A 57,671-nucleotide genomic window follows, 5' to 3' on the forward strand; every position below is an offset into this window, starting at 1 on the left:
GTTCTTTCGAAACATGGCGTTGACCAGGTTGGCTAGGGAGGAAGTACACGTCTTCCCCTATTCTACCTATTTCGCACTTTTTCGCGAGTTGCTACATGCTGCGAAACCCTTTTTGCAGGAGAGTCATCTTTGGATCGAAAAAGCGCAAAGCGGATCTCAGGATCCAGGGGACCAGGGAGGGCTGTGCGCCCAATCCCAGGCAAATACCTGGGCCAGGTACCCATGGAGTTCGGGCAGGTCGCTCAGCACCATCACCTCCCGGTTGACCTTGTGGCTGACTTCGCTGCCGTTCAGGCTGCCAATGGCCGACCAGCGGTTACCGCCCACGTCCAGGAGCACCAGCTTGGCGTGGATGCCGCCGCCTGTGGGGTTCCCCAGGCGTACCTCCAGATCCAGCCCCTCCGCCTGGGCCAGCTCGGTCAGGTAGCGGGCGGTAGCATGGTTGCTGCGCAGGTCTTCCGCCTCGTCAAAGTAGCTGTCCAGCAGGATGCGCACCCGGGCGCCCCGCCGGGCCGCGTCCACCACAAGTTGTAGCCGGGGGTTCGGATCCGCGATGGGGTTGCTCTGGCTGCTGCCCCAGTGCTTGTGTTCGTACAATTGCTCCAGCAGGATGGTATCCCCGGGGCCGGCTTCCTGCAGCAGGCCGAAGAGTCCATCGTCCGGCCGCATGGCATTCTCCGGGGCGCTGACCACCATGAAGATGGCCGTGCCCATGAAGATCTGGGGAGCGCTGAATGGTGCCGCGGCAACCGGGTACTCGGGCGGTGGGGGCAGGACGAAGTCCGCCGGTGGGGCTCCATAGCGGGGATGGTCGGCCTGAAAGGGGGTGAGATCCAGAAATCGCTCCGGCGCCCAGTCCCAGTCGAAAATGCCCTGCAGGGCCTGCACTACAGGCGCGGCGTCCGTCAGCAGGTAGAAGCCTCGCCGGCCACCCGCCGGGCCAGCCCCGGCCTCGGCGGACGGGAGGGGCATGGCGTCCAGGCTCCAATTTTCAGTGCCCACCAGGGCCAGGCGGCCGTCGATGAGGCCATATTTGGCGTGGAGATAGCGATAACGGGTTGCATAACCCCTGGGCGCGCTGTCATCGGGCGCCAGGTAGCGGACATGGACGCCCGCGGCGGCCAGCTCTGCCACGCACCACCGTTGCAGGTCGGTGATCCCGCCTGGGGGTGTGCCATCCAACAACAGGCGGACCTGCACCCCCCGCCGGGCCGCATCGGCCAGGATTCGGGTCAGCTCCGGGTGTTCCAGGGTGTAGAGGCTCAGGTCCACGGAGGTGGCCGCCTGGGCCAGGGCATCGGCCAGGGGCTGGTAGAGCCCTTCCGGCCCCACGGCGACGGTTACGGTGGCTGTCGCCCGCCCCTGGGAAGGCCGGAGGAAACCGTCCAGATCCCAGCCCATCCAGCCGGGGAAGCGTACCCGCCGCCCCCAGAAGGGATCCCGCAGATCTCCGGCCCAATCCCCGGCCTGGTCTGTATCCACAGGCAGGCCACTCTGGGGGTGGAGTTTGCGCTGCCAGATCTGCCCGGCCGCGGCCAGGCTGCCCCGGGTGTAGAGCTGGGCGGCCGGGCCATTCCACCCCGGGGTGGGCGTCTGGATGTCGCCGTAAACCAGGGTGTCCACCAGCTGGCCCCGGTCGTCCACGAGTTGGATGAAGCCCCCCTGGTTGGCCAGGGTCAGGCTTCCGGCCAGCTTCAACACGGCGGGGTCGTCCTCCCCTTCGTCGTCCCACTGGCAAGCCGGATCTTCGCCGAAGGTGTGCCGGAAGGTGGCTGCCTGGGCGGTGCACCAGATGCGCTGGCCGGGAGCCAGGGTAAGGGTCGTGGTGATGGGGAAGGTGGCGCGGCGGCTTCGGGTGACCAGCTGCCAGCCGGCCAGGGGTTGGGCGCCGCTTCCCACGTTCCAGAGGAGTATGGCCTCATCCGGCTCGCCTGAAATGCGGCTGTCGATGTGGGCAGCCGCGAGCACGACCCGGGAAGGAGGCGGACCACTGACGTAGGGCAGAAAGGCACGGATGGGGTAAGTGGCAGGCGATGCGGGGGCAGGCTGTTGGGCCAACACGCCTGGGGAAAAGATCGTCAGGGCGCAGAGGACTACTACAATCTGGCGTAAATACCGCGGCAGAAATTCGGCGGTACTCCCTCTGCTGGAAACCATCGGCGAATTTCGGCCGGGATTTACCACCACGAGCCAGCCTGCCCAATGGCAGGGGCAGCTCCAGGCAAGCAGGCGGCGACGGCGAGGCGGGCGCAGGGGGATAAGCATCCGATCCTCCGAGACATGATGGAATGGTCACTTTCTGATGATGGCCCATTATAGCGCAAGGCACGCCTTTTGTCCTTCTGCAAAAACGCATAACGCATAACACGGTAGACTTTCAATCGTGGGGAATCTCTTCCAGCCTCATCGGAAGCAAGGCCGCAGGTAGCCCCGTCAAACGCCCCGGTGGGCGCCATTCGCCGCGGCGCTTCGCCGGTTTCTCCTCAGGTTCCCGGAGGCGCCCGGCGGGAACCGCGCGGACACTCCGATTGCCATAATTTGTGTGCAATGCGCTACTTGTTGACATTCAGATTGCTGTTTGCGTCTGCTTTTCCTGCGTTTATAATTGGAGAAAGGGTCGGTATCGCAGTTGAATGGAGGTTTGGCAGGCATGCAAGATACTGCGGGCATCTACGAATTCGTCGGTATCGGCGAAATGGCCGAAACGTTGACCCACATGCTGTCGCTGAATTTGAAACAGGGGATGCAGAGCGGTGGCCGGCAGCGGGCCGACCTGGGGCGAGTGGAGCAGCTGGTCCTCCAGCAGGCCCGGGACTATTTGAGCAAGGTCCGGGAAGGATTCATGCTCAGCGTGCGGGCCACCCAGGTGACCCATCCCCGAGAGCTGCGTTACCTGCTGGAGCGGGTGCTGACCGATTGGTCCCAGCTCAGCCAGGAGTTGGGCCTCGACACAGGGGCGGCCGGGGAGGAATCTGCATCTTCCCAGGCGGGTGCTGGCCTGGGCATGCCCACCGCCGACCACGTACTCCACGTGGAGCGGGTGCGCTATCAGCTGCTGGCCTTTGGCATGGCTGCTGTGGCCATGGGGTATCTGCCCCGCCTGCCTGCCCAGCAGATCACCTTCCCCCACAGCTACAGCGACCCGCCCACCTACGCCGACATCCCGGTGCCTTCCACGCCCGGCGAAATGCTGTGGCGCATTGAAGAGCTGGAGCAGATGCTGTGGCGCCTGATGTCAGCCGACATGCAGGAGCTGGTCCAGCGCCAGTATGGTCCGCTGCGGCGCACCTACGGCTTTTTCGAAGCCAGCGCCTGGCTTTCCCAGCAGGAAGCGGAGCGGTTTGGCATCAAGCCGCAACGGCGCCATGTGGCGCTCCTCTGAACCCGGGCCGATCCACCCTTCCATCCCTGGCCGCCCATCCCAAAGTCAACAGAAAGGACCTTTCTTGAAGCGGTTACCCTGGGCCGTGGTCCTGATGGCCGTGCTGGCGTTTGCCCTCTGGCACGGACTGTCGCCCCGGGCGGTCTCTGCGGCCCGGGTTCCCCACTTTGTTCACGTCATGGTCGAGCTGGCGGAGCCGCCCGCCGCGGCCCTGTACGCCGGGCTAACGGCCGCAGGCCCCCAGGACACGGCCTCCCTGGCGACGGCCACCCGGACCCACCTGGCCAGCCTGGAGGCCGCCCAGATCCGGCTGCTGGAGCAACTGGCTGGGCTGGATGCCCAGGTGCTTTACCGCATCCAGCGGGTCTATAACGGCGTGGCCCTGCGGGTGGACGCCGCCCAGCTGGATGCGTTGGCGGCTCTTCCGGGTGTAAAAGCCGTGCACCCACTGGTGCCCAAAACACCCCTGGGCAGCATCGACTACATCGGTGCCCCGCAGCTCTGGCAGGGGGTAGACGGCCAACCCCTCACCGGCCGCGGCATTCGCATCGCCGTGATCGACACGGGCATCGACTATCTGCATCCCCATTTCGGTGGGCCAGGCACGGGCTATGGCAGCAACGACCCCACGGCCATCGGCGATGTGGCCGGCTTCCCCGGGGCAAAGGTGGTGGGCGGCTATGACTTTGCCGGCGATACCTACAACGCCGATCCTGAGTCGGCCGCCTACCAGCCCATCCCCGAACCTGACCCCGATCCCATGGACTGTTATGGACGCGGCCACGGTACCCACGTGGCCGGCATCGCCGCCGGCTACGGGGTGACCCGGGACGGCCACACCTACACAGGTCCCTATCCGCCCGCTTTCGCCAACAGCGACTTCTGGATCCCGCCGGGCGTGGCGCCGGAGGCCCAGCTCTACGCCCTGAAGGTGTTCGGCTGCGGCGGCAGCAGCGACGTGGTGGATCTGGCCATTGAATGGGCCGTGGATCCCGACGGAGACGGGGATTTCTCAGACCGGGTGGACGTGATCAACCTGTCGCTGGGGGCGACTTACGGCGCCACCTACGACAGCACCACGGTGGCCGCAGAAAATGCCGCGCAGCTGGGCGTGATCGTGGTGGCCGCGGCCGGCAACAGCGGCGATACCTTCTACACGGTGGCTTCGCCCAGTGTGGCCGACCATGTCCTCAGCGTGGCCGCCATCGGCGTGGACGCTTTCGATGCCCCGGCGCCCACGGCTGCCCTGGCCTCCTTCTCGGCCCGGGGGCCCCGCCGGGGGGATTCCGCCCTCAAGCCGGACCTGGCCGCGCCGGGTAGCCAGATTTTCTCTGCCGGCATCGGCACCATCGGCTACAGCAGCTCCGGGACGTCCATGGCGACGCCCCATGTGAGCGGCGCCATGGCCCTGTTGCGCCAGCGATATCCGGCCCAGGGAAATGGGGGCTTGAACCGCTGGACGGTGGAGGAGCTGAAGGCCTTGGTGATGAACACCGCCGCCGTCCCGGTCTTTCAGGGCTTTGAGCCTGGCTCCCACCAGGCCGCACCATCCCGCCTGGGCGCCGGTCGCCTGGACCTGCAACAGGCAGTCCGGAGCCAGGTGGTGGCCTACAACGGCGACAACCCGGGCCAGGTGAGTGTTTCCTTCGGCGCGCCCGAGGTGCTGGTCTCCTACACGGCGCGCAAGAACATTCGTCTAGTCAACCATAGCGCCGTTACGGCCACGTTTACCGTCAGCTATACGGCTGCGCTGGATATGCCTGGGGTGAGCTTCGAACTGCCCCTGGGCCGTGAGGTGGTGGTGCCCCCTGCCGGCGTGGCCGTGGTGCCGGTGGGCCTGGAAGCCGAGGCGGCCCAGATGAAGCATACCCGGGATCCGGCGGTGGATCTGGCCCAGACCTTTCCCCGGGCCTGGCTGAGCGAGGAGGCCGGCCAGGTGCTTTTCCTGCCCGCGCAGGACGGCCCCATCCTGCGGGTGCCGGTCTATGCGGCGCCCCGACCCGTGGCCCAGATGGGCACCCTGGAGGGGAACCTGAGCTTCACGGCGACCCAGCCAGTCACGGACGGACTCCATCTTTCCGGCGTGGCGTTGAATGGCTCCCAGCCGCCCACCGATGTTCGCTCCCAGGTCAGCGTGCTGGCCCTGCAATGGTCCAGCCCCAATGAGCCCCCAGCCCATGAGGAGATCCCGGACAGCCCTCCCTATGACCATGCCGATCTGAAATATGTGGGTGTGGCCAGCAATCTGGCCATGTTATCTGGCCCCTTCGGGCAAGAAGGGCTGCCGGCCCTCGAGGAGCCCACCCTGTACTTTGGCATCGCCACCCACGGGGACTGGTCTTCACCCAATGAAGTCCAGTTTCAAGTGTATCTGGACACAGATGGGGACGGGGCCAGCGACTATCGCCTCTTCAACACCAACTGGGCGACCTATCAGAGCGATTGGGCGGTGAGCGACGTCTTCCTGACCGTGTTGGAGGATCTGGAGACGGGCCAGCGTCGGAGCGAGGTCTTCTTGAACGGGGTCTCTGCCCTGGGGGTGGACACGGCGCCCTACAACACCAACGTCATGGTGCTGCCTGTCCGCATCGGCGATCTGGCGCTGCCGGCACAAAATCCGCGGCTTCGCTATTTTGTGGAAAGTTACAGCCTGGATATTTCCGGGGCGGTGGCGTTGGGGCGCTTTGTGGAGCGGACGCCCACCCTGAGCTTCGACCCGAGCCGGCCTGGTCTCAGCCCGTTGGGCGGCCACCTGGGGACCATCCTCTATGACGATGTGAACGGCCATGTGATTCCCGTGCTCTTCAGCCCCGTGGATGCCGGTGCCGGTCGGCTCGAGGGGATCCTGCTTTTGCACCACCACAACCGCCAGGGCATCCGCGCCCAGGTGGTAACCCTGGACTGGCTCCGCCAGCTCTATTTCCCTGTGATTCAGAGCGCGCCCTGACGGTGAAACGGGGCGGTGGGTTGGAAAGGGCCTGACCGGCTCGCCTCAGCCGGCGAAAAGCATGCGCCCACAACTGGGGCAGTAGACCAGGCCGTGGTTGGCGGCATGGATGGCGCTGATGACGCCGGTGGGTACCTGGACGTGACAGGCGCCGCAGATGTCATTTTCCAGCGCGGCGATGGCGATGCCACCTTTGCGTTTGCGCAGATGCTCGTAGCGTTCCAGCAGCTCCTGATCCAGGGCGGCCGAGAGTTGGGAGCGCTTTTGCTTCAGCAGGACGTAGTGTTGCTTGAGCTTCAGGCCTTCCCGTTTCAGGGCGACCTGTTGTTCCTGCCATTCTGCTTCCAGTTGGGTCAGGGTGGCCCGTTCTTCCGCCAGCTTCTGGTCCAGCTCATCGGCCTTCATGAGGGCTTCCATGGCGCTGTCGTCCACCGCGGCCCGGTGCCGGCGTAGGGCTTCCAGGCTGGCCTGGAGGGCGGTCAGTTCTTTGGTGTTGTGGACTGTGCCGCTCATGAGCTTTTCTTCCGTCTCCTGGATGCGGCCGGCCAGGCTGCGGGATTCCAGCTCTGCGTTTTTCTGTCGGTTACGCCACTCCTGAAGCTCCGTTTCCACCGCCGTCACCTGATCCCGGGCTTTCTGCACCTTGTCAGATTCACCCAACAGCTTTTGGATGTGTAACAACCTGCGCCGAACTTTATCCCACGTGAGATCGACCTTCTGGAGTTCGTAGAGCCGGGCCGTATCGTCCACAGGTTACCTCCCCCTATCGCTCAAGATCTCCCTCCGTACCTTGTCCCCATGCCCGGGGACCCAGGACAGGGGTCCCCATCTCTGGCCCGGTGCGGGAATCGCCGGGCCATGGGCCATCCATCGGTGAGATCGCCAACAAAAATTATATCACCGGCCTGAAGATGGCTCAAACCGGCTCCCATGGGATGGGGCGGCTGCTCCCCTGGGGCACCGATGGGGTACCGATGGACTTGCCAATCCAGGAGTTCATGGGGAAAATGGGGGGACATCTGTCGGTGCCCAGTACAGTCCGGCGTAAGGACTCCAGTAGAAATTCAGCGGCACGACCTCGGGTGGAACCCCCCGGCGAATTTCTGCCGGGATTGACGAGCCTGAAAAGGGAGGAGATCTTTCATGTCCCGCCTGCCGTCCAACCGCAGTGGACAGAGCTTTATCGAATTTGCGCTGATCATCATCCTGTTTGCCATTGTGCTGCTTTCCATCTTGCTCATCCTGGGCGATGACCTGCGCACCTTCATCAACGACCTGTTGCAGACCTGGTTCCCAGGCCTGACGTTGCCCGGCAGCCCGTTGCGGATGCTCCTGGCAGGCCGGTGGCTCTGAAGCTCCTTTCGGAAGCCCTATTCTCGATTACGGAGGATCCCCCATGTATCGGCTATCTCCCGGGCCGATCCCCTGGTGGCAGCGCGTTGTGGATCGATGCGTGGACCTCTTCTTCCCGCCGGCCTGCGCCGGCTGCGGCCAGGTGGGCTACCCTTTTTGCCCCCGGTGCGCCCAGCGGGTGGAGCCGGTTCCAAGGCCCTGCTGCACCATTTGTGGACGCCCTCAGCCTGAACCTACCGATGCCTGTCCGGCCTGCGCGGCCGCGCTGGTGCACCCCGTGACCCGGATCCGGGCGGCTGCGCTCTACACTTCGCCCTTGCGGGAGGCCATCCATGCCTTCAAGTATGGCGGCCGCCCGGAGCTGGCCCAATCCCTGGGGCGCTACCTGGTGGTGGCCTTTGGGGAAGCCGATTGGGATACGCCGGTGGACCTGGTGGTGCCGGTCCCCCTGCATCGGGATCGGCTGGCCGAACGGGGCTACAACCAGTCTCAACTGTTGGCCCAGGCCCTCTGCCGATGGCTGCACCTGCCCCTGGGTACCGATGCACTGACCCGGGTACGTCAAACCCGACAACAGGTGGGGCTGGATGCTGCGGCCCGCCAGGAAAATGTGTTGGAGGCCTTTGTCGCCTCGTCCGCCGCCGTGCAAGGACGCACCCTCCTGCTGGTGGACGACGTTTATACCACCGGCGCAACGCTGAAGGCCTGTGCCGCCGCCGCCCTGGAGGCCGGAGCTACCCGGGTCTACGGCCTGACTCTGGCCATGGCCGGCCATGGCCAGACAGGATCGGTTTCGGGATATACCCTCCCACCGGATGGGTGATGGCTGGCGGGGTAGGTAGGTCAAAAGGCGGTTGACAATCTCCCCCCATCCGGCATACAATGGGTTCATGAGCGCCAGGGCGTTTCACCCCTCTGCCGTGAGGCAGCCACTCGATTTCACCCGGGCAGGGGACGCCATCTCCCACCGCCCCCCAGGCACGGCGCTGGGCACCCTCTACAGGCACGTCAGGCAGGTCCAACCAGGCAGATCCAACAAAGTCGCTTCAACAGAATCGCTTCAACAAAGCCGTGTGATCGGGAGCCGAAACCAATCTCCCGACAGAGTCGTTTACTCTTTACCCCGATGCGGCAGACAAGCATCGATGCGAGAAAATCGCCGGAAGAAAGGAGTCTGACCATGCAACTCATCGTTCATGGCCGCAACATCGAGATCACTGACTGGATTCGCCAATACATTGAGAAGAAAGTCGGCAAGCTGGAGCGCTACCTGCCCCAGGTTCAGGACATCAACGCCGAGCTGACCTACAACGCCACTCGGGCCGCCTCGGATCGCTACACGGCTCAGTTGACCATGTGGGTCAACGGCCAGATCCTGCGAGCTGAGGAGTCCACGGGCGATATCTTTGCCTCCATCGATGCCGCGGTAGACAAGATGTACCGCCAGATTCGCCGCCTGAAGGGGCGCCGGTACAAGAGCAAGCGCCGGGCTGCGGCCGCGGCCAGCGCCGAGGCCGAAATGGCCGCCACCCTGGTGGAGGAAATAGCCGGGGAGGAGGAGGAAGAAGAAGTCCGCCACATCGTCCGGCGCAAGCAGTTTACCCTCCAGCCCATGGATGAAGAGGAAGCCATCGAACAGATGGAGTTGCTGGGCCACGACTTCTTTGTGTTCTTCAACCCGGATACCGACAGCGTCAACATCCTCTATCGGCGCAAGGATGGCCACTACGGCCTGCTGCAGCCGTTGCTGGCCTGACCCGGCCAGGTGAGGATAGAGGTGAGGATAGAGGCGAGGATCGGCCTGCTATCTTCCGATAACAACTGACGGACACAAAGCGCCCTCCTGGATGACCACCCAGGAGGGCGCTTCTTTTGCCAGCGGAAGCGGGCTGGCTAATCCCGGCAGAAATTATGTGAAGCGGATGTTCTGAACGCTACGCACCACCTCGCCCACGTAGAGCCAGGAGATCTGGCGCAGGGTCAGGGCCTGGTCGAATTCGGTCAGGGCGGAAATCCCATCGGCTGGGGTGACCACGTGGAACCAGCGCAGGCCGGCCGACGCCGCCGTGTGCAACACACAGATGCTGGAGACGGTCCCCACGATGACCAGATGCTCCACCTGCCAGACCCGGCTCAGGTAATGGTCCAGCCAGGTGTCGTAGAACCCGTCATAGCGGCTCTTGCGGCAGACCAGATCGCCTTCCTGGGGCTGGAGTTCGTCGATGATCTGCCAGCCCCAGCTCTCCGCCCGGCAGTGTTCGGGCCAGATCTGCCACTCTTTGTCGCCCGGGTAGTGGGTATCCTGGGTGTAGGCGATGTGCGCGCCGGCAGCCCGGGCCCGCCCCAACAACTCCTGGATCTGGGCCACCGTCGCTTCCGCGGCGGGGACCACCAGGGTGCCCCCCGGTTTGACGAAGTCGTTTTGCATGTCCACCACAATCACGGCCGTGCGGGCCGCCGGCAGCACCACTTCCTCTTTGAACTGGATCTCGGGCACTTCCACCGTCTTCCCGGGAACGAACTGCGCTGTCATGGGTTATTCCTCCTTGTTCGAGAACGGTTTCCCACTGGCTTGCAGGAGACGCCGGCGTCATGGGTAAACCGGCGAGGCCGGTTACAGGATCACGGGTGCAGCAAACTGATTCCAGGCAATTGGGGATGCCCACCTGGTTAATGTCTGAGTGACACTAAGCCCCTGCGCTCCATTATGGCTGATTTTGACCCATTTGTCCAGGGCCATTCCGGGTTTGCCATCGATCTGGCGTGTGGCCGTGCATCTGTAGGGCCCGCTGGCCCTCGCCCGGCTCAATCCAGGGGGCGGACGGCGGATCGGGCAGCCGGGGCAACTCCCGGCCAGCGATCAGGGTGAGGGTGTTACGCAGCCAGCGACGACCGGAACGCGGTGTCATGTGGACATCATAGAAGGTGAAGTCGCCCTTCTCCAGGGTAAACAGGGCCACATCGGCCATGGCGCCGGGCTTGAGGGTGCCGATCTCATGCTGAAGGCCCAGCACCTCGGCAGGCCGGGCCGTGGCGGCCCGGATCACCTCGGGCAGGGACATGCCCAGCAGGAGAAACTTGCTCATGCACGTGGGCAGGTCGAAGAGGGGGCCAAGGATGCTGGACTGGTGGATGTCCGACGAGATGACGTCCGGTCGATGGCCTGCAGCCAGCAGTTGTTCCGCCACTTCGAAGGAGAAGGAGCCGGCACCGTGTCCCACATCCATGATGATGCCGTTGTCCCAGGCTCGTCGGGCTGCCTCCAGGAGCTTCCCCTTCTCGTCCACGATGCGCATGGTGCCGCCGGTGAAGCAGTGGGTCAGGATGTCGCCGGGGCGCAGCAGGGAGAGGACGTCGGTGATGGCGGGCGGGCCCTGGCCGATGTGTACCATCAGCGGAACCTGACAGCGGTCTGCCGCCACCCGCGCCCGGCGCAGCGGCTCGATGCCCTGGGGGCCCGTGGTGTTGGCATCGATGCGGGCCTTGATGCCCAGCACCAGGTCCCGGTTCAGGTCGAGCATGTTGCAGCACAGGTCCACGTCACAGTAGGCCAGATTGGACAGCTCCCACGTGGGCGCGGTGAGGCCGATGGAGGAAATGTTGAGCAGGGCGTAGATGCGAGCCGTGGCGGGCTTGGCGATGAACTCCCGCAGCCCCATCAGGTTGTAGCCGCCGGCCGAACCTACGTCCAACCAGGTGGTCACCCCCGTTCGGGCGGCCACCGGATCCGCCTGGATCCCCCAGTAGGTAACGTGGTGGTAGACATGGGTGTGGAGGTCCACCAGGCCGGGCGTGACGATCTGGCCGGTGGCGTCGATGACCCGGGCCGCCGCTGTGGTCGGGATCTCCCGGTCCACCGCGGCAATCCGGCCACGATGAATGGCCACATCGAAGAGGCCATGGCGGTCGCTGGCCGGGTCGATCAGCTCCCCGCCTTTGATCAATAGATCGAAAAACATGGCACATTACTCCCGGATGAGCTTGACCACGATGTAAGGCGTCTCCTGCTCCAGGTCGGGGTAGATCTTGCCGTTGCCGTGGTTGTCCATCACTTCGATGAAGTACATGAAGTCCCAGCGGGGATCCAGGTGCGCCGCCGGCACTGTGGCCAGATACCAGTTGGTTTTCTCGATGGGCTGCATGGGCAGGGTCTGGAAATCCTGGTATTGATTGACGCTGCGGTAGCGCAGGTGCACCCATTTGACGCCCGACGGATCGTCGACTTCCGCGGTGATGCGTAGAGGGCGATGGGCCGGCGCCGCGGTGATGGGCAGGTGATCCACCGTGGGCGGCGCCGTGTCCTCGGTGACCATGACCGGCAAGAAACCAGGGCCGTTGGTCGGGTAGATGGCCGAACGGCCGCTTTCATCCTGGGCGGTGATGGTGTAGCTGAGCCCCGGGCGGACCGCCTGGGCCGGGATGACGGCCTGGTAGGTAAAGGGGCCGGTCTGTTCCATGGGCAGGTAGTGGTAGGCCTGGGGATCGGGGCCGTAGCCCAAGTGGACCTGCACCAGGGGCACGGGGCCGGCGATGGTGGCCCGTACCACCAGGTTGGTGTCCGGCGGATGTTTGCGGCGGGGCGCGTGGGCGATGTGGAGCTCCTGCTCCAGGGACGGCGGCTGGAAGGTCTCCCGCTCTGCCTGCAACGCCTGCAGGCCGGCTTCCAGGGCTTCCAGCTCGTCCCGCCAGTGGCCGGACAGCCCCGCGCTCCGGCGCCCCATCATCAGGTCATGGTGGTAGACGTCGCCGGCTGCTTCCACCAGCTTCCGCCACTCGGTCACGGCCAGGGCCTCGTGGCGGATGGCGTCGTCCAGGGCGTGGACATCCTGGGTGTGTTGAAAGATGGCGTAGCTGTAGCCTGCCCGGGCCCGGCTGGCGTGATAGCGGGCCAGCTGGGCCAGGATCTTCAGATCCGTGATGGTGGCCACGAACTCAGGTGCCTGGGGATCGGCCGCCCAGCGGCAGGCCTGATCCACCGCAGCCAGGACCGCCGCCGCCGTCTGTTCAAACCAGAGGCTGGAGGCAATGGGATGGATCTTGGCCGATTCCCCCCCCTCCACCAGCAGCCGGGCTGCCTCGTCCATGCTCAGGAACTGCTGGGTGTCGCTGGGCAGGGCCGCGGCGTACTCGGGCAGATCGCCCATGCGCTGCTTTTCTACCCAGCCCCGGGTGGTGGGGAAGAGCCGGTACGGGTAGTTGTAGGCGACGATGCGGGGCAGGATGCGGCTGGCCAGGTGAAGCCCCCGCATGACGTAGGGTGCGGCCTCTGGGCCGAAGCGCCGTTCAAATTCGTGCTCCCACACTTCGGCCGGCGTGTCCGGGTTGTAGCCCAACCGGCCGAAGGTCTGGAAGAAGTGCCAATAGCGCTCAAACTCCCAGGTGTAGTGGCGGTAGCGGGGCGTGAGTAGCTCGAAGGGCGCGGCGTCGTGGTCCTGGCCCAACATCTTGGTGGCCAGGGGCTCGTTGACCTCGAAGCCGTCCCCGTCGTACAGGTGGGTGCTGGCGGCAAAGCGCCGCACATAGTCCGGGTCCCCCCAGAGGAGGATGCGGTTGGTGCCGCCGTTCCAGAGGCGCCAGTGGACCTTGTAGCGTTGGGGATAGCGCAGCAGGTCCGCGTAGCTGTGGCGCCGGTCCATCTGATTCTGGGGGTGGATGTGGGTGGGGTGGAAGGGGAGGCCCATCTGCTCCATCCAATATTTGGTGCAGACCCGGATGGGAAGTCCCTTGTCCAGCCCCATCTCGATGATGGCATCGGGCACGCCCTTGATGCGCGCGTCGAAGCGGATTCCATGGCCGTGGCGGGCCATGATCTCGTAGATGCCAGCCCAGAAATCCCGAGCTTCCTCATCCTGGAGGCCCGATTCCCAATGCATGCGAAACTGGATGGCGTCCAGATCGGGCACCAGTTGGAGCAGCCGGGCCAGGCCGGCCTGGTTGTAGGCCATCAGGTTGTCGCTGGTCACGCCGGAGACACGCCAGCGCAGGGGGCCGTCCGCTTCTGTCTCCAGGCCCACCTGGACGCCGCCCCGGTAGATGTGGTCCCAGATGCCCAGGGTGACGTTCAGCCCCCGTTCATGGCACATCTGGACCAGGCGGCGCAGGGCTTCCAGATTGCGCTGTTGATGCTCGGCGGTGAGCCCCACCACGTGCACCTCCGGGAATTCGTCCAGGTTAAAAAAATAGGGGTAGGGGGGGGCAAAATAGCCGGAGCACTCGTAGCCGAAGATGAGGACGAAGCTGTTGAACCGGTTCTGGGCCAGGAGGTCCAGATAGCGGCGCCAGTAGGCTTCGTCGTGGAAGAGGCCGTCGAAGTAGGCGTGGTGCATGGTGTATTTGGAGATGGCTCGCTCTGAAACGGCCGGCTGTTCCTGGAGGTCGCGGACGGCTCGGAAGGGATCTTCCCCGGGCGTGACCCAGCCGATGCGGTCGGCCACATCTAGCAAACCGTACATCAGCCCTCGTTCGTCGCTGCCAGCCACCAGCACGCCCGGGCGGTGGCGCCAGCGGATGTGGCGGATGCAGAGGGCCTCGGGCACCTCTGGCACCGTGGCGCCGCTGGCCTCCAGCAGACGGGCCACCGTGGGGGAAGTGGTCAGGCCCGCTGCCAGGAAGGGCGTTTCGTCCTCCTGGCGGAGCTGCGATTCTTCCTGCCAGCCGTAGCCCTGACGGAGGAGTGCCTGTTGCAGGGCCTCCAGACCATGGCGGACGGGCGGACCCGGTGGGCTGTCTGTGATCAGGGTCACTGGGGGCAGAGGTTCCGTGGCATTCATGGGCACTCCTGACTTGGTAGATACTCCTGTGGGGACAACAGGGCATGGGATGTGGAAGGCTTCCCAGGGGCCGGCGCATGGATGCAAGTGTTCAGAACATTATACAATCATTTCCCCGGTCGGCTCTAAATCCAAAGGCTCATCGACCACAAATGTAGGCTACCCACCCCCGGTTTCGCAGGGGGCCAAACAGGTTCGCACCCATTTGGGAGAGGAGTCAATCCAAACAGCTCCATCATCTTTCCACATCTTGTCTCTTGTCGAAAGCGGGACGCTGTAGTACCATGGCCCACGACAGAACAGCGTTGAAAACCCCTGATACCGGCCACGTATCACGCACCCCGCGACAGATTGACGCCGGGCTGTACCGGCGAAGATATGACAGCAGCCAACCGGTTGGAGATGGAGGTCCCCGAGGGGCAGAAAACGAGGGGCAAGGAAGCGAGGCGCTATGTGTGCGAAAATTCTCATCGTCGATGATCAGGCGGTGATGCTCAAACTGCTTAGCATACCGCTCCAGGCGGAAGGGCACACCGTTGTGACGGCCACCACAGGTGCAGACGCGCTGGCGAAGGTTCGGGCTGAACGGCCGGACCTGGTCATCCTGGACATCATGCTGCCGGACATGAGCGGGATTGAGGTCTGCCAGCAGATCCGGGAGCAGCTTCACCTGCTGGATCTGCCCATCATGATGCTGAGCGGCCGCACCGAGGTCCAGGACAAGATCCGGGGCCTGGAAGCCGGGGCCGACGAGTACATCACCAAGCCTGTCGACCCAGAGGAGATGGTGGTGCGGGTTCGTACCCTGCTGGGCCGGCTGCAGCGGCTCCGCAGCACCGCGGCCGCCCCTTCCCACCGGGGACGGGTAATCAGCGTCATCGGGGTGAAAGGGGGCGTGGGCACCACCACCGTGGCGATCAATCTCGGGCTGGCCCTGGCCATGCGCAATCAACCGACCATCGCCGTGGAGCTCCGCCCCTACTTCGGCACCTTTGCCACCCAACTGGGCCTCCCCCCGTCGGTGAATCTGGGGGAACTGCTGGAACTAACGCCCCGGCTGATCAACGAAGAACGGCTGCGCCCCTACCTGCTGAGCACCGGCCATCCCCATCTGCGGGCGATCCTGGGCCCCCAGCGCCTGCAGGATTACCGGGACATTGAGGCAGAGCAGGTGGAATCCCTGCTGGCTAGCCTGGTCAACCTGGCCTCCAATGTGGTCCTGGATCTCCCCCATTTGCCCTCGGTGGCCAGCCGGGCCGCCGTCCGCCTCAGCCAGACGATCCTCATGGTGGTGGAGCTGGAGCCGGGCAGCCTGGCAGCGGCCAGGGCCCTGCAGGAGCTGTTCCGTATCTGGGGCGTAGGACAGTCCCTGGTCAAGCTGGTGGCGGTCAACCGCTCCCAGGGGGCTCACAGCCTTTCCCTGGGGGAGATGAGCCAGGAGCTTGGCTATGATGCCTTGGGCGTGGTGACCGCCGCACCGGATCTGGCCCTTCAGGCCCTGGCCGCCGGCCGTCCCCTCCTGGAGCTGGCGCCAGATGCCCTGGTCACCCACACCTTTTTCGAGATGGCCGATCGCCTGACGGCGCGGCCGGCTTCCCGGCCGATCGCCTGACGGCGCGGCCGGCTTCCCGGCCGATCGCCTGACGGCGCAGCAGGCCTCCCGCAACCTGCCACCCCGAGGCACCTCCTGATGGCTTGATGGGATGGGTGGTATCGGAGAGAGACCTCCGAGCCCCGGCATCTTCGGATTTTTCCGAGAGATGCCGGGGCTTTTTGTGTGGGGCGCAGGTGGGTTGGGGGGCGGTTCAGGGATTTGCCACCAGGGGCAGGTAGATGGCGAACTGCTGGAGCGCCACCTGGCCCACTTCATAGGGCCCTGGGTTGTTGTCTTCGTCCAGCATCTGCACCCGCCAGTAGACCAGCGGGCCTTTCAGCTCCTTGGTGGCGGCATAGGCGGCGTTGTCGGTGGTGGCGCTTTCAGCGGAGCCAAAGAAGGGATCTTCGTCGATCTGGATGCGGTAGTTCGCCGCCCCGTGGATGGGATCCCAGCGGAAGACGGTGGCCGGGGTGACGGCCGCGCCCTGCTGCGGTTCCATCAGATGGGGCGGCAGGTATTCCTTGTAGAAGGATTGAGGCTCGCTGTAGGCCCCCAGGTTGTTATCCGCGTCGATCACGGCCACCCGCCAGTAGTAGGTGCCATCCGGCAGGGTTTGGCGTTTGGCCGGCGTGTAGGTGGTGGACTCGGTGGTGTAGGTGGCCGGGTTGCTGAAGTTGGGGTCGCCGCTGATCTGGAGCCGATAGCGGGGCGCGGCCATGCGCAGGGTCCCGGTGTTGGTCAACACCGGCGCCCAGGTGAAAGTGGGCTGCTCGTTGATGACTACACCGCCGACGGGGCTGAGGAGGGTGGGCGCCAGGGATCGCTTGGTAAAGCTCATGGGCGCGGTCCACTGGCCCATGACCTTGTCCGAGCGCCGGATGGCCACCCGCCAGTAGTAGGTGCCGTCCGGCAGGGGATCCGTCCAGGTGTAGCTGGTGGCGCCCACCTTCACGTCGATCACCGGTTTGCTGAAATTGGCGTCGTCGTCCACCTGCAGCACGTAGCCGGCGGCGCCCTCCACCCGGTCCCACACGAAGGTGGGCGTGGTCACCACGCCCTCGGGGATGACCCGGGGATTGGTGGGGACCCGGCTGCTCAGCTTGAAGCGCATGGGGGGCGACCAGGGGCCGTAGTCGAAGTAGCTGCTGCTGGTTCGATAGCGCTCGTGGCGGATGCGCACCCGCCAGTAGTAGCTCTCGTTGTCCTCCCGGGCCTGGATGGACTGGAAGGTGGCGGGCAGGAGGGTGAAAAATGACCAGGTGCTGCTCTCATAGGTCTCCCACTCCTCCACCACCTGGGTGAATTTGGGGTCCTTGGCCAGCTGCACCTGGTAGCCATCCACCGAGTCGAAGTAGGGCGTGCGCCAGCGGATGGGCGGCATGTCCTGGAAGACGAAGGGGTTGGAGAGCGGGGTATCAAAGGGATAGAGGGGCGTGAGCATGTCCGAGACAAAGGCCGGGCGGTTGAGGGTGCCGGCCTGGACGGGCAGGCTGTCCCGCAGGCCGTCTGCCGGGTCGGTGGTGGTGCTGAAGACGGTGATGGCCAGGCTGCCCACGAAGTCCTCCCGGCCGGCGCCCAAAGCGGTGAAGGGAACCTGGAGCTGGACGGCCTGGGTGGTGCTGTCATAGTGGACCTGGCCGCCGATGCCGGCCAGGCTGGGCCGGGGCATCCAGCTCTGTCCGTCCCATTCCAGGAAGAAGCTGTTTCCGGCGTCCAGCGTGTCCCCGTTTCGGTCGATGTAGAGGACGTAGTCCGGCGCGTAGAGGGGATCCACAGCGATGGGCTTGCCCATGGGATCCGTGCTTCCCCCTTCCCCTTCCCGATGATCCACATCCACGTAGAGGCCATAGCGTACGGTGCCGGTGACCGGATTGGGCGTGCCGAAGGCGATCACCCAGTAGAGGTTATTTTCGTCACCCGTTGGGCGGTTCAGCATAATGTGCAGGTCGCCCAGCTCATAGGCCCCCCAGCCGCCGTCCGGGCTGGTGGCGACCTGGGTCAGGAGGGGGTCATAGCCGCCTTGGGTATCCAGCAGGCTGGTGGCCGGCGGCACGAAATCGTATGGGTTGCCCATGATCAGGTCGTAGGAGAGGTTGAAGTGGCGCACCTCGCTCCACCCGCCCAGGGGCGATCCGCTGGCATCCTGGGCCTGGACTCGCCACCAGTAGGTGCCCATGGGCATGGCTTCCAGGCGGCCCTGCCAGGGCACGTAGTTGAGGTGGGTGGCCGTGGCCTCATCCACGACGTCGGTGAAGTCCCGGTCCCGGCTGACCTGTACCCGGTAGCGGTCGGCGCCGGCCACGGGCAGCCAGCCCAGGATGGGCGGCACCTCCACCGCCTCGAAAGCGTCGGCCGGATAGATCAACTGGATGCTCTCGGTGACCGGCAGGGTGGAGCTGCCCCGGTCGATGCGGGCCAGCCAGATGTTTTCGCTGCCCATCTGGCCGCCGTCCTTGTAGGCCCGGACCCGCCAGTAGTAGGTCTGGCCGTCCACCAGCCCGTTGAAAGGATGGGCCAGGGTCGGGGCGGCGGCATTGCCCAGGGTCTCGATCTGGAAGTTGATGGTCTGGAAGGCCGGGTCCGAGCTCACGGTGAGCTGGTAGTAGTCCGGCCGCTGGGTCAGCCCGGTGTCCGAGTTGTAGCTGAGGGCGCTGTCCCAGATGAAGAGGGGCCAGGCCACGGTCTCATCCCGATGGACGGGCAGCTCGGCCGTATTGGGCGGGTAGTAGTAGGGTGGGTAGATGGGGTTGGGGGTGGTGGTGTAACCGACGCGAAAGGCGCGGGTATCGCTCCAGGGTGTGTAGTTGTCCTCCGCGTCGATACCCCGGACCCGCCAGTAGTAGCTGCCCTCGATCAGAACATCTCTCCATTCCGGCTGGGCGTAGGAGGTCACATTATAAATTTTGATATCCGCGATGGGGCGATCGAAGGAGGAGCTTTTGTCGATCTGGATTTGATACCGTTCCACGCCGGGGATGGGGGTCCAACTGAAGAAAGGGTAGGACTGGAGGATGGCGTTGTTGGCCGGCGTCAGCAGGGTGGGCTGGAAGTACCACCGGGTGCGGAAGTGGCGCACTTCGCTCCAGGGGCTGCTGTGGCCGCCGTAGTCGATGGCCTTGACCCGCCAGTAGTAGTCCTGGTCGTTGTTGAGCTGCTTCACCGGCGTGTACTCGGTGTTGGCCGTCTGGTAGATCGTCTTGCTGCTGAAGTCCTCTTCTGTGCTGATCTCCAACTGATAGGTGTGGGCCCCTTCCACTGCGGTCCACTGGAAGCGGGGCACGTAGGCCGGCTCCAGGCCATCATCCGGGGCCAGGAGCTGGGGAGCCGTATTCCAGTTGTAGACAAAGGACCAGACCGGGCTTGACTGGCTATAGTTACCAGCGGCGTCGACGGGGGTCACCCGCCAGTAGTAGCGGTTGTTGGCGAACCGGGCGGTGGGGGTGTGCTGGTGCTTCACCGCGGTGGCGCTGTAGACCAGGTTGGTAAAGCCTTCATCCAGGGCCACCTCCAGCCGGTAGGTCGCCGCGCCGTACACGGGACTCCAGCGGAAATCCTGGTGGCCGAAGGCGGCGATCTCGCTGTCGTGGGCCGGCGAGAGGAGTTGGGGAGCGAGGGCGCCGCCGTTGCTCCAGTCTTTGGTAAAGCGCCGGGTTTCCGAGTAGGGACCGGCCACTGCGCCCTGCTCGGCCCGGACTCGCCAGTAGTAGGTGCCGTCTTTCAGCGCTTCGGTGGGCACGTAGGAGGTACCCACCGTGGTCTTTTCCACGACGGGGTCGGCGAAGGCGGCCGATTCGCTCACCTGGACCCGGTAGCGGGTAGCATCGGCCACCGGCGTCCATTGGAGGACCGGTACGCCCAGGGGTGGGTGGCTCTGGCCGGTGGTCACTGCCCCATCTTGGGGTGCCAGCAGCTGGGGCGCCTCCGGCGCGGTAGGATCCACCTCCTGGGCCAGCAGATGGCCGCCGGCCGCCATCCAGAGCCAGAAGCCCACCACAACCATGCAGGAGCCTAACAGCCGGGCCAATCGACCTGGGGAAAAGCCCCGGGCCTGGGTCGAGTATGGGGACATATGCCATCGTTCCGTCATCTTCGTGTTCCTCTTTTGTTCCACAGGTTTTCACGGGTACGTGGGCGAAACATGATTCGTCCACACGGTAGGTGGGTGCCCCGTCGTAGGCGTGGTAGGGGCGAATAATTCGCCCCTACCGGGGCCTGGCGGCAACGGGCGGGTCACGGACCCGCCCCGATGGAAAGGGGTGCCCCGTCGTAGGCGGGGGCGAATCATGATTCGCCCCTACTTTACCCGCCGGGATGTGCACCATCGGGCGGCTGGGAGCCGTCCCTACGGCAAACCGGTACCTTTGCGCAATTGGCGGCATCGGGCGGGCACGGGGGCCCGCCCCTACGGCCAGCATAGCAGCCTGACACGGTTGGGGTGAGGGCCAAACGATGGGAGTGACTACGCCAAAAGGAGGATTGGCCGCCGGTTTAGGACAGGGATCCGGGGGGAGGATGGCCGAAAACGCGAGTACGACATTTGGCACATGGGCTCAATCTTTTGTGCAGCGTTCTCCGCGGCCGCCCCTCGGTTTGTTGTCGCATTGAAATCTCGTCGTTTGGCCGATACCTGGGACCAGGCTCCCTGCTACAATGGGGGCAACTCGCAGCGGATGCGTGAAGGGTGAATACCGGAGTGCGTGATACGGGGTACCTGTTCACGCACCCCGTATCACACACCGTATCACCCACCACGCTTCTGGCAGAAAGGAGGAAGGATCCACGGAACGATGGAAGAACCTTTCTAACAGCCGCCTGTGTCATCGCCTTCGGGGCGAGGGGGCCACGACCCTGGTGGAATTTGCCCTCAGTGCCAGCGTGATTCTGCTGCTGGTGATCGGGATGATCGAATTCACCCGGGCGATCTACACCGCCAGCGTGGTCCAGGCCGCCGCCCAGGAAGGGGCCCGGGCCGGCATCGTCGACCCGGCCGAGATCAACGAGGCCGTCACCCGGCGCATGGTCGGGCTGGACCCGGACCGGGCCATCATTCGGTCCACCGTACGTGACGATAGTGTGCAAGTGGAGGTGATCTACCCGTACGAATTTATCACACCCTTCATCACCGGCGTGATGGGCGCCGACGGGGTGCAACTCCGGGGGGATACCCGCATGATCGTCTACTGACCCTACCATCTCCTGACGGTGAGGTCAGGCCACGGGGAAACCCGGTCGGTATCGGTTTCAAACGTTTACGTGTTCACATCCATTCGTGTTCAAGTTCCATTTGAGTAAGAAGGAGAAACTATCATGTTGTTCCTGATTTCCACCCTGCGCATGTACCTGCCTGTCTTGATCAAGGATGAAAAGGGACAGAGCCTGGCCGAGTACGGGTTGCTGTTGGCTCTGATTGCCGTGGTTGTAGTTGGCACCATCGCTGCCCTTGGGGGAGAAATCGCAGATGCGTTTAGCGCAATCGTAGCGGAGCTAGGAGGGGCACAAGCACCATAATTGGGGCGTTGCTCACTTTTAGAACCGCGTTGTTTCCAATCCAATACTCGCCGTGTCAGAAAAGCCCATTGTCTAGGACCCTGTAACGACTGCGCATCTGTATCACAGCTAGACACACGCCCTTCCTCGGCCAGAACCGACAGGCCCACGTCGCCACCTTTCCGGTGCCGCGTCCCGAGGGCTTCGGCATCGGAGCGGCCCGGGGAAGGGCGTCTTTCACCCGAAAAATCTGGGTCAGTACTTCGCAATGGGGCCCATCGGCGGAGGGAGCATCCTCAGATGCGGCGCCGTCCCGTCTGGCCCGGCATCTGAGGATGCCGGCTTCACGTTGGAATCATGAACGAGTGGTAGCGTCATCCAGTGCAATCTCTTGGAGGGAGGGCCATGAAGAACAATCCACAGCCTGGAACCTCCCGGCCGCGACCCGGGGAGCGGGGCAGCAGCCTGGTGGAGATGGCTCTGATCTTTCCCGTCCTGCTCCTGCTGGCCCTGGGCACCATGGACATCGGCATGGGCTTCCGCACCTATATTGGCCTGACCAACGCCGCCCGGGAAGGCGCCCGCTGGCTGACTTCCCACCCGGACGACGTGGATGGCGCGCTGGCCCGGGTCAGCGAGGAGGCCGGGCGCCTGGGCCTCAGCGTGGGCGCCATCAGCGATGGCGGCGTCGCAGTGGAGATCTCGCCCCAGCGCTCCTCCTACAGCGCCGGCGAGCGGATCACTGTCACCGTCCAGTATGACTATCCCTTGCTCTTTGGTTCGTTTACTGGTCTTCCCACAGTGCCGTTCCGCATCGGTGCAACCATGGTGGTGCTCTATGATGGCTCCTGAAACTGTCCGGGCCGGGCGCAGCAAGCAGCCTGGACGCAACAAACAGTGCCCCTGCCTGTGGGGGCGAATGGAAGAGATGTGGCGGCAGGAGGAGGGCGCCAACCTGGTCCTGATCTCCCTGCTGCTGGTGGCCCTGATGGGCTTTGCCGGCCTGGCCATCGACGGCAGCAACGCCTATTTCCAGCGCCAGCGCATGCAGTTGGCCGCAGATGCCGCCGCGCTGGCCGGCGCCCGGGAGCTGGCCACCTCCCCCGTGGTCCTGATGGACCAGGTGGATGCCGTCATCCGGGAAGTGGCCATGGCCAACGGCGCGGACGAGGTCACCTGGCGCCTGATCAACAACAATACCGGCGTCCACGTGGTGGCCCAGCGCACCTTTGGCACCTACTTCGCCCGGGTGCTGGGGCAGGGCACCATGAGCGCCCGGGCCTCGGCCGCGGCCGAAGCCACCTACCAGCCAGTTTCGGCCACCGACAACCTCTTTCCCATGACCCTTTCCTGTGACTGTGTCAGCCTGGGGGCAGATCAGACATTTGTTTATATGGATACGCCGCCTACGCCCGAAGGAAGCGAGCCCACCGCCACCCCCACGGCGACCCCCACCGCTACGCCTACCCCCACGGCCACAGCCCAGCCCACCCAGGAGGCGACTCCCACGGCGACCCCCACCGCCACCCCCACGGTCCAGCCCCCGGCCGAACCGGAAAAGGTGATCATTGCCTTGAACGATAACAAAAATACCAAATATGCCATCACCTTTGACGGGCGGACCGGAAACACCTGGCATTACACCGTCTACGAGCTGCGGGGGCGGGATCTGAGCCACTGGGATCTGGGCATCGGCTCCTGCCTGGATCGGATTGTGAATGCCTCGCCCGGGGGCGCAGAGATGGGGGTAGACGGCAGCACCGGCTTCTACGGCATCAAGTGGGACGTCTCCGACGGTTTCAGCAGCGGCTCCTTCGCCATCACCCTGGACGGCGACTACCCGGCCGGCACGGTGGAGGCGCTGGTGAAAGGCGGGCCCAACTCGGCCACCGGCCAGATCACCGGCCCTATCTGTGATGATGCCCAAAGCCAGACGACCGCGGCGGCTGCTTCCGCGCCGGACGACGACACCACTTATACCACCTTCGCCACCTACGCCAGCGAAGCGCCCGATCCCGGCCCGGTCACCATCGAGCTGCTGGACAACAAAAACTCCACCTATGAGGTCACCATGGTCCAGAAGAGGGGCAACACCTGGACCTATCGGGTGCGGGAAGTGCGGGGGCGAGACCTGAGCCACTGGAACCTGGGCATCGGCACCTGCCTGGACCACATTGTGAGCACCAGCCCCGGGGGCGCCGAAATGGGTACCGATGGCAGCACCGGCTTCTACGGCATCAAGTGGGACGTCTCCGACAGTTTCGAGGACGCCCAGTTCTCCATCACCCTGGATGCCGACTATCCCGCCGGCACGGTGGAGGTCCTGGCCAAGGCGGGCACCAAATCCAAGGCAGAACAGATCATGGGGCCCATCTGCGATGGCTCCGTAGAACCGGTGGAAGAGATGGGCCCCTGCCTGGACACCATCGATTTCGAGACCAACGCGGCCGGCTCTCCCCTGAGCAAGGGCCAGATCATCGACGAAGAGTGGGCGGCCTGGGGCATCCACGTCACCACCGACCGGGGTCCCGGCCACCCGGCCATGATCTTCGACAGCACCCAGCCCAGCGGCGGCGATGCCGACCTGGGCACCCCCAACGAGGATTTCGGCGGGCCCGGCGATGGCGAAGGTGGCGGCGTGGGTGAGCCCGGCGAGAACAACCGGGCCCAGGGCAAGGTCCTGATCATCTCCGAGGACGGCGACATGTCCGACCCGGATGACAACGGCAGCGGCGGCACCATCCTCTTCACCTTCGATCACCCCGTCCAGATCGATCAGGTGCACATCCTGGACATCGATGACGACGAGGCCGGCGGTTGGGTCGCTGCCTACAGCGACAGCGGCGGACAGCAGCTCCTGACCAAGGTGGAGATGCTGGGGCTGGGCGACAACAGCTTCCAGGTGGTGCCCCTCTATGTCTCCGGTGTGCGTCGGCTGGCCATCCACTTCCCGGCCAGCGGCGCGGTGGCGGCCATCGCCTCCTGCCAGAGCTCGCCGGTCAACCTCTACAGGCTGGGGGATCGCATCTGGCAGGACACCAATGGCAACGGCATCCAGGATGAGGGGGAGCCGGGCATTGCCAACGTGGAACTGGAACTGACCATCGTGGGCCAGCCCCAGGTGGTGGACCGGGTGACCACCGACGGGGAGGGGCGCTACGCCTTTGAAAACCTGCCCGCCGGCAACTACATGGTGAAGGTGGCCGACAGCAACTTCAACAGCGGCGGTCCCCTGGCCGGCTATACCTACAGCCCCCGGGACAGCGCCAGCGACGACGTGGACAGCGACTTTAACGAGTCCACCGGCAAGGCCGTGGCCATCGTGGCCAACGGTGACAACCTGACCGTGGATGGCGGCTTCGTACCCCCTGCCTCGCCGCCCCCGCCGCCCGACGACGAAGACGAGGGGGACATCGGTGGCGGCAGTGACGGCGGTGATGATGGGGGCGAGAACATGTGCGAATTGACCTGGCTGGACTGGAACGGCGGCTCCAGCAGCGTGAACGAGCTGCGCCAGAACATCCAGGACCTGAGCCGCAGCGGCAAGTGGCGCATCGGAGATGTGATCCCCAAGGGGCCGCCATTCAATAACGGCACCCAGGTGGCCAGCCAGCTCCGGGATTGGGAAGGCAAGTCCTTCATCATCCCCCTCTCCCGGGCCAACGGCAATGGCCGTCTGGTCTGTGGCTTCGCCCGGGTGACCCTGATCGACTACGAGGCTGTCGGCAACCGGCAGTCCTTTGTCATGCGCTTCCTGCGCTGGTTGGCCCGGGGCGAAGTGGAAGAGGGCGCGCCGGATTTCGGCCTGCGGGACGTCCGGGTCGAACGGTGAGTGGGTCTTTGTGCAAGAACGAGAGTGAACCATGAAACACAGCGGACTTCTATGGTGGGTTGGTGCCCTGATTTTGGCATCTCTGGCTGGCCTGTTGGCCTACGGCGTGTTGGCCACAGCGGCGCCCGCCGCGGCCGATCGCTTAGATGAAACCACCCAGCCGGTGGTGGTGGCCGCGACCAACATTCCCTTCCGGCGCTCCATCGGCGAGAGCGAACTGATCATTCGCAACCTGCCCCTGGACGCCGTGCCGGAAGGGGCGGCCACGTCCCTGGATCAGGTGGTGGGCAAGATGGCCACGGTGGAGATCTTCGCCAACCAGCCCATCCTGACCCAGTACCTGGTGACGCCGGACATCGTCACCCAGGCCGTGGCCCTGTCCGTCCCGGAGGGGAAGACGGTGATCGCCGTCCCCACCCAGTCCAAGCTGATCAGCAACCGCCTGATCCGCCCCGGCGACCGCATTGACCTGATGGCCACCTTCGACGTGGAGGTCCAGCGCTCCCAGGGCAGCGGACCCCTGGCCGAGACCATCGCCCTGATGCAGAACCTGGAGGTTCACGCCATCATCCTCCCGGCCACCACCGTGGAGGAGGGGCCGTCCTCCCTGACCAGCCAGGAAGGGGGCGTCTTCCGCACCCCGGATGAAAAGGGGCAGTCCATCATCCTGGCCGTAGACCCTCAGGACGCCTTGACCATCCGCCACATCCTGGATGTGGGCGGCTCACTGGACCTGGCGGTGCGGGCTCCGTCCGACGATAGTGTGGTGGACATCAAGCCGGTGGATCAGTTCTACCTGGCCGAGCGTTACGGCATCGACCTCAACCGATACTAAGGACAGTTTGGTGTAACCATGGATGAGCAGAAAACGTTGCATCTCGGCCTGGTGACAGGCGACCCCTTCCGGGCTGAAAGTCTGGAGCAGATCCTCCAGGAGTTGGGCTGGCAGCTGACGGCCTGTGTCAACCTGCCGGAGCCAGAACGTCGGCTGCGGCGCCAGCCCCTGGACCTGATCCTGGTGGACCTGGACCTGCCTTCCGCCATTGCGCAACTGGGCGAGCTGGTCCGACTTTTCCCCCACATTCCTGTGCTGGCCCTGGCCACGCCCCAGCGGCTCATCGAGCTGCAGGATGCGCTCCAGGCGGGTGCCACTGGCTTTGTGGCCTTCCCCATCGAGGTGGGCCATTTCCAGACCACGGTCCTGCGGACGGTCCAGGCCCGCTCACTCCAGGCCTCGCCCCAGGCCGGTGCTGCTGCTCGTCCCCGGGGCGCCCGGATGATCGCGGTCACCGGCCTCAAGGGGGGCGTGGGGCGCAGTACCCTGGCCGTGAACCTGGCCGTGGCCCTGCGGCAGCAGACCGACCAGGATGTGATCCTGGTGGAGGCCCATCACCACCTGGGGGATCTTTCCCTGATGCTCAACGTGGTGCCCAGGCACACCCTGGCCAGTTTGGCGAAGGAAGAGAACATTGACCTGGACGTGATTGAAGGCCACCTCCAGCCCCACCGCAGCGGGGTTCGGCTGCTGGCCGCACCGCCGGATCTCTCCCAGTTGGTGAGCCTGCCTGTGGAGAGCTGGCGCCTGATTCTGCAGTATCTGCGGGAGCTGGCCGCCTATGTGGTGGTGGACACCGGCGCCGTCGCCGATGATGTCCTTTCCGAAGTGCTGACCCTGGCGGACGAGATCCTGATCGTCACCGGGCCGGACCTGGCCAGCCTGCGCAACGCGCTGGTACTACACAACGCGCTGGAGAGCGAGGCCAACGTACAGGGGCGCCCCCATATCGTCCTCAATCGGGCCGGTGTGCGTGGGGGGCTGACCGAGGCGGCCAGCAGTGCCCAGCTTGGAGAGCGGATCGGGGCGGAGATCCCGGACGATCCGGCCCTGGCCACCTTTGCCCTGAATCGGGGCATGCCCTTCGTCCTGAGCCATCCACGATCCTTGCTGAGCCGGTCGGTGGTGCGGCTGGCCGTAACCCTGGCCGGCAAGGGCGCTGTGAAGCAGGCGTCCGCCAGAGCCCGGCGGCGGGCGGGGCTGCCCTTTTTCGGGCGGCGGCGGGCCGTTGAAGCCACTTGAGGGGAGTCGTGACCATGGCGTTTGTGGCCGTGTTACTCTTGGGGCTGCTGGCCGGCTGGGCCGCCAACTGGGCCATCGAGACCCTGCCGCCTGCGAGGGAAGGGCACCCTGCCGGGCAGGCAAGCTGGGCGTGGCCTTTCCACCGCCTGGCCGATCTCGTGGCGGGCCAGGGACAGGCGCCCCCGTCCAAGGCGGCAGGGCTACGCACCCTGGCCGTCTGGGGGGGGGCCTTCCTGCTGGTGACCCTGGCCTACTGGCGGTTGGGCTGGAGCCTGCAAATGGTCATGGTGGCCCTGGTGGCCTGCTTCTTCCTGGCCATTGCGGTCATCGACCTGGAACATCGGCTGGTTCTCAACCGGATGCTGTTGCCGGCCCTGCCCTTTTTGCTCCTGGCCGGGCTGGTCATCCAGTGGCCCCGGGCCGCATCGCCGCTGCTGGGGGCTGCCGTCGGTTTTGGCCTCTTCCTGGCGATTGCCCTGGTGCGCCCGGGCGGGATGGGCATGGGAGACGTCAAGCTGGCCGGCGCCATTGGCCTGGTGACCGGGTTATCCGGCATCTGGATCGCCGTTGTCATCTGCATTTTTACGGGGGGCCTCGCGGCGCTGGCCCTGTTGGTGTACTGTCGGCTGCGTGGGCAGTCCGTCCGGGGGCAGACCATGGCCTATGCGCCGTACCTGGTGTTGGGCGCCTGGGCGGCCCTCTACTTTGGGCCTGAACTCTGGAGGCTCTACCTGGGGCTTCCCCTGCAAGGATAGTAAATCCCGGCAGAAATTCGCCGATGGGTTTCCACCAGAGGGAGCGCGCCCAGAGGGCACCCCGAATTTCTGCCGTGGTATTTACGCCAGACTGTAATCAGGAAAGATCCGCATGAATGTTGCATTGATCGTTGCCGCGTTGGTGGTTTTGGCCGTGCTGTCCGCCATGGTGGGCATGTATTACTGGCTGGGCTGGACGCGGGACGTGGAAAAACGGCTGGCGGCCTCTTTTGCCCCCGCTGAATCGGAGGTGCGCCGCGGTCGCCTGCAGGATCAGGTCAATCAGCGGATCAGCCGTTTTGCCATGGGCGCGCGCCTGGAGCGCCAGCTGGAGGCAGCCGACAGCCAGTTTACCGCGGCCGAATACATCATGCTGCGGATCGGCCTGACCCTGCTCTTTTTCCTGGTGGGCTGGGTGATTGTCCGCCATCCCATCGGCGGCCTGACCCTGTCCCTCGTCGGCTGGATGTTGCCGGGTTTTTACCTGCGGCGCCGGCAGAGCAAGCGGGCCAAGGAGTTCGCCGACCAGCTGCCCGACATGTTGAGCATGTTGGTGGGTTCCCTGCGGGCCGGCTATGGCCTGCTCCACGCCCTCAGCGTCATCGAGGATGAGATGCCGGAGCCCATGTCCACCGAGTTCGGCCGGGTCATCCGGGAGACGGCCCTGGGCTATAGCCTGGGCGAGGCCCTGGATCACCTGGTGGAGCGCATCGACAACGACGACCTGGCCCTGATCGTTACCACCATCCACATTCAAAATGAGGTGGGCGGCAACCTGGCCGATGTGCTGGAGACGATTTCCAAAACCATCCGGGATCGGATCCAGTTGAAGGGCGAGATCCGGGCCATGACGGCCCAGCAGCGGGCCACCGGTTCCATCCTGTCGGGACTCCCATTCGCCGTGGGGGTGCTCCTGATGCTGATCAATCCCGAATACATGCTGGGCATTTTCCAGCCGGGTTGGCCGTTGCTCATTCCCGCTGGCGCGGTGGTGATGATCATCCTGGGGAATATCATCATGCGGATGGTGACCCGGATCGATGTGTGAGGGAGCATGAGTCGACACCGGCCTGGCGTTCTGTCACGTCCAGAATAAACCGTCCGCGAGAACGAGGAGGAGTACACCATGGATGTCGTATACGCTCTGGTTGCCATATTGGCCAGCATGAGTTTGTTTGCCCTTTTCATGGGGCTGCGCAGCTGGCAGGCCAGCCGGACCGTTCCCTCGGTGGCGGACTTCCTGGCAAACAGCATGCAGGCCGGCGGGACGCCGCCGGCTCTGCGCGACCTGGAGATGACCCGCCCGTGGAGCGAGCGGGTTCTGCGGCCCCTCCTGCGGCGGCTCTATCGGCTGGGACGCTATCTTACGCCCTCCCGCAACATCGAGGAACTGCAGCGCAATCTGATCCGGGCCGGCCTGCCTGGCGGGTTGACTGTGACCGACTTCCTGGGCCTTCGCTTTTTGGCCGGGGCCATCCTGGGAGGGCTCACCTTCTTCACCCAGGCCCACCAGCGGCCCCTGGCGATGGTGGTGCTGATGACCCTGGTGGCCTTTCTGGTGGGGCTCTATCTGCCCAACTTCTGGCTGCAGAGCAAGGTCCGCCGCCGGCAGAAGGCCATTGCCCGGGCTCTGCCCGATGCCCTGGACATGATGTCCATCTGCGTCGAGGCGGGTCTGGGCTTTGAAGCCGCCATCCAGAAGGTGGCTTCCCAGTGGGACAATGAGCTGGCCGAGGAGCTGCGGCGGGTGATCAGTGAGATTCGGGTGGGCATCGGCCGCAGCGACGCCCTCCATCACCTGGCCGAACGCACCGGGGTGCCGGAGGTGGCCAGCTTCGTGGCCGTGCTGGTCCAGGCGGACCGGCTGGGGATTGCCATTCGGGATGTGCTGAATACCCAGGCTGCCCAGATGCGCATCCGGCGCCGTCTGTTGGCGGAGGAGGAGGCCCGCAAGGCGCCCCTCAAAATGATGTTCCCTTTGGTGTTTTTCATCATGCCGGCGCTCTTTGCCGTGGTGTTGGGGCCGGCCATCCCGCGGCTGATGAATGGCCTGCGTTGATGTCGATGGTGCATCCTGGGGTGCAACATCCTGGGCTTGAAATGGAGAAGCGTACATGAAATGGTCCTGGACAACGTTTTCCGGAACGCAGGCAGAAAGCCCGTCCGTTTCTGAAGTGGAAAAGGTGCCTCCGTCCAACGGCGCGCCCGCGGCTGGAAGCGACGAAAAGCCTCGCCAGCGCGGCGGGAAGCCTGCCTGGCTGGGAGGAACGAATGGGCATGGGGGGAGCAACGGCGCACGCCGGCCTGCCGAAGAGCGGCCTGCGGCGCAGGACCCCTTTGCCGTCGAGGCGCCGGGGGCCGCCCGCGAAGGCTGGTGGAAGGCCGGGGACTCGGCTAAACCGGGGTCGGATGTCAGCGCCGAGTGGCAGGAGCCTTCTTCCCGTGGCCACAGCCCGGTGCCGCCCACCTGGGTGGTTGCATCGCCGGAAGCGGAGGCAACCGATGAGACAGCGCCCGCTCCGCCGCTGCATCCGGACTTGCTGGTTAGCCTGGATCCCCGATTCATTCAGGCCCAGTTCCACATGCAACAGGGGGCCTGGGCCGAGGCCGAGGCCCGGCTGCGGGCCCTCCAGGCCGACTATCCCCGCTCCCAGGCGGTGATAGCCCTGCTGGACGAGCTGGCATTGCGGGCCGCGGTGGATCTCCAGTGGCGGGACCGGATCCGGGGACGTCGGCTCGGCGTGAAGACGGAGCGGCTGCTGCGTCGGCTCCTGCCTTTCTGCCTGGTCCTCCTCTTCTTTTTGAGCGGCGGGCTCTTCTACCAGCACTTCATCAGCCCGTATCGCCAGATCCAGGCCCAGGAGCGCGCCATCCAGCGGCTGAAGGAGGAGGGCATGCGGGCCCTGCAACAAGGGGCCTACGTCCAGGCCATGAATCTGTTTGACCGGGTGTTGGAGCAGTGGCCCCAGGATGCGACGGTGTTGAAGCTGCGGGAAGACGCCAAACGCCAGCTCACCCTGGCCACCTACTACCAGTTGGCCCAGAAGGTATTGGCCGCGGGGAACTACGCCCGTGCCCTGGCCCTGTTCAACGCGATTGAACAAGAGATGCCCGGCTATCGGGACGTGGGAGAGAAGATCCAGGAGATTAACACCTATCTGGAGGCGGAGCATCTCTTCACCCAGGCGGACCAGGCATTTCGCCGTCAGGAGTGGCAGAGAGCGGCAGAGCTGTTCGAGGAGGTGCGGTCCCTGGAGGGCTCCTACAAGGCCGATGTAACCCGGGAGCGGATGGCGGCGGCCTACCTGCGTGCCGGCCAGGAGATCGTCTCCCGTCGGCCGGCGGGTCTGGCCGAGTTGGAACGGGCCCGAAGCTACCTGCAAAAGGTCCGCAATGCCCCGGCAGAGGAAGCCATCGCCCGGGACGAGCTGGATCTGCTGAACACCTATCTGGCCGGGGAGCGGGCCCTGCGGGATCAGGAGCTGCGCCGGGCCATCAGCGCGTTCCATGCGGTATACCAGGAGCGTCCCACCTACCTGGGCGGCTACCTGGTGGAGCAACTCTATCGGTCCTACGTGATTCTGGCCGAACAGGTGTTGGCCGACGGGGACGCGGCCTACGCCCGGGAGCTCTACGCCCTGGCTGCCAGCCTGCCGGTGGATGACGGCGGCGAAGCGGCCCGCCAGGCCGAGCAGCTGGCCACCCTGGTGGCCCGGTCCACACCTTCCACCTCTTCGACCCCCTTTGCCAGCATCACGGCTTTGGACGGGAAAAATTTACAGGTCTACGTCGGCTGGATCGCCTTCCGCAGCAATCGGGATGGGGGGGCGGATGTCTACATCATGCGGGCCGATGGCAGCGAACAACAGCGGGCGCCCCTGGCCATCCAGGAGCAGTTCCTGGCCCAGATCCAGGCAGATCGACGTTCCAGCGACGGACGTAAGGAGGTGGTTGCCCAGCGTCCGGAGGGCCGGAACGACTCCAACATCTTCCTGCGCACCATCAACCCGCTGACCGGGGATGCCCGGGAGGTGATGGTGACCAACTTCCCCGGCGACGAGTTTGAGCCTGTCCTCTCACCGGCCGGCGACCGCATCGCCTTCGTCTCGAACCACACGGGCAACGATGAGATCTGGACCATCGGGCTGGACGGGCAGGATCCCCAACAGTTGACCCAGAACCGATGGGAGTGGGACAAACACCCCACCTGGTCTCCCGATGGCAGCCAGATTGCATTTTTCTCCAACCGCTCTGGCCGGCGTCAGATCTGGGTGATGAACGCCGACGGCACCGGCCAGCGTAACATCAGCAACAACGACTACGAAGATTGGGATCCGGTTTGGATCAAATAGGGGAGCAAATCCATGGCACTCTTTCGTAATCGAGGCCAGCAGCCTCCTCCGGTCAATGGGACGGGCGTCAACGGCGCCGGCCACGTAGGGACGATGGCTCCCCATCCCTCGCGGCCCGAAGGAGCCCGGCCATCCGGCCCGGGCCATCCGGCGCAGGCCCCGGCCATGCCTCCTGGCGGCAAAGGGAGCCACCCTCGGGTGGTCAAGGTGACGGGCTATTCACCCCCGCCCGAGTTTGCCCGGGTGCGGGAGAAGGTTCAGCAGTTTCTGGTCAATGAAATTAAGACCATGAACGATGCCCAGGAGCCGGCGGAGATCCGTCGCCTGATCGAGCCCGTCTTCAACCAGGCGTTGGCGGATGTCAACCTGGTGGTAAGCCGGGTGGAGCGGGAGCAGATGCTGGAGATGATCATGGCCGATATCCTCGGCTATGGTCCCATCCAGCCGCTGCTGGATCGGGACGATATCAGCGAGGTGATGGTCAACGGCCCCAAACAGGTCTACATCGAACAGGGGGGCAAGCTGGTGTTGACCGACGTCAAGTTCGTGGACGACGACCACGTCATGCGCATCATCGAGCGCATCGTGGCTCCCCTGGGGCGCCGCATCGACGAGGCCTCGCCCATGGTGGATGCCCGCCTGCCCGACGGTTCCCGGGTCAACGCCATCATTCCGCCCCTTTCTCTGGTGGGGCCTTGTCTCACCATTCGGAAGTTCAAAAAGGATCCCCTCAAGGTGGACGACCTGATTCGATTTGGGACTTTCACGCCCGAGTTTGCCCAGTTCGTGCGGGCGTGCGTCATGGCCCGGCTGAACATCGTCATCAGCGGCGGTACCGGATCTGGTAAAACTACGCTGCTCAATGTGCTCTCCAGCTTCATTCCAGAGGACGAGCGGATCGTTACCATCGAAGATGCCGCCGAGCTTCAGCTTCAACAGCCCCACGTGGTTCGGTTGGAAAAGCGGCCGCCTAACATCGAAGGGAAAGGCGAGATTTCCATCCGCGACCTGGTGGTCAACAGCCTGCGTATGCGTCCGGACCGAATCGTGGTGGGCGAGGTCCGCGGCGGCGAGACGTTGGACATGTTGCAGGCCATGAATACCGGGCACGACGGCTCCATGACCACCGTTCACTCCAACAGCGCCCGGGATACCCTGAACCGCATCGAGACCATGGTCTTGATGGCCGGCATGGAGCTACCCCTGCGGGCCATTCGGCAGCAGATTGCCTCGGCTGTGGATCTCATCATTCACCAGGAGCGCATGCGGGATGGCAGCCGCAAGGTGGTGCAGTGTAGTGAAATTGTGGGGATGGAGGGCGACATGATCGTGATGCAGGATATCTTCACCTTCGAGCAGACCGGCGTGGACGACAACGGCAAGATCTTGGGTGAGCTGCGCCCCACCGGGCTGCGTCCCCGCATCAATGATCGCATCCAGGATGCGGGCATCCACCTGCCGCCCAGCATCTTCGGCATGCGCAGCGCCAACCAATGGTACCAGCCGTCGTGAGGGGCGCGTCGTTTGGGATGTTGGAATCAGGTATTTTTACCACGGAGTCTGAAGAATCCATGCGAGCTGGGAGTAAGAACGTGCGGATACGGCGGCAGTCTGACCGGGAAGTGATTGCGGATCAGGGGCGTGTGGCCGACACCTTCTGGCGTCGCTTCAAGGGATTGATGGGCGTTCGCCAATTTCCGACCGGCCACGGCCTGTTGATCGTCCCTGCCAAAGGCATCCACACCCATTTCATGTCTATACCCATCGACGTGCTCTACCTGGACCGGGAGGGCACCATCGTGGACATGGATGTGGAGATGCGGCCCTGGCGCATTGGCCGGGTACGGCGGCAGGCCCATCAGGTGTTGGAACTGCCCGCGGGCACCATCGCCTCCCGGGGACTGCAGGTTGGGGAACGGCTGGAGATTGACTGCCTCCCTACCGAAACGCGTCCATCTGCGCGGGGCGTTGAATGTTGCGGGCCGGGGCCGGCGGCAGGTGGGAAGGCGGCCGGTAGCCGCGGATGATCACCACCGGGCGCCCTTCGCTGCTCTGGCCCATGAGCAGGCTGGCCGCCGCGGCCAGCTCGTCGGCAATGCACTCCTCGCTGCTGACCAGCTCATAGCCGAACAGGTCATGCAGGCCCCGCTGGTTCCACAAGGGCGGCAGGCCGGCACAGCCGATGCAGACCCCCACCGTGCCCAGCCGCCAGGGCCGGCCATGGCTGTCGTTGATGAGGACGGCCGGGGCCACGCCGGTCAGTTCGGCCAGCCGCTGCCGAATGCGGGCGGCGCTCCCATCCGGGTCCTCCGGCAGCAGCGCCACCACTTCTCCGTCCCCGCCGGCCACGTTGCTGCGGTCCACCCCCGCGTTGGCGCAGATCCAGCCGGCCTTTTGCTCCACCACCAGCAGGCCGCGACGGCTGCGGATCACATCCCGGCTGTCGTCCAGGATCACCTGGACCACCCGAGGATCCTTGTCCACCACGGCGGCCAGGGCTCGGGCTTCGTCCGTCACCTGGACTTCTGACAGCCGGACCAGCCGGCCCTCTGCTTTGCTGACCACCTTTTGGGCAATGACCAGGATGTCTCCCGGCTGCAGTCGCTCCCCGGCCGCGTGGAGGCGATCCACGATCACGGCGGCCAGATCGTCGCCCGGTTGGATGAGGGGCATCTGGGGAATCGCGAAGAGGGTTGTGGTTTCCATGGATGATCTGTGCGCTTTCCAGGTTTCTTGGGCAAGTGGTGAGGTCACAGGGCGGTCGCTCCCCGGCCCGCCGACAGGATGGCTTCCAGGACGCCGCCGGCAATGGCCAGGGATTTGTCGGAGACGCTGTAGCAGTACTCGGCTTTCGCTCGAGGGTCCAGGTCCCCGATTTTCATGCCGGGCGTCACCGGCACGGTGGGGTGGATGATGCCCCGCAGCACACCGGTGAAAGGAGCGTGGATGGCTGCGGTACGCCCGGCGTCATCCCAGACGGTGGCGATCCATTCCCCCTGACGGATCGACTCCCCGATGCGTCGCTGCTCCTTCACAAAGCCGGCCATGGGCGCGCGTAGCACCCGGGTGGCACGCACACCCACCCCAGGCAGCGCCCCTGGTTCGCCGGTGTCCGGCTCGGCGCTCCCCTGCCAGAACACCCGGCCCAGATGGTGGCCCCGGTTGGTCTCCACCACCGCGTGGCAGTCCACACCGGCGGTGAAGCCCGGTCCCAAGGCGATGACCAGGGGCGCCTGCTCCCGGCGGGTGCCGAGATTGCGCTTGGCCATGATGCCATCCACCAGCACCCGGGGCTGCAGATGGCGCACGGCTTCGCCGGCCGGATCGACCAGCACAGGGATGATGCCCTGGGCCAGGCAGGAGGCTACCTCCGCCAGGGCGACCCGGCGGGCCCGGATGCCATCCACCACCGTTTCGCCGTCGAAGACGGCCTGGGCAAAGGCCACGGTCCGCCGCACCACCAGGGGAAGTTCCAGCTCGGTCATGACCACGGGGAAGCCGCAGCGGCGGAGCCGCCAGGCCACGCCGCTGGCCAGGTCACCGGCCCCCCGAATTAACACCAATGTCTTCTCCATCTTCATGTTTCCTCGCGTTCCATCATAGTACAGGCGGGCCAGAAAGACGAAACGTCCATGGGTGCACGCGCGGTTTGCCCCGGACGGCGTGGCATGGGTGTGTTCCTTCAGCTGGCCAGCGAGGAGCGCCCTCAGCGGGTGGCGGGCACGAAGCGGTAGCCCCGCCCCCGCTCATTTTCGATCACGCCGACCGGCGGCGAGGCATCCTGGAGCTGCAGGCGCAGGCGACGGATGGCCTCCTGCACCCGGCGGGGCGAGGCATCGGGCCGTTTCCAGATGTCGGCCAGCAGTTGCTCGGGCGGGATGATCTGATGAGGGCGGGCTTCAAAGTAGCGCAGGAGGGCCGCCTCGATCTTGGTGAGGCGGTCGTAGATGGGCGCAGTCTCCACCTGGGGCGCTGAAGAGATGGCTGGGGCAGGGTGTTCAGCCAGCCGGGCGGACAGGAATTCGGCAAACAGGGGAGAAAAGAGGCGATAGCCGGCGTTGGTGTAGGCCACGATGGCCTGGTTGATGAGCCAGTTGAGCGCGGGGAACTGCTCCGCGCGGACTTCGTGGAGCTGGAGGGGTTCCTTGAGCAGCCACTTCAACAGCGCCTGGATGGCCTGCCCCTCCAGCCGTCGGGGCGGCTTCCGGATCTTGTTCCAGCAGGTTTCGAAGAGGAGCCGCCCGTGCTCGGCCAGCCGCAGCCGCAGCAGGGGCAGATGCTCCCGACCCACCACTTGGCCCGGCGGCAGCATTTGCTCCACTTCGGTGAAGATGTCCCCGATACGGCCCAGCAGAAAAGGGTGGGTTCCGGTCAACTCCAGCAGCTCCGGGACCATGGACTCGATGCCGGGAAAGTGTTCGGCGTAGGCCGCGAGCCACTTCTGGGCCGCCTCCGGTTCCACCAGGCTGAGGAAGAGCTGGGTCATGACGTTGAACAGCGGCGACGCGGCCAGATCCCGGTCCAGATCGTGGAGGGGCTGTTCCGTGGCCACCACCAGGGCGATTTCCAGCGTCAGGGGCCGTAGCTCGTCGATGGTCTCCATGGAGAGGATCTGGTTTTCGAAGACTGCATCGAAGTTGTCCAGCAGAAGTACCAGGCGATAGCCCAGGCGGTTGAGCTGCTGGCAGATCTGCCAGAGCTGGCGGCTGGGGTTGGCTTCCTCTTGCACCGGATCCCAGTCAATGCGGATGCGATCCACCTCCGCCAGACGCTGGGCCAGTTGCCGGTACATGTAGCCCAGCAGATCTTCCTGAAGCTCCGGCCAGTCGCAGTCAAACCGGGCCACCAGCACCCGGCTGCTGTCCTGATAGGCCAGGGGACGCCAGTCGGCCAGCTCTCGCTGGAGCAGGGGGCCCATCTCGGAGGCCAGGTAGTTGAGCAGGCGACTCTTGCCGATCAGCTTGGAGCCCACCAGGGAAAAGCTGGCCGGCTGGGGCGCCAGGACACCCTGGACAATTTCGTAGAGGATGCGCTCGCGGCCAAAGAATTGACTCTTGACAGATTCCATGGATTGCCTCCGGTGGTTCAGCGGCCATAGAGGGCACACCACTGGGCGAAGAGCAGACTGACAAAGCGCCAGTGGCGTGCAGGTGCTTCGGCCAGGATGTCACATCGGCACAGCTCGTCCAGCGCGTGCTGGATCCGGGATGCCTCCAGGTGGGGGAGGGCGGCGCGGAGCGCTTCCCAGGCCACGGGGGCATCCCCATGGGCCACGGCTGCCTGGGCGATGGCGAAACAGACCTGGCTGCCCACGCCGCCCCGTATCATGTCCAGATAGTGTGCAAACAAATTTTCCCCGGACGCCAGAAATTCTCCGCGGACGGCGTCAATATCGGCCCGCTGGACTTCCCGACGGTTGTTGCGGGTCAGGTGGGAGACCAGCGCCCGGCAAAAGGCCTGGATGACGAAGGGGCTGCTGCCGGTGAGGCGGGCTACATACGCCACAATGTCCGGCGAATAGGTCAGGAAGTTGCGCATGGGCCATTCGATGAGCCGCCGCACATCTGCCTCTTCCAGGGGGCGCAGTACCAGGGTCTCGCCCAGCTCCATCAGTTGCCAGCAAGGGTCCTCCAGGTCGATCCGCGCCCTCTCGCGCACCTGATCCCATGCCTTCTGTTGCACCACCGCGATGACGCTGATGGCCGGGGTCACTTCCTGGAGCAGGCCCCGCCAGCCGTCGAAAAAGCTCCTGTCCAGTTGTCCGTGGGCGTAGGCGTCGCTGGTCCGGCTGAACTCGTCCAACAGCAGCACCAGTCGGTTCGTCCCCAGCCTCCCCTGCACGCTGCGCAGGTATTGGATGAGCTGGACGGCGGGCTGTTGCTGGAAGAGGGCGCGCAAAGGGGGGCCCAGCTCGCCCACCCGGGGATCCGCCTGGAGCTCTCCGTAGAGCAGACTGGCCAATTCGAAGAACAGGTTGACGTGGGCCGGGTTGCCCAACAGCTGGCAGTCGATGTAGACCGGCACAAAGCCCTGTTCCTGGAGGTGATGGCGTTTCAGGTGGAGCAGCAGGGATGTCTTACCTACCCGTTTCTGACCTACCAGCCAGATGTTGCCCACATTAGACAGCAGCCATTCGGTCAGGCGGGTGAGCTCCCGGGTGCGGCCAAAGAACATTTCCCGGTCGCTCACGGGGAGGCGAGTGTAGGGGTTCATGAAGGCCCGGTCCGCGTTCAGCAGGCCCTCGATCTCCGAGGGCGGCAGGCGCATGGGCCGCACGTCGGCCACCTGGCGGCCGGGAAGGTGGGCCAGGGCATCGGCGATTGCCTGCACCACCGTTTCGCTTTCTGCCTCCAGGGTGAATCGCATGTGGGCAGTTCCATGGCGGGCTGTGGCCTCCACCCGGTGCAGGGTGACTCGGGGCAGCATCTGGTAGATGCAGGCCAGGGCGTCGCCCAGCAGGCCATCCTCATTGAAGGCGGTGACCTCCAGCTGGGCCAGGGTTTTGAAGTCCGGCTGAAGGCGCCACTGGAGGGGCATGGGAAGGACATCCGACCGAAGCCGTTCGCAGCCCTGGCGGTGGATCCGCAGGCGCATCACTTTCCCATGGCGCTGGTAGGGAATGCCCACGATGTCGTCGCCGATGCGGGGGCGGCAGCATTGAGCCAGCTGCAGTTGATGGGGGCGCAACCCCAGCTCCGCTGGAACTTCGACCTGTCGCAGGATCTCCCCGGCAAAGAGGGGGTGGAGGATGCGATCCGGGTTGAGGTGGCCCGCCGCCACTTCTGCCAGCAGTTCCGCCGTCCGGTTGACCTGTAGATGACGCATGGCCTGCGCCAGGGCGTCCCCCAGGCGATGTTCCGGGATGTTGAAGCCGTAGTAGCGGCTCAGCTCCTGATGCCGGCGGTCCAGAATGCGCTGGCCCTGGTCTGCGCCCCGCCGCCGGCGTCGCAGGTAGCGGGCAATGGCTGTGCGGGCCCGGGTTGTCCGGGCCGCGTTCAGCCAGCTTTCCTGGGGGCCGGGCGCCCGGGGATCCAGCTCCAGCGCCACCAGGTCCAGGTGGTGGAGCACCGTATTGGGGGCCACCTGTTCGTCGTTGATGTAAAACCGCTGGCACTGTTCGGCCAGGTCGGTGTGGAGGGCGTAGGCGAAATCCACCACCGTGCATCCCCGATGGAAGCGAAAGAGCTGGCCCTGGGGGCTGAAGACCCAGAGGTAGTCGGGCAGGTCGCCCATGGGCGCAGCCTGGATCTGGGCGTATCCTTCGGCGGCCCGATTCCACCAGGCCCCAGGTACCGAAAGGGCCAGGCGCCGGCGCATGTGGAGGGCGGCCAGGCCCCATTGGTTGACCTCTTCCATCTCCGGCGTACAGAGGCGGAAGTGGACCCGATAGCGTCGGCCCTGGTGGGTGGCCACGCAGGCGGTCAGCAGGCCCCGCCGGCCATTCAGGCGCCCGTGGCCCATCTGGTCCATCAGCGCGCCTTCCACTGGCTGCAGCCCCGGGATCCGGTGGAGCCGGTAGAGGAGGCGATAACAGGCCTCCTCGGTCGGGGCCACCAGCACGATGTCTAGCGGTCCGGTCGGACCGGCCGGGGGCTGATCCCGCCGGACGGGCGCGTCCCCGGCCCGGTGATAGGGCTGGGGCACAACCTGGGCGTCGGGCAGATGGGGCTCCAGCCATTGGACCAGCGCCTCCGTCAACGCCGGATCGACCGGGCTGACCTCTCCCAGCCAGGAATCCAGCTCATCTTTGAGGGCCTGCATGCCCAACATCTCCAGGAAGGGGCCCAGGATGTGGCGTCCTTCTTCCAGAAATCCGGCCCGCTGGGCGCTCTCCCCTTCCCGGATGGCCTGGAAGCGGGCCCACGCTTCGGCCACCGCCAGAAAGGCCAGCTCTGGATCGCAGTAGGCGGCCACGAACAGCTGGATGCGGCGGCGGGCCCGGGTGCGGCCCCGTTGGGTGGGGGGCGGTTCATGCAAAAGGCGGCGGTATTGTTCACACAGGAAGGCCGTCCGCTCTCCACAATGCTGTGCAAGCATCTGGCTGGAAAGGGAGCCCATACACATAAACTTGTGTAACAACCCGGCCGCCTGAAGCTCCGGACTGCCGCCCCACCGGGCCAACAGTTGGACCGTCCGCTCGGCGTGGGCAAGGCGCTCCGGCCCTGCGTCCGCTTCGTGGGGGGGAAGTGACAGGGCATGCAAGAGCTGATAGGCCGCGGCGATGACCGCGTGAATGGACTGGGCTTCCTCCATGGCTTCTCCACAGGGTTGAGAGATTCGTGGGATGTGCACGCGGTGTGGGTGAGGCGACGGAGGACGCACATCCGACAGGAGCAGGGCCGTGTGTGGTCTGTGTGATCCACACATACACAATATACACCGCTTTTCTGTGCGCGACAAGTGTCAAATGCGTTGGGGTCATGTGTCCCTGTGGCAAGGGGACAGGTGACCGCTGGCAACGCCGGCTGGAAGGCGTATGCTGAGCATGAACGTGAATGCAGCAGATGCAGACCATGCAGCGATTGCAGAGGATACACAGCAGCGTGGGCCTGCCCCGACAGCGAAACGGCCGGCAGCCACAGTATCGGCGGAGTGGACCATGACCGACTTTCTGACAGCACGAGAATTGCAGGCCATGCTGAAGGTGGACCGATCCACCATCTACCGCATGGCCGATCGAGGAGAGCTCCCGGCTGTGCGGGTGGGGAACCAGTGGCGTTTCCCACGCCGGCAGGTGGAACAGTGGCTACACGGGCAGGAGCCGGGGGCCACGGCCGGGAAGGACGGCAACGGCCCCTCGTCCCGGCAGGAGGTGCGCCGGCTGCTGCCCCTGGCCTGTGTCCAGCAGCTGGTGGACGCCTTCGCCGACATCCTGGGGGTGATGATCCTGGTGACCGATCTGGAAGGGCATCCCATCACCCGGCCCAGTAACCCCTGTGGCCTCTTCCTGGCCGCGGAGGCGTCGCCCGTGGCCCACCGCCGCTGCCTGGCGCTCTGGGCTGAGATGGCCCAGACCCCCAGCCTGCAGCCGACCTGGGTGGAAGGGCATCTGGGGCTCCTGTGTGCCCGGGCGTTTGTCCGGGTGGGGAGCGAGCTGTGTGCCATGGTGGTGGCCGGGGGGATCGCACCGGCGCACTGGCCGCCCGACGAGGCCACCCTGGCCCGCATCGCCGCCGACCTGGCCCTGACGCCGGAACAGCTGCGTGTCCACCTGGAGGAGGTCCACCACCTGACGCCAGAGGCCCAGGAACGGCTGTTGCCCTACGTCCAGCGGATCGCCGACGTGGTGGCCCACATCGTCACCGAACGCCAGGCGCTCTTTCGGAAATTACAGGATATCGCCCAACTGTCCCGGCTGGAGCCGGACGGCTTGTCCCATCAGCTTCAAGGAGCTCTATCATGAAACGTCTGCTAATTTTAGGTGCCGGCACCGCGGGCACCATGGCCGCCAACCGCCTGGCCCGGGAGCTGGATCCCCATGAGTGGCACATCACCGTGGTGGATGCCGACGAGACCCACTACTATCAGCCTGGTTTTCTCTTCATCCCCTTCGGGATCTACCACCGGCCGGATGTGGTGAAACCGAAGCGGGACTATCTGCCCCGCTCGGTCGAGGTCATCATTTCGCCCATCGAGGTCATCGAGCCGGAGCAGAACCGGGTGCGCCTGGCCCGGGACAGCCGTACCCTCACCTACGACTTCCTGGTCATCGCCACCGGCTCTCGCATCGTCCCCGACGAGACGCCCGGCCTGCACGAACATGAATGGCACCGTTCTATCCATGATTTTTACACCGCGGACGGCGCCCTGGCCTTGCAGAAGCACCTGCGCCACTGGCAGGGCGGCCGCCTGGTGCTCAACGTGGCTGAGATGCCCATCAAGTGCCCGGTGGCACCCCTGGAATTTCTCTTCCTGGCGGACTGGTACTTCCACGAGCAGGGCATCCGGGATCGGGTGGAGCTGACCCTGGCCACGCCCCTGCCCGGGGCTTTCACCAAGCCCATCGCCGCTCAACTGCTGGGCAGCATCCTGGAGGAGAAAAACATCCATGTGGAGACCGAGTTCAACATCGAACGGGTGGAGCCGGACGAGCGGGCCATCTACTCCTACGACAACCGCAAGATCGAGTACGACCTGCTGGTCAGCGTGCCAGTCCACATGGGCGCGGACGTCATCGAGCGGTCCGGTCTGGGGGACGACCTCGCCTTTGTGCCGACGGACAGGCATACCCTGCTGGCCGAAGGCTTCGACAACATCTTTGTCCTGGGCGACGCCACCAACCTGCCCAGCTCCAAGGCGGGTTCCGTGGCCCACTTCCAGGTGGATACCTTTGTGCCCAATTTCCTGCGCTACATCGATGGGCTGGACCTGCTTCCCGCCTTCGACGGCCACGCCAACTGCTACATCGAGTCGGGCTATGGCAAGGGCTTTCTGATCGACTTCAACTACGACGTGGAGCCCCTGCCCGGCCGCTTCCCGTTGCCGGGCCTGGGACCCTTTACCCTGCTCCAGGAATCCCGGATGAACCACTGGGGCAAGATGATGTTCCGCTGGATGTACTGGAACATCCTGTTACGGGGCAAGGAGCTGCCCATCCCAGCCCAAATGAGCATGGCCGGCAAATGGCGGCCCTCGTGATGGCCCTGGGGAAACAGTCATCGTCACCGTGGCCGTGCAGCAAGCCATGCGCCGCATTGCATCGGTGCACGCGGCAAGGTGTACACGAAGTCAGGAGGAATCATGACCACCACCCTTGACCCGGCCCTGCAGACAGAATCCAGCCAGGCCCAACTGGCCGCCATCGAGCGCAAGTTGGATGCCCTCACCCACGCGGTGGCAGAGCTGGCCGAGCAGGCCCGGGAAGAACGCCGTCGCCGTCAGGTCTGGGAAGATCTGCAGGCCGACCTGACGCCCATCGTCCGGGACGTCTATGGCCTGGCGGTGGCCCAGGCCGCTGAGCTGGAGCCCTACGTCCAGCCAGAGGAGATCCTGGCCCTGCTCAAACGGCTGCTCCGCCACACCCGGAGCTTCCACGCCCTGCTGGACGAGCTGGAAAGCGCGCAGGATTTTGTCCGGGACTTCACCCCCGTGGCCCGGGAGATGATGGACCAGGCCACGACGAGCCTGGATGCGCTGGAGCAGAAGGGCTACTTCTCGTTCCTGCAGGAGGGGCTCTACGTCCTGGAGCAGATCGTCACCTCCTTCACCCCGGCGGATGTGCGCCTGCTGGGCGACAACATCGTGCTGATCCTGAACACGGTCAAAGCCCTGACCCAGCCGGAGATGATGCGGCTGCTCCACGACCTGACTGCCAGCCTCCAGGAGGCCCAGGCGGAGGAGCTGCCCACCTCCCTGGTGGGACTCCTGGGCCAGATGCGGGATCCGGACGTGCGCCGGGGCCTGGCCCTGACCCTGGCCATGCTCAAGCGAATTTCCCGGCAGCAGCGGCTGGTCCAGACAGAAGGGGGTAAATCTGTGTGAATCTGTGAAACCGGTGTGGATCTGATGCACAGGTGACACCGATTCACACAAATGATACGAATTACACAGGTTCTTTCTCTGGAAAATCTGTATTCATCTGTGCAATCTGTGGTTTCTGCGTAAGCGAGAAAGGATGGACAAAATGAGCGCTGTGACCGAGTTGAACGTCCAGTTGGACGCCGAAGGTTTCATGACCGACCCGAACCAGTGGACCCCAGAGATCGCGGCCGTGTTGGCCCGGGATGAAGGGATCGAGGAGCTCACCGAGCGCCACTGGCAGGTGATCAACTTCGTGCGGGAGGAGTATTTCAAGACGGGGCAATCCCCCACCCTGCGCACCATCAGCAAGAAGTCCGGGGTGGATACCAAGGAGCTCTATCAGCTGTTTCCCAAAGGACCGGCCAAGAAGGTGGCGCGCATCGCCGGCCTGAGCAAGCCCAAGGGCTGCATCTAGCCTGACAAGGAGACACCAACCATGAGCGAGCAACCACGCAAGCTGGCCATCATCTGCTCCAAGGGCAGCCTGGACATGGCCTACCCGGGCCTGGTCCTGGCCAACGCCGCCCGCATGATGGGCATCGAGGCCTCCATTTTCTTCACCTTCTGGGGCATGGACATCATCGCCAAGAAGACGGTGGACCATCTGAAGGTGACGCCCGTGGGCAACCCGGCCATGCACATGCCCCAACTGGTGGGCGGCCTGCCTGGCGTGACCGACCTGGCCACCACCATGATGAAGCGGGAGCTGGAGCGGCTAGACATGCCGCCGGTGCGGGAGTTTCTGGAAATGCTGCACGACGCCGGCTGTGGCATCTATGCCTGCCGGATGGCGGCCGAGATGATGCACCTGGAGAAGGAAGATCTGGTGGAAGAGGTGGACGATATCATCGGCGCCATGGAATTCCTGGAGATGGCCGAAGGCGCCCAGCTCCTCTTCATTTGAAGGCTATTCCAAGACTATCGTAACTCTTCTTTGCCCCTCTCCTCCTGCTTTGTGGGAGGAGAGGGGCAAAGACTTCTCCGCTTTTTGTCTGCCTCCGCGAAATCTGTGGTTTCTACGCCCTCTCTGCGCTTATCGCCTGGCCCGGGAGACCTGCTCCCGCAGCTTGGCCATGCGTGCGGCCGCTTCGGCCCGGGCTTCGGCATAAGCCTTGACCGTGGCGTTGCCGCTGCGCAGCACATCCAGGATGAGTTGCTCCGCCGCCACGAACTCGTCGCCGATGTCTGCTACCTCGGCTGCAATGTCGTGGGGAATGGTGGTGACGCCGTTGCAGTCGCCGTGGAGCAGGTCGTTGGGGTAGACGGTGATGCCGCCCACGTGGACCGGGACATGGACCTGGGGGATGTGGTTGTAGCCGTGGGAGCAGATGGCGCCGTTGGTGAAGACCGGAAAGTTGATGGCCCGCACCTGGTCCAGATCCCGGCCGGTGCCGCTGGTGATCAGGCCCACCGCGCCGAAGGTCTTGTAGGTGGTGCACATCACTTCGCCGAAGGTGGCGGCAGCCGACGGCTCGTCCAGATCCTGGAAGACCACCACCGCCGGACCGTCCAGCTCGCCGAAGCGCTCGATCTGCTCCTGGACGCCGCCGTAGCCGGCGCCGTTGCGGGGGGGCGCGGCCGAGCGGAAGGTGGCGGTGGAGGCGAAGCCGACCATGGGGGGCATCTCGGGGAAGCAGGCCTTGATGCGGGCATCCATGTAGCCGGTGTTGCGGGGGCGCACCTCAAACAGCTCGATGATGTTGCAGATGGTGGGGGTGTCGAACTGGCGCAGCTTGGCCAGCACTTCTGGGCTGATGGTCGCCATGATTTCACGCTCCTTGATCTGGTGGCAGGTGATGGTGACAGGTTTTTATGTTGATTGATGGCCAGGAATGGACCGCGCTAATGGACGGTCAGGCTGGGTGCAACAGCACATCCAGCCGCTCCAACACATAATCGGGCGCCGGCTCGGCGTGGGGGAGATCCTCCCGGCGGGTGACCCCGGTCAAGACCACGGCCGTCTTCATGCCGGCCTGATGCCCCATGCGGATGTCCGTCTCCAGGCGGTCGCCCACCATCAGGCAGCGGGCCGGGGACAGGCCCAGCCGTTCCAGAGCCACCTGGGCCATCAGAGCCGACGGTTTGCCGGCGATGAGCTCCGGCCAGCGGCCGGTCAGATGGTGAAGGGCGGCGATGGTGGCCCCGGCGTCGGGCACGTCCCCTCCGGGCAGGGGACAGGTGCGGTCTCCGTTGGTGGCGAAGTAGCGGGCGTCCCGCCGCAGGGCCTGGTAGGCGGTGTTGAGCTTGCGGTAGTCCAGGGTGCGGTCGAAGGCCACGATCACCCCGTCGATGCCGTCCGGCCGGATCACCTGGCGGGGATCCTGCTCTTCCAGCTCCGCCACCAGGGTGAGCCCGTGGCCGGCCAGCTCCTGGCGCAGATTCTCTTCCCCGATGAGGTAGTAGCGGAGGTGGGGTTCGTGTTGGGCCAGGTAGCGGCCCAGGACGTAGGCCGAGGTCAGGACGTCGCGGGCCGTGGCCGGTACGCCCAGGCGGGTCAGTTTTTCCGCGTAGGCGGCTCTAGGCTCCAGGGGCTTGTTACTCACGAAGAGCACCTGCTTTCCCTGCCGGCGCAGGGTGGCCAGGGTGTCGGCCACGCCGGGCAAGAGCTCGTCGCCCAGGTAGAGGGTGCCGTCCAGGTCAAACAGGAAGCCGTCGAATTGGTCTGCCAGGGTCTGGGCCATGGGTGCCGGTCGGGTGGGCGGTGGTACTTGATCGGGTATTTCGTCAGGGTAGCGTCAGTATAACACTGCCGGGCCGCTGTTGAACAATCCGCCCGGGGCTGGGGTGCAGTGGGGTGCTGTAAAAGCGGTTGACAAACAACATCTGAAAATGATACTTTGTAGGCAACATCGGGCTGCCCACCTGGTAAATCCCGGCAGAAATTCACCGATAGGGTTCCACTAGAGGGAGTGCGCCCAGAGGGCGCCCGTAGGGCCGAGCTGCCCGCCGGATGCTATCCACTGGTCTCAATGTGAGGAGAGAGCCATGAACGTCGATGTCGATATTCGCCAGGTTGTCGAGTTCGAATCCCACGATCATCCGGTGTTGAGCATCTACCTCAACGTCGATCCCCATCGGCGCTCCCCCGAAAAGTACAAGCTGGCCTTGCGCAGCCTTCTGAGCAAGGCCGAAGGGGCGGATCCCGCCGACATCAAGCGGATGCAAAATTATCTGGAGATGGGATACAACTGGCAGGGGCGAGGGCTGGTTATGTTTAGCTGTGCCGGCCAGGATTTCTGGTGGGCGCGCAGCTTTATGGTTCCGGTGGAGGATTTTGTCTTCGTCAGCTATCGGCCCTATGTACGCCAGCTGGCCTCCCTCATCGACACCTACGAGCGCTACGGGGTCATCCACATCGACCAGGAGGGCGCCCGGCTCTACGTCTACAACATGGGCTATCTGGAAGCGGTGGAGGGCTATCTGGGCGAAGAAGTGAAACAGCACAAGGCCGGCGGCTGGTCTGCCCCCCGCTACCAGCGTCACGAATCCACCGTGGCCCACCACAACCTCCAGGATGCAGCCGAAATCGCCGAGGAGTTCTACCGCCGCAACAACACCCGTCGGCTGTTGCTGGCCGGCACGGAGAAGAACGTGGCCCGCTTCAAGGAGCTGCTCAGCCATCGCCTGCGTTCCATGGTGGTGGGGCAGTTCCCGGCGGACGCCAACGCCACCCCCGCCGAGCTCAGTGAAAAGGCGCTGGAGCTGGCCATCAAAGCCGCGGACGAAGAAGCCCGGGCCATGGCCGACCGGGTCGTGGATCAGGTCCACAAGGGGGGCAACGCGGTGGCCGGCCTGGCCGAAACCCTCACCGCCGTCCAACATGGCCGCGCGTCCCATATCGTGGTCCTCTCCGACTTTGCCCGGCCCGCCTACCGCTTTGTGGATAGCGGTTACATCGTCCTGGACCTGGAAAGCGAACAGGAGCTGGGCAGCGGCCGCATCCAGGAGCTCCCCGACGCGGTGGAGAGTGTTCTGCGCCGGGCTCTGTGGCAGGGAATCGGCGTCACCATCCTGGACGAACACCCGGGCCTGGAGGCCATCGGCAAGATAGCCGCGCTGACCCGCTACTGAGCGTCGAATCTGCAGAGATGACTCGCCTGCCAGAAGGCAGTTCGTCGCTGCGCAGCCGCCTCCTCACCCGCCGAAGCTTGGCGAAACCGTGCGGCCGGGGACCGCACCTGCGGCAAGGGCTGCCATTGGCGCGGATTGGACGCCACGGGACAACCATCGCCATCCCTGCACCGGCCCGGGCCAATCGGGATGGAGGGGCGAATCATGATTCGCCGGTTCCTGCAGTGGATTCTGGATAGCGCGGAAGATAGCCCGGAGATTTGTCAGCGAATCGTTTGTGTTGCATTAGAAAGTGTTAGTTTCGGAATCCCGAGTACCCTTTTTGCCGTCTTAACAGGTGTAGATTGACGGCACCATTGCAATCAACGTAGGCCCGTATCATGGAGGTGGCCCTTCCCTGCAAGGCGCCACAACATGAACCGGCACCCGGTTGATTGCCCCTGCCTGTGGCTCAAAGGCGGCAGGCAGGCCCGCCGTCCCTGTGTCTGCTTCGCTTGGGGTCATGGCCCGGGGATAGGGTGCATCCCACCCGAAGCGACACAGTTCCTGGAATGACAGATTTTGACCGATGAACTCAAAGAGGCTCATCTACCCAATGTGTGTCAATGTGTGCGAACCTGTTTGGTTCCCTGCAAAACCGGGGTGGGTAGCGCGCATTGGGGGTGGATGAGCCAACAAAACAGGGTGCGTCGAGGAGGTACTCGTTTTCAATGATGCGATTTGACCGATTTACCGAAAAAGCGCAGGAAGCGGCCATGCGGGCCTACGAAATCCTGCAGCGCTACAAACATACCCAGGTGGATACGGAACACGTCTTCCTGGCTCTGCTGGAACAGAGCGACGGGGCGGTTCCCCAGATTCTGGAGAAGCTGGAAGTGCCCGTGGACCTGGTCGCGCGCAAGCTGGAGGCGGTGCTGGAAAGCGCCCCCAAGGCCAGCTTTAACCCCTACGGCGGGGTGCCCACGGCCCAGGTCTTCATCACGCCGCGGCTGAAGCGGGTGATGGATGTGGCCAACGAGGAAGCCAAAAAGCTCCAGGACGACTACATCAGCACCGAGCACATCTTCCTGGGGATCGCCAGCGAGCGCAACACGCCCAGCGCCAACATCCTGCGGGAGGCCGGTGTCACCAAGGAGCAGATCTATTCGGCCATCGAGACCATCCGCAACGGCCAGCGGGTCACAGAGCCCACGGCCGAGAGCAAATATCGCATCCTGGAGAAGTACGGCCGGGATCTGACCGAGGCTGCCCGGGAAGGCAAGCTGGACCCGGTGATCGGCCGGGACGCGGAGATCCTGCGGGTGCTCCAGGTGCTCTGCCGCCGCACCAAGAACAACCCGGTCCTCATCGGCGAGGCCGGCGTGGGGAAGACGGCCATTGTGGAAGGCCTGGCCCAGAAGATCGTCTCCAACGATGTACCCGAACCCTTGATGGGCAAGCGGGTCATCTCCCTGGACCTGGGCGCCATGTTGGCCGGTACCCGCTTCCGGGGTGAGTTTGAGGAGCGGCTCAAGGCGGCCATCGAGGAAGTGCAGCGGAGCGAAGGGGAGATCATCCTCTTCATCGACGAGCTGCACACCGTGGTGGGCGCGGGCAATGCGGCCGGCGCGCTGGACGCCAGCAACATGCTGAAGCCGGCCCTGGCCCGGGGTGAACTCCAGTGCATCGGCGCCACCACCCTGGACGAATACCGCCAGCACATCGAGAAGGACGCGGCCCTGGAACGCCGCTTTGCGCCGGTGTATGTGGACGAGCCCAACGTGGAGGAGAGCATCGAGATCCTGCGGGGGCTGCGCCATCGCTACGAGGAGCACCACCACGTGGTCTTCGACGACGAGGCCCTGGTCCAGGCAGTCAAGCTCAGCCACCGCTACGTGACGGACCGGCGCCTGCCCGACAAGGCCATCGACCTCATCGACGAGGCCGCGGCCAAGCTGCGGGTGGCCATCTACTCCATGCCGCCCCGGCTCAAGGAGATGAAGGCCAGGCTGGAGAAGCTCATCGCGGACGAAGAGGCGGCCTGGGCCGAGCGGGACTACGAGAACGCGGCCCAGTACAAGACGGAGCGGGTGCGCCTGGAGGAGCAGTACAACCAGGAAGTGGCCCGCTGGCGCGAGGAGGCCGGGCTGGATGAACGGGTGGATGCCAACGACATCGCCCAGATCGTCAGCTCGTGGACCGGCATCCCGGTGACGGCCATGCTGCAGACCGAGGCCGAAAAGCTGCTCAACATGGAGGAGATCCTGAAGCAGCGCATCGTCGGCCAGGAGAAGGCCATCCAGGCGGTCAGCGATGCCATCCGCCGGGCCCGCAGCGGCCTGAAGGATCCCCGCCGGCCCATCGGGACCTTCCTCTTCCTGGGTCCCACCGGCGTGGGCAAGACGGAGCTGGCCAAGGCCCTGGCGGGCTTCCTGTTCGACGACGACGAGGCGCTGTTGCGCATCGACATGAGCGAATACCGGGAGCCCCATACCGTGAGCCGGCTCTTCGGGGCGCCTCCTGGCTACGTGGGCTATGACCAGGGCGGCCAGTTGACCGAGCAGGTCCGCCGCCGGCCCTACCAGGTCATCCTGTTCGACGAGGTGGAAAAGGCCCATCCCGAAGTCTGGAACTCCTTGCTCCAGATCATGGACGATGGCCGCCTGACCGATGGCCAGGGTCGTACCGTGGACTTCCGCAACACAGTGGTCATCATGACCAGCAACGTGGGTGCGGAGGTGGTGAAGCGTGGCCCGCTGGGCTTCGCCACCCCGGAGTTCGACGAAAAGCAGTACGCTCAGGGCGAGTACAGCAATCAGCTCAAGCGGCTCTTCCGGCCCGAGTTCCTGAACCGGATCGACGAGATCATCGTCTTCGAGAGCCTGACCCAGCCGCAGATCCGCCAGATCGTGATGCTGCTCATGAACGACATCCGCAAGCGGATGGAAGAGCTGGGCTTCACGGTGGAACTGACGGAAGCCGCGGCCAACCACCTGGCCGAAGTGGGCTACGACCCCACCTATGGGGCCCGCCCCCTGCGGCGGCTGCTCCAGCGGCGGGTGGAAAACGAGCTGAGCAAGCGGCTGCTCAAGGGCGAATACCGGACGGGCGACCACGTGGTGGTGGACTACGACCCGAACCTGGAAGGGGAGAACAAGCTCACCTTCACCCGGGTCGAGCAGGCGCCCATCCCGGTGGAGCTGCCCATGTCCACCCAGGATCAGGCGTAAGGGATCCTGGTACCTACAGCACCAGGATCTGGCCGTCTACCACCTACGGGGATGATGACAGGAATGACACGGTGACAGATGGGGCGAGATGTTGTACAGCGACATCTCGCCCCGGTTTGTTTTTTGCAACCGCAACTTGATTCAACCACATTGTCGGAACCACACAAGGAGGGCTTCATGGACATCTCTGCCATCATCCAAACGTGGAGCAAGGTGTTGACCCAGCCGGGAGAGGCGGTCTTCCAGGAGGAGAAGGCCCGGCCCAATGCCACTCTGCTCACGGCCATCATCTGGGTCCTGGTGGCAGCAGTCATCGCCGGCGTCTTGAACCTGATCCGGGGCATGATCTTCGTCACCTCGAGCGGCGGCTTCGAAATGATGCTGCGCCAAATGGATCTGCCTCCGGAAGTTATCCAGCAATTTAACATGATCATGTCCCCCGGCATGATGACCGGCCTGATGGGCGCGCAGACCATTGCCTCCATCATCCTGTCGCCCATCTTTTTCCTGATCGGGGTGGGCATCCTGCATCTGGTGGCCTCCCTGTTGGGCGGCCAGGGAGATTTCGGCCGCTACGCCTACCTCAACGCCACCTTTCAGGCGCCCATCACCATTGCCAGCGCTATTTTGGGCTTTGTGCCCTTCCTGGGGGGCTGTCTCTCATTTCTCCTGGCCATCTACGGCATCGTTTTGGCCTATTTTGCCACCAAGGTCAACTATGGTCTGACTTCTGGCAAGGCCCTGGTCGTGGTGCTGGTGCCCGTCATCCTGGTGTTCTTGGTCTTCATCTGCATGTTCTTGGGCCTGGCCGGCCTGCTCTTGTCCACGGGAGGATCCTGAACCATGGCGACCCAGGGTGTTCTGGTGGCCATCTGGCAAAAGCGGGCCCATCGGGGCCCCATGGACCGGCTGGATCAGGCCGTGTTGGAGGCGGGGCGAGGCCTGGCCGGCAGTGCGGACCAGGGGGGGCGACGCCAGGTCACCCTCATCGAGGCTGAGATCTGGCAGGCGTTGATGGCCCAGACCGGCGGGGACCTGGATCCGTCCACCCGGCGGGCCAACCTGATGGTGCAGGGTGTGCCCCTGGCCGAGAGCCGGGGGCGCGTCCTGCGCATTGGCGACTGCCGCATCCGTATCCTGGGCGAAACCAAGCCGTGCGAGCGCATGGATGAAGCCCTGCCCGGTTTGCGGGAGGCCATGTACGAAGGCTGGCGGGGCGGCGCCTACGGCGAGGTGCTCCAGGGCGGCCCCATCCAGGTGGGCGATCCGGTGGCGTGGGAGGGATGATCGGAGCCGGGCCATGTCTCCTGCCGGAAAAGTGACCATTCGCGATGTCGGCCCAGCAGCGCCTGGCTGGCTTTTACGCCGCCCTGGAGGACGCGGGCATCGCGCCCGAGCCGGGGTTGATCCGGGCCGTGGGCATGGAGGAAGAGGTCGGCTACCGGGAGGCCCGGGCCCTCTTTTCCCGGCCGGACCCACCCCGCGCGCTCATTGCCGGCGGGAACCTGGTGCTCATCGGCATTTTGCGGGCGGTACAGGAGCTGGGCATCGTCATCGGCCGGGATCTGGCCCTGATCGGCTGCGATGACACCGACCTGACCCGCATCTACCACCCGCCCATCACGGTGATCCACCGCGACCTGGCCCAGATGGGGGCCATGGCTGCCCGGGTGCTCGTGGACACCATGCAGAAGGGTGGGCGTCAGGTGGTCCAACTGCCCACCCAACTGGTGATACGGGCCTCGTCCCTGGTTCCAGGCCCCTGAGGGCCTCCCTCTGATTGCCCATTTGAAGCCCACCCTTTCCGGCCCAGGGTGCCGGGGAGAATCCGCGCGGCCTTTGCCCATGGTTCGACAAGCATAGGGAACTATCGCTATAATGTCCATTTATAAATGGACAACGGCGCATTCGGCCGTGATAGGGAGGGCATACATTTCGATGGAGTTGCACGAGTATCCCAGGCCTGCCAACGATACCGGCATCGGCATCCACTGGTGTCCCGGATACGCCACCGCCATTGGACTGGGCCGGATCCGAGACTTCTGGATCCCGGAAATGAAGGCCATGGGCATCAAGTGGGTCAAGATCTTCAACCACGACGGCGCCATTGACTTCGCAGAGCTCCTCCTGGCCGAGGGCTTCATGCCCATTGTCCGCCTCTACCGGCCCACGCCCAACCCGGGCGTCCTGGACATCAAGGAAATCGTGCATCTGGATGCCTTCATCCGGGCCGGTGTACGCTATTTTGAATTCAACAGCGAGCCGGACCAGGATGCCCAGTGGAAAGGGGGGCGGGTGCCGGCCAACGGCCTGGAGCTGGTGGTGGAGAACACCATCGCCAACCTGGAAACCATCCTGGAACGGGGTGGCATGCCCGGCATCCCCGCCGTTTCCAACGGCAGCCGCTGGGATCTGGTGGGGAAAATTGTGGCCCGGGGGCGCAAGGATCTCTTCAACGGCCCGGTCTGGCTGGCCATCCACAACTACTCCCGCAACCGCCCCTTGGATTACCCCTACGACATCGGCAACCAGGAAGGGGCTGCCTACACCCGCCGCTTCTACGAGACGGTGGCCAACGAGCAGTGGGGGGAAGACGCCTGGCGCGGCCGCACCCTGGCCGAGGTCAACCGCCTGCGCCTGGAACGGTGTAACCCCGGCAGCACGGTGATGGACGACCCGGCCTGCTGGCTGGCCTACGAATATTTCGACGCCCGGGTGCGCCGCCACCTGGGACGCAGCATCCCCATCCTCTCCACGGAAAACGGCTACCTGGTGGGCGAAGATGTGGATCCCCGCTACCCGGCCACCACGCCGGATCTCCACATGGCCCAAACCCTGGAGGCCTGCCGCATCATGATGGGCACCAGCCAGCGCTTTCCCGCCGCGCCGGATTACTACTTCTGTACTGCCTTCTGGCTCATCGGCAACGGCGTGCTGGGCAGCACCAGCCCCTGGTGGGAGCACCACGCCTGGTACAGCGACCGCTGGCCCGGCGGCGTGCTGCCCATTGTGCGGGCGCTCAAGGCAGAGCCCAAAGCGGTACGGCGCTGGCAGCGCAGCGGCCCGGTGGGCGCACGGGTGACCCTCCACGGCATGGTGGCCCACGCTGGCGAACACCGCACCCTCATCCTGGAAAAGGCCGGCACCCAGGTGGCCCGGGTCACCCTGGACGCCAACAGCCGCTATGTCATCCCCGATCTCCTGCCGGGGAACTACACCCTGCGGGTGGCCGATACCCTGGTGGAGCAGGCGGTCAGCCTGGCGCCGGGGCAGGCGGAAGCGGTGGTCAACCTGGACCTGGCCCAGCCCCGTTCCTCCGGCGACGGCGGCAGCGTGCTCCAGGGCGTGGTCCGGGGAGGAGCCGGCGCGGTCGTCCTGCTCCTGCGCACAGACGACGGCGAGGAGTGGGTCACCATGGCCCGGGACGACGGCACTTTTCGCTTCGTGGATCTGCCCGCCGGCACCTACAACCTGCGGCTGCAGCAGGACGGCAGCCGGGTGGATGGATTGATCCTGGATGGGCGCAGCCAGGTGGAGGCCCAACTGGCGGTAGCCGGCTGGGGCTACACCGTGGACACCAGCCAGGAGGCCGACCGCCTGGGCCTGATCCGCTGCGCCGTGGAAGGCCACCCCGGCGTGACTGTCCAGGCCCATCGGGATGGCTGGAGCAGTCCACCGGTGCAGACAGGCAGCATGCCCGAGCTGGGCGAGGACGTCTGCGAGATCGGTGGGCTGGAGGCGGGGCACTATACCGTGACGGTGACTGGCCTGCCGGCGCAAGAAGGTCAGCCCACCACCCTGGAAGCTTATGTCCACGTGGACAAGAAGCGGATTCCCTTCATCCGCTTTGTCTACACAGACCTGACGACGAACGAAGCCCGCAGTTCGGCCATCCACGGACGGGTCATCGGCGGCCCGGCCCAGGCCACCGGGCTGCAGGTGGTCCTGATGGATCAGCAGGCCCGACGGCATGTCCAGGATGTGGGGGTGGATCGGACCTTTTCCTTTACCGGCCTTGGGCCGGGCCTCTACTCGGTGGCCGTGGTGGGCCACGAGCAGGAGGCCAGCCAGGCCGACATTGGGCTGGATGGCCTCAACCAGGTGCAGGTGGAGCTCAGCCTGCCCCTGGAGCCTGGAAATCGTCCCCTGGATAGCCTGGAACCGGTGGAGGAAGCGATTCCACAAGAGCCGGAGATGGGCCATAGCCTGGTCGTTGGAACAGCGCCGGATACGGCCGGTCGGATGGCCCGGCTGGTGGACACGGTGGGCAACGAGTACAAATGTGTGGTGGACGCCGAGGATCGCTTCTATTTCGCCGGTCTGCCGGCCGGTTCCTACACCCTCTCCATCGAGGGGGGCTACCAGCAGGCCGACCTGGAGCTCGACGGCTCGGAACAGGGGCTGGAGGTGATTTTCGCGCCCCTGGTCACCACGTGGGAAAGCAAGGTGAGCCCGGCGGGGTCCATGCCTGGCTACAGCGTGTTGCGGGTGGAAGTCGAGGGCATGGCCGACCTGCCGGTCTACATCTGGAAGTCCGACTGGGACGGCATGGTGCGTCGGACTGGCAGTAAGCCCGAGTACGGCGATCATGTGGCTGAATTTAGCCCCCTGGGACCGGGCCACTACATGATCGAACCGGAGGGCCTGGGCGTCTGGGCCGACGTGGAATTGACCGGGTTGGAGGTGGTCTGGGTGGAGTTTTTCCGCAAGGCGGTGCCCAGCGAGCCCACTGTGGTCCGTCCGGTCTCTGCCGCTGTTCTCAACGGCACCCCCGGGGCCACAGCGGCTGGCGACGCCCTGGGAGAGGGCCCGGATACGATGGAAAATTCCCCCTCGGCGCCAGAGGATGGGCCATCGGCCCTGATCGGCCAAGAGGACTACCTCTTCCTGGGCCAGGTCACCCTGGGCCCCGACGATGTGAAGGCCCTGCTGGACTTCGTGGCCTCGGCTCGCCCGGCCATGGGGGATGATGTGGCTGCCGCCGCCAGGGCCAGGAGTGTGTGGGTGTTGGGACAGGCCCCCGATGAAGCCCTGGCCAGCTGGCACGCCCGGGGGGTGGCGGTCGAATTCCTGCAGCCACCCCTGGCGGAAGCCCTGGCGGCGGCCCGTCGGCAACGTCCTGCCCCCCTGGCCAACCGGCGCTGAGCCATCCTCCGCCCAACTGACGGGCGACCTGCTCCCATTCCCCTTTTGCTGCCTGTTTTGGTTGTCCGCGGAATCGAAAATTGGGGGTTGACAAGCCTACCCGCATGATATAGACTGGGCGTTGTAAGTGCTTTCATGTAAGTGCTCCCAGCCCATCTGAATTTTCTCATCTGGCGGGATCCTGCGGGACCCCGCACCCGAACCCGGCGGGGCTGCTGGTGAAGCCCTGGCGGTAGAAATAGAGAACGGCGAAGGCTATGTCGGGCGCCACGATCTACGATGTTGCCCGCGAGGCGGGGGTCAGCATTGCCACGGTATCCCGTGTCCTCAACTCGCCCCAACAGGTACAAGAAGCGACCCGACAGCGGGTGCTGTCGGCCATTGACAAGCTCAACTTCGTGCCCCGGGTTGAGGCGACGGCGCGAGCCCGCCGCAAGAACCGGCGCATCGGTGTCCTGGCCCCTTTTTTTACCTATCCTTCCTTCGTCCAGCGGCTGCGAGGCGTGGCCCAGGCCCTGGAAAGCTCCGTCTACGAGCTGGTGGTCTACAACGTCAACTCGTCGGCCCAGTGTCGCCGCTACCTGGAAACCCTCCCTCTGGCCCGACGCCTGGACGGTCTGATCGTGATGTCGCTGAGGGTCGACGATGGGGTAGCCGCCCGCTTGCTCCGCTACGAGTTGCAGACCGTTCTGGTAGAGACTTCCCACCGGCTTTTCAGCGGCGTGGAGGTCGATCACGTGGCCGGGGGGCGGCTGGCTGCGGCGTATCTCTGGGATAGGGGGTACCGACGGCTGGCCTTCATCGGGGGGGACATCGAGATCCCGGGTTATACCCTGCAGACCAGTCGGCTACGCCTGACCGGCTTTCGAGAGTTCCTGGCCGAGCAGGGGGAGCAACTGCCCGATGAGTACGTCCGCCTGACCGAGTATGATCTGGAGCATGCCCGGCAGGAGGCGGAATGGCTGCTGGACCTGCCAGAGCCGCCCCAGGCCATCTTCGCTGCCAGTGACACCCTGGCCCTGGGGGTGCTGAAGGCGGCCCGAGCCCGGGGCCTGGCCGTGCCCCAGGACCTGGCGGTGATCGGTTTCGACGACCTGGACATCGCTGACTACGTGGGCCTGACCACCATTTCCCAGTCCCTGGACGAGTCGGGCCGGGTGGCTGTGGAGCTGTT

42 protein-coding genes (1 of these 42 running past the window's edge) are annotated in these 57,671 nt (G+C 64.9%); 30 read left to right on the forward strand and 12 right to left on the reverse strand.

Features of this window, described 5'->3' with window-relative positions:
• Window positions 1-156: 156 nt before the first annotated feature.
• Entirely contained in the window at window positions 157-2,061 is a 1,905-nt protein-coding gene (locus FKZ61_RS18050; protein ID WP_170199949.1) for a phospholipase D-like domain-containing protein, read from the reverse strand.
• 589 nt (window positions 2,062-2,650) lie between these two features.
• Between FKZ61_RS18050 and FKZ61_RS18055 the strand changes: the two genes are divergently transcribed.
• Window positions 2,651-3,382, forward strand: coding sequence for a hypothetical protein (locus tag FKZ61_RS18055; RefSeq protein WP_141611542.1), 732 nt, complete (start codon window positions 2,651-2,653; stop codon window positions 3,380-3,382).
• A 64-nt stretch (window positions 3,383-3,446) separates the two neighbouring features.
• A complete protein-coding gene (locus tag FKZ61_RS18060) occupies window positions 3,447-6,329 on the forward strand; it encodes a S8 family peptidase (protein ID WP_170199951.1) in 2,883 nt (960 codons plus the stop codon).
• A gap of 45 nt (window positions 6,330-6,374) precedes the next feature.
• Here the strand turns inward: FKZ61_RS18060 and FKZ61_RS24340 are convergent, their stop codons facing one another.
• Window positions 6,375-7,079: a zinc ribbon domain-containing protein gene (locus FKZ61_RS24340; protein ID WP_141611544.1), complete on the reverse strand. Its 705-nt coding sequence runs from the start codon at window positions 7,077-7,079 to the stop codon at window positions 6,375-6,377.
• A 393-nt stretch (window positions 7,080-7,472) separates the two neighbouring features.
• Between FKZ61_RS24340 and FKZ61_RS18070 the strand changes: the two genes are divergently transcribed.
• The 3 genes from FKZ61_RS18070 to hpf all read left to right on the forward strand — a co-directional run bounded on the left by FKZ61_RS18070 (window position 7,473) and on the right by hpf (window position 9,438).
• Window positions 7,473-7,682 carry a hypothetical protein gene (locus FKZ61_RS18070; protein WP_141611545.1) on the forward strand — a complete coding sequence of 70 codons (210 nt, stop codon included), beginning with the start codon at window positions 7,473-7,475 and terminating at the stop codon, window positions 7,680-7,682.
• Window positions 7,683-7,725: 43 nt separating this feature from the next.
• Complete coding sequence (locus tag FKZ61_RS24080) at window positions 7,726-8,505, forward strand: ComF family protein (protein WP_141611546.1); 780 nt, start codon at window positions 7,726-7,728, stop codon at window positions 8,503-8,505.
• Window positions 8,506-8,862: 357 nt separating this feature from the next.
• Entirely contained in the window at window positions 8,863-9,438 is a 576-nt protein-coding gene (gene hpf / locus FKZ61_RS18080) for a ribosome hibernation-promoting factor, HPF/YfiA family (protein ID WP_170199953.1), read from the forward strand.
• A 153-nt stretch (window positions 9,439-9,591) separates the two neighbouring features.
• Here the strand turns inward: hpf and FKZ61_RS18085 are convergent, their stop codons facing one another.
• The 3 genes from FKZ61_RS18085 to FKZ61_RS18095 all read right to left on the reverse strand — a co-directional run bounded on the left by FKZ61_RS18085 (window position 9,592) and on the right by FKZ61_RS18095 (window position 14,452).
• Window positions 9,592-10,215, reverse strand: coding sequence for a cysteine hydrolase family protein (locus FKZ61_RS18085; RefSeq protein WP_141611548.1), 624 nt, complete (start codon window positions 10,213-10,215; stop codon window positions 9,592-9,594).
• Between the two features lie 172 nt (window positions 10,216-10,387).
• Window positions 10,388-11,641 (reverse strand): amidohydrolase/deacetylase family metallohydrolase, encoded by a 1,254-nt coding sequence (locus tag FKZ61_RS18090; RefSeq protein WP_141611549.1) that lies wholly within the window; start codon window positions 11,639-11,641, stop codon window positions 10,388-10,390.
• A gap of 6 nt (window positions 11,642-11,647) precedes the next feature.
• Window positions 11,648-14,452, reverse strand: a complete 2,805-nt coding sequence (locus tag FKZ61_RS18095; RefSeq protein ID WP_141611550.1) for a hypothetical protein — start codon at window positions 14,450-14,452, stop codon at window positions 11,648-11,650.
• A gap of 451 nt (window positions 14,453-14,903) precedes the next feature.
• On the opposite strand from FKZ61_RS18095, the gene FKZ61_RS18100 reads away from it, so the two are divergent.
• Window positions 14,904-16,064 carry a response regulator gene (locus FKZ61_RS18100; protein ID WP_141611551.1) on the forward strand — a complete coding sequence of 387 codons (1,161 nt, stop codon included), beginning with the start codon at window positions 14,904-14,906 and terminating at the stop codon, window positions 16,062-16,064.
• A gap of 193 nt (window positions 16,065-16,257) precedes the next feature.
• Here FKZ61_RS18100 and FKZ61_RS18105 read toward each other — a convergent pair whose 3' ends face one another.
• Window positions 16,258-20,118, reverse strand: coding sequence for a glycoside hydrolase family 78 protein (locus FKZ61_RS18105; RefSeq protein WP_141611552.1), 3,861 nt, complete (start codon window positions 20,116-20,118; stop codon window positions 16,258-16,260).
• A 782-nt stretch (window positions 20,119-20,900) separates the two neighbouring features.
• Here FKZ61_RS18105 and FKZ61_RS18110 point away from each other — a divergent pair.
• The 12 genes from FKZ61_RS18110 to FKZ61_RS18165 all read left to right on the forward strand — a co-directional run bounded on the left by FKZ61_RS18110 (window position 20,901) and on the right by FKZ61_RS18165 (window position 34,579).
• Window positions 20,901-21,233 carry a TadE/TadG family type IV pilus assembly protein gene (locus FKZ61_RS18110; RefSeq protein WP_170199955.1) on the forward strand — a complete coding sequence of 111 codons (333 nt, stop codon included), beginning with the start codon at window positions 20,901-20,903 and terminating at the stop codon, window positions 21,231-21,233.
• Window positions 21,234-21,356: 123 nt separating this feature from the next.
• Window positions 21,357-21,557 carry a Flp family type IVb pilin gene (locus FKZ61_RS18115; protein ID WP_211358624.1) on the forward strand — a complete coding sequence of 67 codons (201 nt, stop codon included), beginning with the start codon at window positions 21,357-21,359 and terminating at the stop codon, window positions 21,555-21,557.
• 384 nt (window positions 21,558-21,941) lie between these two features.
• On the forward strand, window positions 21,942-22,388 hold the full coding sequence (locus tag FKZ61_RS18120; protein ID WP_141611554.1) for a TadE/TadG family type IV pilus assembly protein: 447 nt from the start codon (window positions 21,942-21,944) through the stop codon (window positions 22,386-22,388).
• On the forward strand, window positions 22,375-25,368 hold the full coding sequence (locus FKZ61_RS18125; RefSeq protein WP_211358625.1) for an SdrD B-like domain-containing protein: 2,994 nt from the start codon (window positions 22,375-22,377) through the stop codon (window positions 25,366-25,368). The genes FKZ61_RS18120 and FKZ61_RS18125 overlap by 14 nt, the downstream gene beginning before the upstream one ends.
• A gap of 31 nt (window positions 25,369-25,399) precedes the next feature.
• Window positions 25,400-26,203 carry a Flp pilus assembly protein CpaB gene (gene cpaB, locus FKZ61_RS18130; protein ID WP_141611556.1) on the forward strand — a complete coding sequence of 268 codons (804 nt, stop codon included), beginning with the start codon at window positions 25,400-25,402 and terminating at the stop codon, window positions 26,201-26,203.
• Window positions 26,204-26,221: 18 nt separating this feature from the next.
• On the forward strand, window positions 26,222-27,445 hold the full coding sequence (locus tag FKZ61_RS18135) for a response regulator (RefSeq protein WP_141611557.1): 1,224 nt from the start codon (window positions 26,222-26,224) through the stop codon (window positions 27,443-27,445).
• A 14-nt stretch (window positions 27,446-27,459) separates the two neighbouring features.
• Window positions 27,460-28,200, forward strand: coding sequence for a prepilin peptidase (locus tag FKZ61_RS18140; RefSeq protein WP_141611558.1), 741 nt, complete (start codon window positions 27,460-27,462; stop codon window positions 28,198-28,200).
• Window positions 28,201-28,312: 112 nt separating this feature from the next.
• Complete coding sequence (locus FKZ61_RS18145; protein WP_141611559.1) at window positions 28,313-29,248, forward strand: type II secretion system F family protein; 936 nt, start codon at window positions 28,313-28,315, stop codon at window positions 29,246-29,248.
• 78 nt (window positions 29,249-29,326) lie between these two features.
• Window positions 29,327-30,259 carry a type II secretion system F family protein gene (locus FKZ61_RS18150; protein WP_141611560.1) on the forward strand — a complete coding sequence of 311 codons (933 nt, stop codon included), beginning with the start codon at window positions 29,327-29,329 and terminating at the stop codon, window positions 30,257-30,259.
• A gap of 124 nt (window positions 30,260-30,383) precedes the next feature.
• Entirely contained in the window at window positions 30,384-32,552 is a 2,169-nt protein-coding gene (locus tag FKZ61_RS18155; RefSeq protein WP_141611561.1) for a DPP IV N-terminal domain-containing protein, read from the forward strand.
• A 12-nt stretch (window positions 32,553-32,564) separates the two neighbouring features.
• Window positions 32,565-34,064: a CpaF family protein gene (locus tag FKZ61_RS18160; RefSeq protein ID WP_141611562.1), complete on the forward strand. Its 1,500-nt coding sequence runs from the start codon at window positions 32,565-32,567 to the stop codon at window positions 34,062-34,064.
• 80 nt (window positions 34,065-34,144) lie between these two features.
• Window positions 34,145-34,579 (forward strand): DUF192 domain-containing protein, encoded by a 435-nt coding sequence (locus FKZ61_RS18165; protein WP_229964308.1) that lies wholly within the window; start codon window positions 34,145-34,147, stop codon window positions 34,577-34,579.
• Here the strand turns inward: FKZ61_RS18165 and cofE are convergent.
• From cofE to FKZ61_RS18185, 4 genes are all read right to left on the reverse strand, one after another.
• On the reverse strand, window positions 34,491-35,258 hold the full coding sequence (gene cofE, locus FKZ61_RS18170; protein WP_141611564.1) for a coenzyme F420-0:L-glutamate ligase: 768 nt from the start codon (window positions 35,256-35,258) through the stop codon (window positions 34,491-34,493). The two genes, FKZ61_RS18165 and cofE, sit on opposite strands and share 89 nt — an antisense overlap.
• Before the next feature lie 44 nt (window positions 35,259-35,302).
• Window positions 35,303-36,127, reverse strand: coding sequence for a selenium-dependent molybdenum cofactor biosynthesis protein YqeB (yqeB, locus tag FKZ61_RS18175; protein WP_229964309.1), 825 nt, complete (start codon window positions 36,125-36,127; stop codon window positions 35,303-35,305).
• A 131-nt stretch (window positions 36,128-36,258) separates the two neighbouring features.
• On the reverse strand, window positions 36,259-37,620 hold the full coding sequence (locus FKZ61_RS18180; protein ID WP_141611566.1) for a helix-turn-helix domain-containing protein: 1,362 nt from the start codon (window positions 37,618-37,620) through the stop codon (window positions 36,259-36,261).
• 17 nt (window positions 37,621-37,637) lie between these two features.
• Window positions 37,638-40,805 (reverse strand): TGS domain-containing protein, encoded by a 3,168-nt coding sequence (locus tag FKZ61_RS18185; protein ID WP_170199959.1) that lies wholly within the window; start codon window positions 40,803-40,805, stop codon window positions 37,638-37,640.
• Between the two features lie 346 nt (window positions 40,806-41,151).
• Between FKZ61_RS18185 and FKZ61_RS18190 the strand changes: the two genes are divergently transcribed.
• The 5 genes from FKZ61_RS18190 to FKZ61_RS18210 all read left to right on the forward strand — a co-directional run bounded on the left by FKZ61_RS18190 (window position 41,152) and on the right by FKZ61_RS18210 (window position 44,976).
• Window positions 41,152-41,955 (forward strand): PocR ligand-binding domain-containing protein, encoded by an 804-nt coding sequence (locus FKZ61_RS18190; protein WP_170199961.1) that lies wholly within the window; start codon window positions 41,152-41,154, stop codon window positions 41,953-41,955.
• Window positions 41,952-43,190, forward strand: coding sequence for a type III sulfide quinone reductase, selenoprotein subtype (gene sqr / locus FKZ61_RS18195; RefSeq protein ID WP_141611568.1), 1,239 nt, complete (start codon window positions 41,952-41,954; stop codon window positions 43,188-43,190). The genes FKZ61_RS18190 and sqr overlap by 4 nt, the downstream gene beginning before the upstream one ends.
• A 102-nt stretch (window positions 43,191-43,292) precedes the next feature.
• On the forward strand, window positions 43,293-44,033 hold the full coding sequence (locus tag FKZ61_RS18200) for a DUF1641 domain-containing protein (protein WP_141611569.1): 741 nt from the start codon (window positions 43,293-43,295) through the stop codon (window positions 44,031-44,033).
• Between the two features lie 142 nt (window positions 44,034-44,175).
• The gene (locus FKZ61_RS18205; RefSeq protein WP_141611570.1) at window positions 44,176-44,487 is read left to right on the forward strand and encodes a TusE/DsrC/DsvC family sulfur relay protein; all 312 of its coding nucleotides are present in this window, start codon (window positions 44,176-44,178) and stop codon (window positions 44,485-44,487) included.
• Window positions 44,488-44,508: 21 nt separating this feature from the next.
• Window positions 44,509-44,976, forward strand: a complete 468-nt coding sequence (locus tag FKZ61_RS18210) for a DsrE/DsrF/DrsH-like family protein (RefSeq protein ID WP_141611571.1) — start codon at window positions 44,509-44,511, stop codon at window positions 44,974-44,976.
• 129 nt (window positions 44,977-45,105) lie between these two features.
• On the opposite strand, the gene FKZ61_RS18215 is transcribed toward FKZ61_RS18210, so the two are convergent.
• Both FKZ61_RS18215 and FKZ61_RS18220 read right to left on the reverse strand, forming a co-directional pair.
• Window positions 45,106-45,837 (reverse strand): RraA family protein, encoded by a 732-nt coding sequence (locus FKZ61_RS18215; protein ID WP_141611572.1) that lies wholly within the window; start codon window positions 45,835-45,837, stop codon window positions 45,106-45,108.
• An 88-nt stretch (window positions 45,838-45,925) separates the two neighbouring features.
• Complete coding sequence (locus FKZ61_RS18220; RefSeq protein WP_141611573.1) at window positions 45,926-46,753, reverse strand: HAD-IIA family hydrolase; 828 nt, start codon at window positions 46,751-46,753, stop codon at window positions 45,926-45,928.
• 304 nt (window positions 46,754-47,057) lie between these two features.
• Here FKZ61_RS18220 and FKZ61_RS18225 point away from each other — a divergent pair, with 304 nt between their 5' ends.
• The 7 genes from FKZ61_RS18225 to FKZ61_RS18255 all read left to right on the forward strand — a co-directional run.
• Window positions 47,058-48,143: a baeRF10 domain-containing protein gene (locus FKZ61_RS18225; protein WP_141611574.1), complete on the forward strand. Its 1,086-nt coding sequence runs from the start codon at window positions 47,058-47,060 to the stop codon at window positions 48,141-48,143.
• Between the two features lie 713 nt (window positions 48,144-48,856).
• The gene (locus FKZ61_RS18230) at window positions 48,857-51,352 is read left to right on the forward strand and encodes an ATP-dependent Clp protease ATP-binding subunit (protein WP_141611602.1); all 2,496 of its coding nucleotides are present in this window, start codon (window positions 48,857-48,859) and stop codon (window positions 51,350-51,352) included.
• Window positions 51,353-51,529: 177 nt separating this feature from the next.
• Window positions 51,530-52,192: a YIP1 family protein gene (locus FKZ61_RS18235; protein ID WP_170199963.1), complete on the forward strand. Its 663-nt coding sequence runs from the start codon at window positions 51,530-51,532 to the stop codon at window positions 52,190-52,192.
• Between the two features lie 3 nt (window positions 52,193-52,195).
• Window positions 52,196-52,639 carry an MOSC domain-containing protein gene (locus FKZ61_RS18240; RefSeq protein WP_141611576.1) on the forward strand — a complete coding sequence of 148 codons (444 nt, stop codon included), beginning with the start codon at window positions 52,196-52,198 and terminating at the stop codon, window positions 52,637-52,639.
• 44 nt (window positions 52,640-52,683) lie between these two features.
• Window positions 52,684-53,118, forward strand: coding sequence for a LacI family DNA-binding transcriptional regulator (locus FKZ61_RS18245; protein ID WP_141611577.1), 435 nt, complete (start codon window positions 52,684-52,686; stop codon window positions 53,116-53,118).
• Window positions 53,119-53,290: 172 nt separating this feature from the next.
• Window positions 53,291-56,497: an MSCRAMM family protein gene (locus FKZ61_RS18250; protein ID WP_141611578.1), complete on the forward strand. Its 3,207-nt coding sequence runs from the start codon at window positions 53,291-53,293 to the stop codon at window positions 56,495-56,497.
• A 257-nt stretch (window positions 56,498-56,754) separates the two neighbouring features.
• Window positions 56,755-57,671, forward strand: partial view of a LacI family DNA-binding transcriptional regulator gene (locus tag FKZ61_RS18255; RefSeq protein WP_141611579.1) — the 5' portion only. It continues 82 nt past the right edge of the window; 917 of the gene's 999 nt are visible here — the first part of the coding sequence; its start codon is at window positions 56,755-56,757; its stop codon lies beyond the right edge, outside the window.

Source organism: Litorilinea aerophila (assembly GCF_006569185.2).
GTDB lineage: Bacteria > Chloroflexota > Anaerolineae > Caldilineales > Caldilineaceae > Litorilinea > Litorilinea aerophila.

Excerpts from the sequence above, each read along its gene's own strand:
- FKZ61_RS18055 (WP_141611542.1), top strand. The coding sequence starts at position 2,651 with ATGCAAGATACTGCGGGCATCTACGAATTCGTCGGTATCGGCGAAATG.
- FKZ61_RS18070 (WP_141611545.1), top strand. The coding sequence starts at position 7,473 with ATGTCCCGCCTGCCGTCCAACCGCAGTGGACAGAGCTTTATCGAATTT.
- FKZ61_RS24080 (WP_141611546.1), top strand. The coding sequence starts at position 7,726 with ATGTATCGGCTATCTCCCGGGCCGATCCCCTGGTGGCAGCGCGTTGTG.
- hpf (WP_170199953.1), top strand. The coding sequence starts at position 8,863 with ATGCAACTCATCGTTCATGGCCGCAACATCGAGATCACTGACTGGATT.
- FKZ61_RS18085 (WP_141611548.1), bottom strand. The coding sequence starts at position 10,215 with ATGACAGCGCAGTTCGTTCCCGGGAAGACGGTGGAAGTGCCCGAGATC.
- FKZ61_RS18090 (WP_141611549.1), bottom strand. The coding sequence starts at position 11,641 with ATGTTTTTCGATCTATTGATCAAAGGCGGGGAGCTGATCGACCCGGCC.
- FKZ61_RS18095 (WP_141611550.1), bottom strand. The coding sequence starts at position 14,452 with ATGAATGCCACGGAACCTCTGCCCCCAGTGACCCTGATCACAGACAGC.
- FKZ61_RS18100 (WP_141611551.1), top strand. The coding sequence starts at position 14,904 with ATGTGTGCGAAAATTCTCATCGTCGATGATCAGGCGGTGATGCTCAAA.
- FKZ61_RS18105 (WP_141611552.1), bottom strand. The coding sequence starts at position 20,118 with ATGTCCCCATACTCGACCCAGGCCCGGGGCTTTTCCCCAGGTCGATTG.
- FKZ61_RS18115 (WP_211358624.1), top strand. The coding sequence starts at position 21,357 with ATGTTGTTCCTGATTTCCACCCTGCGCATGTACCTGCCTGTCTTGATC.
- FKZ61_RS18120 (WP_141611554.1), top strand. The coding sequence starts at position 21,942 with ATGAAGAACAATCCACAGCCTGGAACCTCCCGGCCGCGACCCGGGGAG.
- FKZ61_RS18125 (WP_211358625.1), top strand. The coding sequence starts at position 22,375 with ATGATGGCTCCTGAAACTGTCCGGGCCGGGCGCAGCAAGCAGCCTGGA.
- cpaB (WP_141611556.1), top strand. The coding sequence starts at position 25,400 with ATGAAACACAGCGGACTTCTATGGTGGGTTGGTGCCCTGATTTTGGCA.
- FKZ61_RS18135 (WP_141611557.1), top strand. The coding sequence starts at position 26,222 with ATGGATGAGCAGAAAACGTTGCATCTCGGCCTGGTGACAGGCGACCCC.
- FKZ61_RS18140 (WP_141611558.1), top strand. The coding sequence starts at position 27,460 with ATGGCGTTTGTGGCCGTGTTACTCTTGGGGCTGCTGGCCGGCTGGGCC.
- FKZ61_RS18145 (WP_141611559.1), top strand. The coding sequence starts at position 28,313 with ATGAATGTTGCATTGATCGTTGCCGCGTTGGTGGTTTTGGCCGTGCTG.
- FKZ61_RS18150 (WP_141611560.1), top strand. The coding sequence starts at position 29,327 with ATGGATGTCGTATACGCTCTGGTTGCCATATTGGCCAGCATGAGTTTG.
- FKZ61_RS18160 (WP_141611562.1), top strand. The coding sequence starts at position 32,565 with ATGGCACTCTTTCGTAATCGAGGCCAGCAGCCTCCTCCGGTCAATGGG.
- cofE (WP_141611564.1), bottom strand. The coding sequence starts at position 35,258 with ATGGAAACCACAACCCTCTTCGCGATTCCCCAGATGCCCCTCATCCAA.
- yqeB (WP_229964309.1), bottom strand. The coding sequence starts at position 36,127 with ATGGAGAAGACATTGGTGTTAATTCGGGGGGCCGGTGACCTGGCCAGC.
- FKZ61_RS18180 (WP_141611566.1), bottom strand. The coding sequence starts at position 37,620 with ATGGAATCTGTCAAGAGTCAATTCTTTGGCCGCGAGCGCATCCTCTAC.
- FKZ61_RS18185 (WP_170199959.1), bottom strand. The coding sequence starts at position 40,805 with ATGGAGGAAGCCCAGTCCATTCACGCGGTCATCGCCGCGGCCTATCAG.
- FKZ61_RS18190 (WP_170199961.1), top strand. The coding sequence starts at position 41,152 with ATGACCGACTTTCTGACAGCACGAGAATTGCAGGCCATGCTGAAGGTG.
- sqr (WP_141611568.1), top strand. The coding sequence starts at position 41,952 with ATGAAACGTCTGCTAATTTTAGGTGCCGGCACCGCGGGCACCATGGCC.
- FKZ61_RS18200 (WP_141611569.1), top strand. The coding sequence starts at position 43,293 with ATGACCACCACCCTTGACCCGGCCCTGCAGACAGAATCCAGCCAGGCC.
- FKZ61_RS18205 (WP_141611570.1), top strand. The coding sequence starts at position 44,176 with ATGAGCGCTGTGACCGAGTTGAACGTCCAGTTGGACGCCGAAGGTTTC.
- FKZ61_RS18210 (WP_141611571.1), top strand. The coding sequence starts at position 44,509 with ATGAGCGAGCAACCACGCAAGCTGGCCATCATCTGCTCCAAGGGCAGC.
- FKZ61_RS18215 (WP_141611572.1), bottom strand. The coding sequence starts at position 45,837 with ATGGCGACCATCAGCCCAGAAGTGCTGGCCAAGCTGCGCCAGTTCGAC.
- FKZ61_RS18220 (WP_141611573.1), bottom strand. The coding sequence starts at position 46,753 with ATGGCCCAGACCCTGGCAGACCAATTCGACGGCTTCCTGTTTGACCTG.
- FKZ61_RS18225 (WP_141611574.1), top strand. The coding sequence starts at position 47,058 with ATGAACGTCGATGTCGATATTCGCCAGGTTGTCGAGTTCGAATCCCAC.
- FKZ61_RS18230 (WP_141611602.1), top strand. The coding sequence starts at position 48,857 with ATGCGATTTGACCGATTTACCGAAAAAGCGCAGGAAGCGGCCATGCGG.
- FKZ61_RS18235 (WP_170199963.1), top strand. The coding sequence starts at position 51,530 with ATGGACATCTCTGCCATCATCCAAACGTGGAGCAAGGTGTTGACCCAG.
- FKZ61_RS18240 (WP_141611576.1), top strand. The coding sequence starts at position 52,196 with ATGGCGACCCAGGGTGTTCTGGTGGCCATCTGGCAAAAGCGGGCCCAT.
- FKZ61_RS18245 (WP_141611577.1), top strand. The coding sequence starts at position 52,684 with ATGTCGGCCCAGCAGCGCCTGGCTGGCTTTTACGCCGCCCTGGAGGAC.
- FKZ61_RS18250 (WP_141611578.1), top strand. The coding sequence starts at position 53,291 with ATGGAGTTGCACGAGTATCCCAGGCCTGCCAACGATACCGGCATCGGC.